The following is a 55,737-nucleotide window of genomic DNA, read 5'->3' as shown; positions in this document are numbered from 1 at the left end:
GGCGTCGATCCCGGCGTCCAGCAGGGCCGCGCCCGTGTCGCGCCCGCCCTGGACAAGGTTGAACACGCCGTCGGGCAGGTCGGCGTCGGCGAAGCATTCGGCCATGATCTGGCCGGTCAAGGGTGTCTCTTCCGACGGCTTGAACACGACCGTGTCGCCCGCCAGCAGGGCCGGAACGATGTGGCCGTTGGGCAGGTGGCCGGGGAAGTTGAACGGCCCCAGCACCGCCGCGACGCCGTGCGGCCGGTGGCGCAGCACGGCGCGGCCGAAGGCGGTGTCGTTGGACCGCTCGCCCGTGCGTTCGTCATAGGCGCGGATGGAGATGTCGACCTTGCCGACCATCGAGCCGCCGGCCTCGGCCGTGGTTTCCCACAGGGGCTTGCCGGTTTCGCGGCTGATGACCTGGGCCAGTTCGGGGGCGCGGCGCTTCAGCACGGCCTGATAGCGTTTTACGGCGTCGATCCGGTCCTGACGCGGGCGGTCGGCCCAGTCGGGGAAGGCGGCGCGGGCGCGATCCACCGCGGCTTGGACCTGGGCCGGGGCGGCGGCGTCGCCTTCCCAGACGGTGTCGCCGGTGGCGGGGTCGATGGAGGTGAAGTGGGTCATTCTGTTTCTCCCCTTCTCCCCTTGCGGGAGAAGGTGGTCGCGTCAGCGACCGGATGAGGGGTGGCGGCGACGGCGGGGAAGGTGAGCGTATCGACAGAGTAAAGGGTGGACGGCGCGGCGACACCCCTCATCCGACCTGCTTCGCAGGCCACCTTCTCCCGCAAGGGGAGAAGGAAGTCAGTCACGACTTCACCCGAACCGTCTGGCCCGCCTTGATCTTCAGGGCGTGGGCGACGTCGCGGGTCAGGTGGACGGTGTCGCCGTCGATGGCGACGCGGGCGCGGACGGCGCGGAAATGGGCGACGCTGTCGGTCGAGACCAGCGACGGGAGCTCGGTCTCGATCTCGTCGGCCAGATGGACCGTCAGGGGACGGGCGTCGCGGACGGTGCGGATGTTGTCGCGGCCACAGGCGACTGTCGGCCCGGCGTCGAAGATGTCGATCAGGCCGTTGGGACGGAAGCCCTCGGATTCCAGCAGGGCCATGGCGGGCACGCCCTGGGGGTGAACCTTGCCGATGACGGCGCGAGCGGGTTCGGGCAGCAGTTCGACATAGATCGGGTGGCGCGGCGACAGGTCGAGGATGAACTGCTTGTCCGTCGAACCGGTCATGCGGTCCGCGTCGTCGAACTCCATCGGGAAGAATTTGTGCGCGACGTGGTCCCAGAAGGGGCAGGCGCCGTCGGGGGTGAAGACGCCCCGCAACTCGGCCAGGACATTGTCGGCGAACAGGTCGGGCTGGGCGCCGATCAGCATGTAGCGCGACTGGCTGAGCAGGCGGCCGGCGCCGCCCTTGCGCCGGTCGGCCTTGAGGAACAGGGAGCCGACCTCGGTCCAGCCGGTGCATTCGTTGACCAGCACCAGCGTCTGGTGATCCAGCTTGGCGCCGACCGAGGGCGAGGACTGGGTGTTGTTGACGACCCGGAAGCTGAAGAACGGTCGTTTCAGCCCGACCGCCGCCTTGACCGAGCCGACGCCGTCGACGTCGCCGGTGTCGGTTTCTTCCAGCATCAGGGTGTACCAGCGCTCCTGCGGGGCCAGCTTGCCGTGGAAGCTGTCGCGGCTGACGTCCAGACGGTCGGACAGGACGTCCGGATCCTCGGGCAGGCTGGTGAAGCCGGGGCCGCTGAGGATGGCCAATTCGAGCAGGTGGTCCAGGTCGCCGGGACCGGCGGGGCGTACGACGAGCATGCGGTTACATGGTCTCCAGGCGGAGCTGTTTCAGTTTCAGCGCATCGATCTCGCACGAGGCGATCTTGCACAGGATCAGGGCGGACAGTTGCGCCCGCTCGACGAAGCTGGCGGGCCAGGCGAATTCCTGGTCCGAATGGATGTCGCCGCCGACGACGCCCAGGGTGTCGACGTTGGGCAGGCCCGCGGCGTGCAGGTTGTTGCCCTCGCACACGCCGCCCGACGGCTTCCAGGCGATGGTCTGGCCCAGCAGGTCGCCCGCGTCGCGCACGGCGTGGAACAGGGCGGTCTGGGACGCGTCCATCGGCTTGGGCGCGCGAGTCATGCCGCCGTGCAGGTCCAGCGTCAGGCCGGGCAGGGGCGGTTCGGCGGCGATGGCGCGCACGGTTTCGTCGATCCAGGTCGCGCTCTGGGCGTCGGGGACGCGGACGTTGAAACGGACCACGGCGTTATCGGCCACGACGTTCAGCGGGCCGCCGCCCGAGATCTTGGCCACATTGACGGTGACGCCGTCGCGCGCGCCGTTCAGGGCGTGCAGCCGGGCGGCGATGACGGCGGCGCCGGCGACGGCGTTGGCGCCCTGGTGGAAGGCGCGGCCCGCGTGGGCGGCCTTGCCCGTGACGATCAGGTGGAAGTTTCCGCTGCCCTTGCGCTCGCCCGCCAGGGTGCCGTCCGACAAGGCCGGTTCATAGGTCAGGCCGACATGGCCGCGCGCGCCCAGCTGGGCCAGCAGCGGGGCCGAGGCGGGGGAGCCGATTTCCTCGTCCGGCGACAGCAGCACGGTCCAGCCGAGGCGGTCACGATCCGGGTGGGTCTCGAACGCCTCGAGCGCGGCCAGCATGACGCTGATCCCACCCTTCATGTCGGCGATGCCGGGACCGTTCAGGGCGCCGTCGGGGCGGGTGACGACAGTCTGGAAGGTCGAGGTTTCGGGAAAGACGGTGTCGTAGTGGCCGGTCAGCACAACCTGGATCGGGGCCTGGGGCCGCGCGGTGATCTTCAGCGCGTCGGCATAGGTTTCGGCGATCACCCGGCCGTCGTCGGCGACGGTGCTGGCCCCTTGCGTCGGCACGCGATCGACGGTGGCGCCCGGTAGCGCGCGGGCCGTGGCCTCCAGTGCGTCCAGCACCCGGGCCAGACCGGCGGCGTTGCGACTGCCGGAGTTCAGGTTCGACCAGTCGATCGCGCGCGCGACGATGGCGTCGCCACGGGCCGCGACATGGTCGAGCACGGCCTGATCCTGGGGTTCGATCCGCATGGCCCGGACCCTAGCGGGGCGCGCGGCAAAGGTGAAGGCGAGGCGAATTCTGGCGTGACGGCTTGGGCGCGGCGCGGCGGACGGGATAGACATGCCGCGTCGATCAGGAGTCGCGCATGACCTTTCCCAACCCCTTTGGCCCGGTCGAATCGGTCGAGGCCGCCCGTGGGCGGGCGCGTCTGGCGGCTGTGGGTCTGTGGTTGTGGGCGGCGACGGGGCTGGGGCAGGCTATGCTGATGACGCGCGTTCTGGCGACGCCGGGGGCGGCGGTCGATCCGGCCGTGGGCTTCACCGTCATCTTCGCCGTGCTGGCGGCGTTGCTGGGGCTGGCTCAGTGGCGGAGGCCCAACAGGATCGTGCCGATCTTCGGTCTGGCGTGGATGCTGTACGAATTGTCGTCGTCCGCCGTCGCCCTGATGGTCGGTGCGCCGATCGGGGCGCTGGACCTGCCTGGCTGGATGGAGGGGATCAGCGTCGCGGTGGTGGCGCTGTGCCTGATCCTGCATGTCGCAGCGCTGAAGGGCGCGGCGGCTCTGGCGACGTGGAATACCACTGGAAGTTCCGCCGCACGCCGATAGGTTGGCGCCGGGAGGGCTTTCGATGAACCAGGACTTCGGGCGGTGGCTGCGCGCCGCCAATCCCCTTAACGCGCCGCGCGGCATGGCCGAGGCGCAGCGGGGGGCGCGGTTGGCGGCCGTGGCGCTGCTGCTTCAGACGGTAGGGGGTCTGCCCTTGTCGCTGCACATCATCGCGAATCCGCAGTCGGTCATTCGGCTGATGATGGAGGAGTTCGAGCGCAGCGGTGTGCCGAGCGACACTTCCTACGTCGAAGCGATAGGGCCGATAATATCGGGCGCCTATCTGGTCGCCCTGGTGGTCATGACCGTGATCTATCTGATCCTGGCCAAGGTGCAGTGGCGGAACATGAAGCGGACCATTCCGCTGGTCATGCTGGCGTTTGCGGGGTGGAGTTATTTTTCGGTCCTGTTGCAGCTCGCGACGCGGGGGCGATTGCCCTATGTCGATGCGCCGGTGCTGTACGGTTGGTCGTGGCTGGTGATGACCCTCTGTACGGTCCTGTATGTGGCGGCGTTCCGCAATGCGACCGCCCTTGAGAAGATGAAGCGAGCACCCTGAGCATGACCGTCACCCTGTTCCACAACCCGAAATGCTCGACCTCGCGCAAGGCGCTGGAGCTGTTGCGGGAGCGGGGCGTGGAGCCGGTGGTGGTCGAGTATCTGAAGGCCGGCTGGGACGCGGCGACGCTGGACCGGCTGGCCCAGAGGACGGGCGTCGGCCTGTCCGGGCTTTTGCGGCGGCGCGAGCAGAGGGCGACCGACCTGATCGCCGGGGGGGCGTCAGATCAGGTCATCCGGGCGGCCATGATCGCCGATCCTGTGCTGGTCGAACGCCCGATCGTCGACACGGACAAGGGCGCGCGGATCGGCCGTCCGGTCGAGACTATCCTGGACGTGATCTAGCGAGCACGATTGCGGTCGCGGTTGGCGCGACCGCCGCCCGGCCGTTCGCTTTCGCGGCGCCAGCGGATCGACAGGCTGGTGTCGCCCTGGCCGCCGAATTTCGAGCTGACCGCCAGGTTGCGGCGAACCTGCCATTCGACATTGACGGCGCCGCCGCTTTCGCCGCCGCCGATGACCTCGAGATAGACATTGTCGGTGATGTAGCGGCCGCCGGCGACGGTCAGGCTGGACGCTTCGCCGCCGAAGGACAGGCGGTCCAGACCGGCCAGTTCGCGCAGGTTGCCGATCACGTCGAAGCCGCCGCCGCCCGCCAGTGACGCGACGCCAGACGCCAGCTGCGCCGCCTCGAACGCCGACAGCTGCGAGGCGGAGCGACCGAACAGGACCTGGGACAGGATTTCGTCCTGGGGCAAGGAGGGGGTCGAGGTCAGTTCGATCTTGGGCTCGGCCGCAGTGCCGGTTACGCGGATGGCGGCCGTCAGGGCCGGATCGTCGCGCGTGGCGGTCAGGTTCAGGCGGATCTGCCGTAGATCGGTCGAGAGCGAGACCGAGCCCTGATCGTCGAATACGAACCGCTTGCCCGCGAACTCGTAGTCGCCGCGGATGACGGTGGCGGTTCCGGTCAGCAAGGGCTGGGCGATCGTGCCGCGCACCCGGGCGTTGACGTTCATCTCGACGTTCAGGCCGCGGCCCTGGACGAAGACGTCGCCGCCCGGCGAGCGCAGGGTGATGTCCATGCCGATCTGCGGGCCGCGCGTGCGCTGGACTTCTTCTTCCGGGTCGCCGCCGGGGCGGTTGATCTCGACCACGTCCATGCGGACGATGCCGGTCGAGCCGGGCGGATTGGCCTCGATATGGGCCTCGTCGATGTCGATGCGGCCGGCCAGCTGGATGTTGCCGTCAGCGGCGCGCGTGACGGTCAGCGGGCCCGAGGCGCGGGCGTCAGCGATGTCGTTGTCGATGATGCGGAATTTCTGCAGGTTCAGTTGGAAGCTGGATCCGCTGCCCTGACGCAGGCCCAAGCGGCCGTCGCCGGTCACCTTGCCGCTCTGGCCGTCAGCGGCGTCGAACCGCTCGACCACGGCCTCGGTGTCGTCGAAACGACTGGCCAGGGTCACATCCTGCAGGCGCAGGCCGGTGGCGCTGTCGCGGAAGGAGCCCTGAACCAGATCCAGTCGGCCATTGAGGCGAGGTTCAGCCAGGGTGCCGGCGATGGTGGCGCGGCCGTCGATCTGACCGGCCAGCGAGCGTTCGCCGCCCAGGAACAGGTCCCAGATCGGCTGGACCTGACCCTTGATCGAGACCTCGCCCGACATCGGACGGGTGCGGGCGATGGCCAGACGCAGCGGCGCGGCCGAAGCCTCGACCGGCAGGGTCAGATCGGCCGACGCCTGCACCGCTTCGGAATCGCGGGCGCTGGCCTGAATACGCAGGACGTCGCCTTCCAGCGTGGCGTTGACGGCGCCGTCGACGGCCAAACCGCGCGGGGCGTCAACGCTGCGCACCTGTTGCAGGGTCAGGTTGGCCGAGCCGCTGAGATCGTCGCCTGCGCCGCGCAGTGACACGCGTCCGGTCGCCCGGCCGCGAAGATCGGGCGCCAGCGAGCCCAGATCGACGCCGGTCAGCTGGGCCTCGATCACGGCGGCACGCGCGTCCTGACGCAGCTCGCCCAGCAGGACGCCGCCGCCGACGCCCAGGTCGACCCGCGCCACGCGCTCGTCGCCGTTCAGGGCGATGATGGCCGGGGTGCGGGTGGTGAAGGCGACCTCGCGAACGCGCCCCCCGCCACGCAGGGCGATGCTTTGTGCGCGGCCGTCGCGGGAATAGACGCCCGTGCCGTTGAACTGGACCGGTGTCGCGCCACCCACGTCAGCCGACAGGGTGAAGGGCAGGCGCTCCAGCGTGCCACGCCCGGAAAGGTCCAGCTTGCGAATGACCCAGGTCGAGCCGGCCAGTCGGACGTTCTGGCCGCTGACGTCCAGGATGGCGGTTTCATCGCCCGCGCCCTCGGTCAGGCGCACGCGGCCCTCGGCCGTGCCGGAGGAGAGGAAGGCGCCGGGGCGGGCGGTGAAGGTCAGGTCGGCGCTGGAGGGGAAGCGGTTGGACAGGGCCACGGCGCCGCGCGCGGTCACGCCGCCCGCGTCCAGGTCCACATCGGTCAGCCGCATGCGCGGCCCGCCCAGGAAGAAATTCCCCGAGGCGCGGGCCAGACCATAGTTGGAGGCGCCGCTGAGGGCGATGCGCCCGTCAGAGGCGTCGGCCCCCTTGCGGAAGCTGAGCACCAGATCGGCCTGGGTCATCGTCAACGCCCCGGCGGACAGGGTGTCGAAGGCGGCGCGCAGGTCGATGCGCGGACGCGACAGGGTGCCGGTCAGGGCGCCGTCGCCCTTCATCGCGCCGTCCGCCTCGATCGGGCCGACGGCGAACGGGCCGCGCGCGTTCCAGTTCAGCGCCAGGCGCAGGCGGCCGTCCGTGCCGATGATACCCCTGGCGTGAGCCCCGCCCGAGGCCGCGGTCAGGCGGGCGTCGTTCACCGCGAACTCGCTGCCCTTGAAGCTGCCGGTCAGTTGCAGGCGGGGGGTGCGGCCCAGCAGGCGGTCAGCCTCGTCCTGGCCGATGAACAGGCCCCGTCCGCGGGCGTCATAGGTGATGACCCAAGGCGCGCCCGAACGCGCCCAGCGCGCCTGGATCGGGCCGGAGAACGACCCCTTGCCGCCCTTGAAGATGCGGCCGGCGTCGGTCACAGCGGCCTGACCCCGGAAGGCGAGACCACCGGTCAGCGCGCGAGAGCCCGTCCCCTTTACCGTCAGCCCCTGACCCTGAAGGTCCAGGTTCCGGAACAGGATCACGCCGTCGCCCGAGCGCGCGGCGGTCAGCTGGAGACGCGGTGTGGCGCCGAACAAGCCGCCGATCACGCCGTCGGTCGAACCGCCCGCAGCCCGCAGGTCGGTCTCGATCTCCATGGCGCCGTCATTGACGACGATGCTGACCGGACCGGACAGGCGGGTCGCGCGATAGCTGGCGATGTCGGCGTTCAGGAAGCTGGCGCTGCCGGCCAGCTTCCAGCGTTTGGCGTCGCCGGTGAAGACGCCGGTATAGGCGGCGGGCCCCGCCAGATTCATGTCGATCAGGCGGTGCAGCGAGGGGGTGGTGATCTCCAGCGCGACGCCGTTCGGCGCAGTGCGATCCGAAGTGCGGATCATGCCGCTGGCCGAGGAGGTCAGGTTGTCGGCGGTCAGCACCCAGCCGACGCCGCGATAATCCTTGCGCACCTTGTCCGGAACAGTGGCGAAGCCGAAGCGGGCGGTGCGGCCGACGCGTTCGACGAACGGCTGCAGCAGGTCCGAACCGCTGAAGTCGAAATAGCCCGAGACGCGCGATCCCGCCGGGTCCAGCCGCCCGCGAACAGTGAGCGGGGTGAAGGTTCCGGTGCGGACGACGGCGTTGACCACCTCGTCATTGATGACGGCGCTGGCGAAGAAGGGCTGGTCCGGGGAATAGCCCAGCGCACCGGCGATAGGGCCGCCCTGGGCCTCGTTGGCGCGCAGGTTCAGGCGCAGGTCGTCCAGCGGCCCACCAAAGGTGGCGGCGACGCGCAGGAAGTCGCCCGGCCGGTTCAGGCTGTAGGCGTTGATGCGCGCGTCCTTGAGGCCCGAACGGGGAACCTTGGCCGATCCGTCCAGCTTCCAGCGGCCGTATTCCTTGCTGAAGCCCTCCAGCAGTTCGACGTTGGCGGCGAAGCGGTCGATGTCGATGCTCAGAGGCGACGGTTTGGGCGGCTCGGTCGAGGGCTCGACGTCCGGGCGACGGATCACGCGAATGACGTCGGCGCTGATGTCGGACGCATGGAACCGGCGGGTGACCAGCGGCCAGTAGGACCAGTCGACACGAACATTGCGCGCCTCCAGCCAGACGCCTTTGGCGTCGGTGACGGTGACGCGTTCCAGGGTGAAGTCGTCGAACAGATCGCCGCGCAGGCCCTCGACATTGATATGGCCATAGCGGCCGATCTTCTTGCCCGCGACGAAGCTGGTGATCAGGTCGCGGCCGGGACCGGAGACCAGATACATGCGCCCGCCGATGGCCAGGACCAGCGTCAGGGCGATCAGGGATGCGACCACGATCCCGCCGACGAAGGCGATCAGTTGCAGGCGCGTGCGCTTGCGCCGCTCAAGCTTGGCGGGTGTGTCAGGCGCCGATTCCGGCGGGGATTCGATGGGCGATTCGTCGGTCAAAACGCCTGCCCGATGCTGACATAGACCTGGAACTCGGCGTCACCCTCGCGCTTGTCCAGCGGGATGGCGATGTCGGCCCGGATCGGGCCGAAGGGCAGTTTGTAACGCACGCCGAGACCCGCGCCGTAGCGGACGCGATCAAGGTTGGGCGTTTCCTCGAACCCGACCGAGCCGGCGTCGAGGAAGGCGACGGCGCCGAAGTTGCGGCCGATTTCGCGGCGCAATTCGATCGACGCCTCGACCAGTGACAGGCCGCCGCGCGGGGTGTTGTCAGGCAGGCGCGGGTTGATGCCCTGATACTCATAGCCCCGAACCGAACCGCCGCCGCCGGAATAGAACAGGCGGTCCGACGGCACGGTCAGTTCGTCCCCGCCGACGATGGAGCCGATGCGGACCCGGCCCGCCAGCACAGTGCGGGCGCCCTCCTGCAGCGGCAGATAGGCGGACAGCTGGCTCTCGGCGCGCAGGAAGAAGACCGTATCCTCGCCCGCCACGGCGGTCGGCTGGGCCGACACCGTCAGGCGCCAGCCCTGGGTCGGATTCAGCGGGTCGTTGGAGCGGTCCATATAGGCGCTGCCGCGTCCGGTCAGGATCACCAGATCGCGATCCAGCGTCACGGGCGCCTGGCTGACGGGATCGAAGCGGTTTTCGGTGTACTGGCCCGCGTCCAGACCCACGCCATAGCTGAAGTAGGAGGTGCGACCCAGTCGTTGTTGCAGATCTGCGGCCAGGGCGAGAGCCGACCGCTCGTAGGCGTCGGTGTCTTCGTTCACCAGGGCGGCGGACAGCTTCAGCGTCCGACCCGGACGGCGCCAGTGCGGCAGGCTGAGATCAGCCCCCAGGCGACTGTCGACGCTGGCCAGCCGCGCCTCGTAGCGCAGGGTGTCGGCGCGGCCGAAGCGGTTGTAGTTGGTCCAGATGAAATCGACGCCCGACCCCTCGGACGTGGAGAAGGTGGCCCCCGCCTCGAGAATGCGGCGCGGCCGGTCGGCCAGGGTGACGATGACCGGGCGGTTGCCGTCCTCCAGCGTCTGGTCGGCGGCGGCCAGAGCCACGCCGACGCCGTCATAGACGCCGGTCTCGAGCAGGCGCCGCTCCAGCTCGGCCACCTGTTCGGGATCGTAGCGATCGCCGCTTTCCCACGGAGCCAGTCCCGCGACCCAGTCAGGATTGGTCGGTCCGCGCGTGCGCAGGCGGATGCCGTCCAGCGTCACCAGTCGGCCCGAGGCGATATTGTAGGTCGGCTGGACCGAGAAGGCGGCGTGATCGACCACCACCCGACGCGGCTCCGCGCGGGCGTCGGCATAGCCACGGCGGTTCAGGCCCGACACCAGCCGCCCCTCGGCCGCGATCACATCGACCGCCCGGCCGGGGTCGCCGGGCTTCAGCCCGATTTCCGAAATGGCTGCGGCGGCGGAGACGGAGTCGGGCTCGGGTTCAACCCAGCGCACATCGGGCGTGGCCAGCAGGAAACGCTGTCCCGGCGTGACGTTGACGATGGCGACGGGCGTGTCCTCGCCCTCGACCTGATCCTCGATCACGGGCTGATAGTAGCCTTCGGACCGCAGCAGGGCCTCGGCCGCCTCGGCCGCGCCGCGCGCGCGGCGGCGAGCCTCGAACCGGTTGGACGGCGGCGCGTCGACCTCGCCTACGGCGCGTTCCAGCTGGCGGCGCAGTTCGGCGTCGAGCTGACCCCGGATCTGGGCGCGTTGTTCGGCCGACGCGGTCGACGCGATCGCGGCGCACAGCGTCAGTCCAGCTAGAAACAGGCGGGGCCTCGACGTCAAACTCAAACCTTCGTCAGCGGGAACAGGCTGCGGGTACGCGGGTCGGCTCAGTAGAAGAGCGTTTCGCTTTCAGGCTGGACGGTCTGCTCGGACGAGCGCTGGTCAGGCGGCAGGGCCGAAGTGTCGGCGGGCGGCGCATCCGTGACCGCAGGCGCGGCGGCCGGTTCAGCGGAATCCGCGGCGGCGGGGGCTTCGGACTCCAGCGGAGCCGGAGCCGTCTCGGTGTCGTCATAGGGTGCGGGATCTTCGCAGCCGGCGAGCACGGCGGCCGCTCCCAGGGCGAGCGCGAGAAGAAGGCGATTCATAGTGGGTCACTCCCCGGGACTGGGTGGCAAACGTGCCGGTCAGGTCCCTGTTCCATAGCGGTGATTGGATTGCGAAGCCACTGAGTGACGGAACAAGTCTTGACCCGCCGCGCGGGATGCAACAGAAGGCGCGCACCGGCATTTCGGCCTCGTCCTTCGGGACGATACGGCGCGTCCCTAGCTCAGTTGGTTAGAGCACCTGACTTTTAATCAGGGGGTCCTGGGTTCGAGCCCCAGGGGACGTACCATCTCCACCGATGTTATTGGTTTTTTCGTCTCATTTCTGGACAGGCTCGTCGCAAAGCGGTGGTTGGCGAATGCTGTGCATTCTAATCCATGGGTCCTGACGCCACGGAACCAGGCGATGATCCGATCAGAATCGATCGAAGAGACTAAAGCGCTTTCTGGGACGTCCGGCCTTGTCGCTATCCAGCGCTGGGTGACTGCGCCGTTCGAGATTTCGCCGGAACCGCGCGCCGCCCTGCTGCTGTCAGCGGTATTGTGGGTGTTCGTCGCCCTGCTGACCTCGATGCTGAGCGTTCTGGCCGGCTATGCCCGCGCAATCGGCGAGTATGGAACTATTGCTTTTGGCTTGGTGACGGGCGTTGCCGTGGCCGGCGCCTTGTTCGTTATTTTCAGGGCGATGGCGAGGCGGCCCGCATGGCTGGCCATGGTTGGCATCATATCGGCAGTGATCGCGGCAGGCATCATACAGATGGTCGCGGACTACAGCGGCCAGTTCGTCATTCACGCCTTCACACCCACCACCATGCCCGACTACTCGCCGCCTTCATTGGCAAAGGTCGCGCTGGTCTACATGAGCATCTACGCGACCAATGCCGCACTCTTCTGGGTGACTTTCGCGAACCGGCGAGTGCGAGAACAGCATCTCCTGCTGGTCGAAGGCGAAACGGCGGCGTTGCGATCGGAGCTGAGGGTGCTGCGTTTGCAGTTAAATCCGCATTTCATGTTCAACGCCCTGTCTGCGCTGTCCTCTCTGATTCTGTCGGGACGGAACGCCGACGCAGACCGGATGACCCAGAATCTATCGGAGTTCCTGCGAGCGACGATCGATATAGATGCAGGGCAGGACGTATCCCTGGCCGAGGAGTTGTCGATTCTGGACGCCTATCTGGCGGTTGAAAGCGTTCGCTTCGGTGACAAGCTGATCCTGGATGTCGATTGCGCACCGGAGGTGGCGGGCGCGATGGTTCCCAATCTGCTACTCCAGCCGCTGGTCGAGAATGCGATGAAATACGCGGTCCAACCGTCGATGGGGCCGGTAAGCGTGCGTATCATCGCTCGTCGCAAAGTGGATCGTCTGATCCTGAGCGTGGTCGATGGCGGCGCTATCCTGCCACGGTCGGGCGCCTTGCCCAGGCCCGGCGCAGGCGTGGGGCTGAACGCCGTCCGTGCGCGCGTGGCCCTTCGTTTCGGCGAAACAGCGGCCTTTGTGGCAGGACCTGCAGGCGCGGGTTTTCGCGCCGAGATTGATATTCCGTTGATCCTGGCTGACGGAATCTGAACAAACGGTCATCCGCAAGTCTGCGATGCAGCATTGCCATTGAGCAAACGGCGGGTAACGATAGAGCCGAGCTGCTGAACGGGGGCGTAAGGACGTATGAGCCTGCGGGTGCTTATCGCAGATGACGAGCCGGTCTCGTTGGAACGCCTGCGTCTGTCGCTGGCGGCCTTCAGCGATATCGAGATCGTGGGCTCCGCCACCAATGGCGAGGAGGCGATGAGCCTCGCCGAATGCACGCCGGCTGATCTGTTGCTGCTGGACATCCAGATGCCGGGCCGCACCGGCCTTGAGATCGCCCGCGAATTGCAGGGCCCGAACGCGCCGGAAGTCATCTTCGTCACAGCCTTCGCCGACTTCGCGACTGAGGCCTTTGAGGTTGATGCGGCAGACTATCTGTTGAAGCCCGTCAAACAGGATCGTCTCGAAGAAGCGATCCAGCGCGCTCGACGTCGCCGGTCACCCACAGGCGGGGCGGGTACAGTCAGCGCGACCCAAACCGTTCGGCCGCCGGTTGAAACCGGTTACGAGCATGAGTTCTGGATTCGCAAGCGGGACGGTTTCCTGCGGGTGCCTGTCGATCAGATCTTGCGGATTGAGGCGGCGCGCGACTACGCCTTGCTGCACACCGACACCAACAGCCACATCCTGCGCATCACCATGGCTGAGCTGGAACGGCGGCTAAATCCCGAAAACCTGCTGCGCGTCCATCGGTCCGCCTTTGTCCGTCCCGATACGGTGGCGCGGATCGAGCGTAACGACAGCGGCGTTACGCGCCTGCATTCGCACGACGGCGCCATGATCGAGGTCGGCCCCAGCTACGCCAAGCGGGTCGCGTCGGCCTTGGGCGTGCCGTTGGAAAGCGCCAAGACCTGAGACGAAGCGTGACAGTTTCCTTGTCGCAAGCAGGGTAGCGCTGGTCGCAAACCGTTGGCGGCGAAGGCGGCTGAAGGACGATGGAGACGGTCAGTCCATCACAAGGTCCTGACCATGAAAGCCTTCGCCAACCCTATCGCCCTGATCCTCGCCACGGCTGTCGTTTCGGCGCCCTTCGCCGCCGCCGCCCAGTCCTATGCCGTGGTTCGTCCCGGTGACAACGAGGCGACCTGCGAAGCCCTGGCCACCGAGATCAACACTCTGACCGCCGAGGTCGAGCGCCAGCAGCAGCAGGCGCAACGCAGCGCCCAGACGCGCCAGACGGCGGGCCGAGTGGGACGGGGCTTGCTGTCGGGCCTGGCCCGTAGCGCCGGCAGCCTGGCCTACGGCGGATCGCTGGAGAACGCCGGCGCGGCGGTCGCGGCCAACGCCGCCAGCAGCGTGGCGAACGAGATCGCGACCGGCGGGGGCGGCGCGCCGGCCCCTCAGGTCGAGCCGGTGAATACGCCCCAGACGCAGCGTCTGGATCACCTTCAGAGGATTTCTGCGGTTCGCCCGTGCTGATCCATAGCCGCGATCTTTGAGGCGCGACGCTGACGTGGTTTAAGGCGACGGATGAGCCGCCGTCGCCTTTTCCCGTCTGTCCTTCTGACCCTTGTGGCCGGCTTGGCCGGTTGCAACGCCGCCCGTTCGGCGGGCGAAAGCGTGCAGACCGTGGCGGCCGGCGCGGGGGCGGCGGCGACCGCACCGCTGGACGATTTCAATCTGCGGCGTCAGCAGATTCCGACCGTGCTGCTGCAGGCCGAAGCCAATCCCTATGACCTGCGCAACCTGAACCAGTGTTCCACCATCGGGGCCGAGGTGGCGCGTCTGAACGAGGCGCTGGGTCCCGACACGGACGAGCCGCCGGCCCAGGACGGCTCTTACCTCAGCGAACGGGCGGCCGATGCGGCGGCCAAGGCGGCGCTGGACGCCATTCGCGACACGACCACCGACTTCATTCCCGGCCGCACCTGGATTCGCCGCCTGTCGGGCGCGGACCAGCACAGCAAACATGTACAGGCGGCGATCCAGGCGGGGCGGATGCGCCGCGCCTTCCTGAAGGGGATCGGCATGCAGCGGAACTGCGCCCCACCGGCCGCCCCGGGCTGGTACCGGCCGCGCGGGATCAACTGGCCCTCGCCGCGCTGAGGCGAGTCAGACCTTCAGGTGGCGGGTGCGGAAGTCGCGCCGGAATTGCTCGAACCGGCCCTCGCTGATCGCCTCACGCATGGCCGCCGTCAGGGCCTGGAAGAAGGCGATGTTGTGCCAGCTCAGCAGGATCTTTCCCAGAATCTCATCGGCGCGGATCAGGTGATGCAGATAGGCCTTTGAATAGTCCTGTGACGCCGGGCAGGGGACGCCGGGATCAAGAGGATCCTGATCCTCGGCGAAGCGGGCGTTCTTGATGTTGATCGGCCCGTCCCAGGTCCAGGCCTGACCATGGCGCCCGGCGCGGGTCGGCAGGACGCAATCGAACATATCGACGCCGCGATACACCGCCTCAACCAGGTCGATGGGCTTGCCCACGCCCATCAGATAGCGCGGGCGGTCCTTGGGCAGAAACTCGGGCGCATAGTCCAGCACCTCGCACATCGCCTCGTGACCCTCGCCGACGGCCAGGCCGCCGATGGCGTAGCCGTCGAAGCCGATCTCTTGCAGCCGGTCCGAGCTTTCGCGGCGCAGGTTTTCATAGGTCGAACCCTGCTGGATGCCGAACAGGGCCTGCGTGTCGCGCGTGCCGAAGGCGTTTTTCGAGCGCACGGCCCAGCGGGCGGACAGTTCCATCCCCTCTCGGGCGCGCTTTTCCTCGGCGGGCCAGGCGACGCATTCGTCCAGTTGCATGACGATGTCCGAGCCCAGGCGGTCGGCCTGGATTTCGATCGACCGTTCCGGCGTCAGGACGTGTTTGGAGCCGTCGATATGGCTGGAGAAGGTCACGGCCTCCTCGGTCAGTTTCGAAATGCCCGACAGGGACATGACCTGGAAGCCGCCCGAGTCGGTCAGGATCGGCTTGTCCCAGCGCATGAAATTGTGCAGGCCGCCCAGGCGCTGCATCCGCTCCGGGCCGGGACGCAGCATCAGGTGATAGGTGTTGCCCAGCAGGATGTCGGCCCCGGTCTGTTTCACCTGATCGACCGTCATCGCCTTGACCGTCGCGGCGGTGCCGACCGGCATGAAGGCGGGGGTGCGGATGTCGCCGCGCGCGGTCTTCAGCACACCTGTGCGGGCGCGGCCTTCGGTGGCGGAAATCTGGAACGGGAAGGGCATCAGTGGATCAGGGTCTCGAGGCGCGCCGCCCGCTCCAGGTCCTTGGGGCGGCCGAACAGGCGGCAGGTGGCGATCTGTTCGCCGATGGTCGGGATGAAGACGACGGCGCCGTCCACATCGACCGGCATGCGGGTGTGGAAGCCGACGCGCGCCCAGTCGCCGCCGTCGCGCACATCCATCTCGGCCATGACGTCGATGGGAACGGGCGTGGTCAGGATCTGGCCGAACACCTGCGAGCGGAACAGGCCCTCGCCGGGATCTTCCGACAGCCGGCCGTGCAGCGCCTCGATCAGGGCGCGGGCGTCGCGGGGGCTGGCCAGGATATCGACATCGGGGACGTGCAGATCTTCGAGCCCCGCCAGCGCCATGGCCGCACCGCCATAGATCCACCACGGGTCCTGCAGATCGCTCGCTGCCGAGGCGACGATGTCCAGGGTGGCGATCAGCTGGTCAGGCAGGTGGTGGGTCATCCCTCGCTCCGGAACAGCAGGCTGCCGTCGCCATAGGAATAGAAGCGATAGCCGTTGTCGATGGCGTGGGCGTAGGCGGCCTTCATCGTCTCCAGCCCGGCGAAGGCGCTGACCAGCATGAACAGGGTCGATTTCGGCAGGTGGAAGTTCGTCATCAGCACGTCGACGGCGCGGAAGCGGTAGCCAGGGGTGATGAAGATGGCGGTGTCGCCGTGGAAGGGGCGCACGACGCCGTCCGGGCCCGTCGCGCTTTCCAGCAGGCGCAGCGAGGTGGTGCCGACGCAGACGATGCGGCCGCCGGCGGCGTGGACGGCGTTCAGGGCGTCAGCGGTCGCCTGCGAGACCTCGCCCCATTCGCTGTGCATCCTGTGGTCGGCGGTGTCGTCCGCCTTGACCGGCAGGAAGGTGCCGGCGCCGACGTGCAGGGTCACGGCATGGGTAGTGACGCCGCGCGCGCGGATCGCCTCCAGCAGGGCCGGGGTGAAATGCAGGCCCGCCGTGGGCGCGGCGACCGAGCCATCATGCTCGGCGAAGACGGTCTGATAGTCGCGCAGGTCGCGGTCGTCCTCGGCCCGTTTGGCGGCGATATAGGGGGGCAGGGGCATGACCCCGACGTCGCGAATCGCGTCGTCCAGCGCCGGCCCGGCCAGGTCGAAGCGCAGGGTGATCAGCCCGTCCTCGCCCTTGGCTTCGACCGTGGCGTCCAGACGGCCCAGGTCGCAGGCGGCGTCGCCGTGGGCGCCGAAGCGGATGCGGTCGCCGGGCTTGATGCGCTTGCCCGGCTTCATGAAGGCGGACCAGACGTCGGGCGCGTCGCGGTGATGCAGGGTGGCCTCAACCTCGACGGTCAGGGTTTCGCCGTCGGGCCCGACACGCTGGCGCATGCCGGACAGGCGCGCGGGGATCACGCGGGTGTCGTTGAACACCAGGGCGTCGCCGGGGTGCAGGAAGTCGGGCAGGTCGCGGATGGCCCGGTCCTGCAGCGCGCCGTCGGCGACCACCAGCAGGCGTGCGGAATCGCGCGGATCGGCGGGGCGCAGGGCGATGCGCTCTTCCGGCAGGTCGAAATCGAAATCGGCGGTCTTCATGAAGCGCGGCAAAGGCCATGGGCGGGCGCGGGGGTCAAGCGCCGCGCCACGAACTGAACCTCTGTGCGGCGGCGGAGTTGAGGCGGGATGACACATCTGGCCCTGCTTCCTTCCGCTCTTATCGGCGCTGTCGCCAGCGCCCGGTCCATGACGCCGATGGCGGCCATCGCCACGGCGCGGCTGGCCGGGCGGCGGACGCCGGGGAAGCTGGTCCTGCTGGATCATCCGCTATTCAAGGCCGGCGCCCTGGCGATGGGGGCGGGCGAACTGTTCGGCGACAAGATGAAGTCCGCGCCGGATCGCACCGTGTTCCTGGGCCTGCTGGCGCGGGTGGCGAGCGCGGGCATCGCCGGCGCGGCCCTGGCGCCGCATGGGCGTGAACGGGCGGGCGCCGCCATGGCGGTCGGGACCGCCGTGCCGCTGGCCTATCTGACCCTGGCGGGCCGCAAGAAGGCCATGCGGCGGATCGGCCAGACCAAAAGCGGGCTGATCGAGGACGCTCTGATCGTCGCGGCCGGGGCCGCGGTCGTCAGCCGGGCGGTGCGCCGGCGAGGCTGACCGCCCTGCCGACCGCGCTGGCCGGATCGACGCCGCCTTCCGGCCAGTCGGATGGCAGCAGCGGTGGCTGAGCCATGAAGCGCGGCGCGACGCCCCGATGTGGCTGGGCCGCATGCACCAGGAAGGGGTGGCACAGATAGACCGTCCCCGCCGGGCCGGTCGCCAGCGCCTGTGGGCGATCCCCGCTGCCGCCGAAGTCGTCGGCCACCAGTTCCGCCAGCGTCATGCCGTCTTCGCCGCGCGTGGCGAGGCTGCGCGCCACGTCCCGGTGAGAGCCGATGCGAATGCGCGTGGGGGCGTCGTCGTCACCGATATCGGAAAACAGGAACAGCATCAGCAAGGCTCGGCCCCTGGACCGCGCATTGGCCCGCCACTGCATGAAATCGGGATCGTCTCCGAAACTGACGTCGATATGCCAGCCGGTGTCGCCGGGATCGTCAGGCGAGGGGAAGCGCACCGGAAACGTGCCCATGGCCTTGGGCGCGCGCCAGCGATCCTGACCGACCAACTGATCATAGGCGGCGTGAAGCGTCGGCGTATTGGCGGCCGCGACGAACGGCGGCTGGGCGTACATGCCCAGGCGGATCACAGGCTGAATCCAACTGGCGGGATCGTCTGCGGTCACAGGCAGGTCGCGCCAGAGCATTTCGCGCGCCTGGGCGGCGAGTTCAGGGCTGAAGGCCGCGTCGATGCGAACGAAGCCGTCGCGGACGAAATGGTCGATCTGGGCGGGCGCAAGCCCCCCGGCAGGGTGGAAAGAGGTCATGTTAAACTCGCAAGATCATGGGCCGGGCCGCGCGGCCCGGTCGAAGGTGAAGGAACCGCCAGGCGGTGCGTCTTCAGACCAGCGTGAAGCCGGCGGCGATCGTGCGAATGAACATCGTCATGGCGCGCAGCATGACGGCCTATACTGGCGGCTTCAAGGCTTGATCGTTGACCCCGCGCGCGCGACAGGCCAAAGCCCATCTCATGTTCCAGAACCTTGAAGCCCTGTCCCGCGAGGCCCGGTCGTGGCCGTTTGAGCAAGCCCGCAACCTGCTGGCTCATCTGCTCAAACATCGGCTGGAGACGGACGCCGAGCGTGATCTGGCGGCGACCCTGATCGGGGCGAACAAGGCGGACGAGGCGTTGGCGACCTTCCCGGCGCTGGCGCGGCCGGTGATTTTCGAGACCGGTTATGGCCCGTCGGGCCTGCCGCACATGGGCACGTTCGGCGAAGTCGCGCGCACGACCATGGTGCGTAACGCCTTCCGCGCCCTGACCGGCGACCATTGGGCCACGCGGCTGATCGCCTTCAGCGACGATATGGACGGGCTGCGCAAGGTTCCCGAGGGCATTCCGAACAAGGAAATGCTGATCGAGGATCTGCACAAGCCGCTGACGCAGGTGCGCGATCCGTTCGGCACGCATGACAGTTTCGCCGCGCACAACAACGCCCGGCTGCGCGCCTTCCTGGACAGTTTCGGCTTTGACTACGAGTTCATGAGCTCGACCGAGACCTATCGGTCCGGCCGGTTCGACGCGACGCTGCTGACCCTGCTGGAGCGGTTCGACAAGGTCCAGGCGATCATGCTGCCGACCCTGGGCGAGGAACGGCGCGCGACCTATTCGCCGTTCCTGCCGATCAGCCCCATTACCGGCCATGTGCTGCAGGTGCCGACGCTGGAGCGGAACGTCGAGAAGGGCACGATCACCTTTGACGATCCCGAAGGCGGGCGCACCGAGGTTCCGGTCACCGGCGGCCATGTGAAGCTGCAGTGGAAGCCCGACTGGGCCATGCGCTGGACCGCACTGGGCGTCGATTACGAGATGGCGGGCAAGGACCTGATCGAGTCGGTGCGCGAGTCGTCCAAGGTGTGCCGCGCCCTGGGCGGCGTGCCGCCGGAAGGCTTCAACTACGAGCTCTTCCTGGATGTTGAGGGCAAGAAGATCTCCAAGTCCAAGGGCAATGGCCTGACGATGGACGAGTGGCTGCGCTATGGCACGCCCGAGAGCCTGTCCTGGTACATGTTCCAGTCGCCGAAATCGGCCAAGAGCCTGCATTTCAACGTCATTCCGCGCGCGACGGACGACTATCTGCAGTTCATCGACGCCTATCTGGCGCAAGAGCCGGCCAAGCAGATCGACAATCCGGTGTGGCACATCCACGGCGGCAATCCGCCGTCGAGGGTATCGCCGGTGTCGTTCGCCCTGCTGCTGAACCTGGTGGGTGTGGCCAACGCCTCGACCAAGGAACAGCTGTGGGCCTATTTCGCCCGCTATCTGCCCGAGGCGACGCCGCAGAACGAGCCGGTGCTGGACCGGCTGATGACCTATGCGCTGAACTACTACGAAGACTTCGTGAAGCCCTCGAAGGCCTATCGCCTGCCGGATGAGCGGGAAAAGGCGGCGCTGCTGGATCTGGCCGGGCGGCTGAAGGCCCTTCCGCAGGACACCACCGACGGTGAGGCGATCCAGAACGAGGTCTACGCCGTGGGCAAGGATCACGGGTTCGAGCCGCTGCGGGCGTGGTTCGGGGCGCTGTATGAAGTGCTGCTGGGCGCCAGTCAGGGGCCGCGCTTCGGCTCATTCGCGGCCATCTATGGTCTGCCGCAAACGGTTCAGTTGATCGAAGACGGCGCGAACGGCGTTCTTGCGTCAACGTAAATGAACTGAAAATAACGGCGAGGCTCCGGGAGCCTTCAGGTGCGGCGACGCATTCTCCTGCCCATCGACCACCGATGACAGGAGCTTAAGTCATGCCGAAGTCCATCAACGCCGCCGTCGCCGGCGCCGCCATGATCGCCGCCCTCGCCGCAGGGGCCGTCCCCATGGCTGCCAGCGCCGCCCCGCTGCAGGTGAACGGCGTCACCAACTGCGACGCCCCCGGCGGCCGCCAGCAAGCCGGCGCCCTGCTGGGCGCGGTGGTCGGCGGCCTGGCCGGCAGCCAGATCTCCAAGAACGAGCGCGCCCTGGGCGCCGTGGTCGGCGCCGGCGCGGGCGCCGCGGCCGGATCGTACATCGGCTGTAACCAGCAACGCGCCCGCTACAACAACGCCGCCGCGCACGGCTATCGCGCTGCGACCAATCTGAGGGTTCGTTCGGGTCCGTCCACGCAATATGCGCAGGTCGGCAGCCTGTCGGCCGGCCAGACCGTCCAGGTCGATTCGGCCCAGGGTGACTGGGTCCGCCTGGCGGGCGGTGGCTGGGTCAACGGCCGTTACCTGGCCGCCTACTGATCCCGCACTGAACGCGTGACCATGGAAGCCGTCCTTCGGGGCGGCTTCTTTCTTGTGGCGCTACGCTCGCGAATGCGGCCGTTCACTGCTTGAGCGGGTCTGCCTATTGGCTGACCCACAGGATACGGCCCATCCACAGCACGTCGCGGCGCGGGATGGCGCGGGGCTCATAGGCGGGATTGATCGACGACAGGGTGACGGCGCGGGCGGTCAGGGCCGCCACCTCCTTGGCCAGGGTCTCGCCGCCGGTGGTGCGAACCACGACGCGGTCACCCTTGCGGATATCGGTCGCCTCGCGATCGACGATCACCTTGTCACCCTCGCGATACAGGGGGACCATGGAATCGCCGGTGATGCGCAGGCTCAGCAGGCTGTCGCGGGGGCGGGGCAGGTCGGTCTGCTCCCACGCCTCGCCGATGGGCAGGCCGGCGTCGTCAAAGAAACCGGCTTCGCCCGCCTGAGCCAAACCCAGGAGGGGGATGGAGGCTGCGGGCTCGGGCGCGTCATCGGCCAGGGCCGCGAACTCGCCCAACGACAGGCCGGTGGCCGTCAGGATGCGGGTCAGGCTTTCGGTCGAGGGCCAGCGCGGGCGCGGCGGATCGCCGGGGCCAAAGCGTTTGGAGGGGTTGAAGCTGGTGGCGTCCAGTCCCGCGCGGCGCGCCAGGGCGGACGGACTGAGCCCCTCGCGACGGGCCAGGCCGTCGATCGCCTTCCAGAGTTGGGAATGGGACAGGGGCAAGGGTGCGACCTATGATTCGGCCGTACTCTAGACTGGATGACGCGATATAGGAATATCCGCCTATTCGATCCCGGCGGCGCGACGTTCCTGCCAGGCCCAGAAGGTGCCTGCGGCCAGAGTGAGCAGGATGCCGTAGCTGGCCAGATTCATGACGGCATAGAAGGACGCCAGCGAGGCCCGCACCTCGATCAGGCCGAGGATGTGGCTGGAGACTGTCAGGAGTTGCAGGCCGCTGGCCCAGATGGGCCAGGCGCGTCGCGACTTCCAAGCCAGACCGATGAAGACCAGCAAGGTAATGACGTCAATCGCGAACAGACCCAGCGGGATCGAATACAGATTGCTGTCGTTCTGGATCAGCAGGGTCGCCAGCCACGCGATCAGATAGGCCCCCGCGCCGAGGCGTTCAGGCTCGTCACCCTTGAGCATGGCGAAAGCGCACACGCTCACCATGAGGACGGCGCCCACCTGCCCCGCGAGGGTGTCGATCATGAAAACGCCCCTATGCCAGTAACGACATAGGGGCGATCTTGTATTGAATTGTAGCCAACCGGGAACCCCTAGTCGGCAACATTACCGCGAATTCAGGCCACGCGGCGCTGTTCGGTCGGGCCGTCGCTCACGCCCGAGGTCCACCAGTCGTCCGGCTTGTTGACCGGACCGGCGGCGTAGACGCCGTAGCCGAGGCGACGGTGGTCTTTCTGCATTTCAGCGTGGCAGGCGATCATCGCTTCACGGGCGACGGCCAGGGCGGCGATCGCTTCCATGGCCTTGGTCTGCGAACCGGCCGCAGCGACCGGCGACAGCGACAGGGCGGTGCGGGCGCCGATCATGGCCTGCACAAGCGTGGTGGCCTGGGTGATGGCCGCGTCGATGGCTTTTTCCGAAGCGTGCAGTTCGTTTGCGACGCCGGCGACAACCTGAGTTCTGTCCATGTATCCCTCCCAAAAAGAAAGTAAACGAGGACTTAACACAAGCTAAGTTGCGTCGGTAGGGTTTTGTTTACCCTGTTGTCAGTCCTGCGATGGAATCTCGACGAACTCAGCCGAGGTCACACCAAAGGGCGGCTCTTGATCAGGTTTGTCGGTGGGCCCGGCGGCCAGGTCAGGCAGCCCCATGCGGCGCGCCAGCACGGCCAGGGTGTTGTGGGTGTGGACCAGATGGCCGCGAGCGTGGATCAGGGCGTTTACGGCATCCGCAACGCCTTCAAAGGCGCGCTGACCAGTAACCGCAGACAGGTGGGCCTCGATCCGCGCCTGAGGCAGCATTGAAGCGAGGGCCGCGGTCTCCGCGATGGCGACGTCGACCGCCATTTCCGCCGCATGGAGGCGGATCGCCAGGCGTTCGCCCACGGTCTGTCGTTCGATGGTCAAAGGGCGCCCCTTCAAAGATGAATTAAGCTTCACCCTGAATAGCAACCATGAGTATTATTTAACCGCAACCATTAGCTGTCTTCCGCCAACAGGAAATGCGCAGTCAGGGACGCGATGGGATTGGCGGGATCGTCCTGCCAGGCCTCGGCCAGGACGTGGGCGACGCGCCGACCGGCCTTGCCGATACGAGCGCGGGCGCGGACTTCGACCGGACGGCCAGACCGCAGATAGGCCACGCTGACGTTGATCGGCCGCGGCTGGCGCAGTCGTGGATAGGCCAGCGCCACCTGGGCGACGGCGGTCAACTCCAGCAGGGCGGCGGTCGATCCGCCGTGAAGCGCGGGCAACATCGGATTGCCGATCAACTTTTCCGCGTATGGCATGATGACGGTCAGGCCATCGTCTTCCTGAAGGGTCTGAAGCCCCAGGAACCGGGCATAGGGAATGCGGTGCAGCAGGTCGGTCATGCGGCGTCGCCCCGCGGCTTCAGATTGGCGCCCATGCGTCGCCCGCCGTCGGATTCGACCATATAGGCTGACTGGGCGGCCGCGACCGGATCGTCGGGCGTATCCTCGAATGCCCAGGCGCGAACGAAGGCGACCGAAGAGGTCAGGCGATAGCAGCGCGCCTCGGCGATCAGGTCGCGTCCGGGCGCCGCCGCGCGCATATAGTCGACCCGTAAATCCAGTGTGGCGACAGGTTTGAAGCCGCCCAGCGCGACCCAAACGGCCAGCCCGCCGACGTGATCCAGCAAGGTGCTGACCAGGCCACCGGCCAGAACGCCCGTGTCGGGATCGCCGACCAGATCGGCGCGATACGGCACGCGGATGCGGACGCGATCCCCCTCCAGCCCCTCATAGGCGAAGCCCAGGGCGTGGGTGTGGGCGGCGCCGGACGCCAGTTGCGGCAGCAGGGTGGTCAGGAACGAATCCGTCATGCGAACGTCCTTATCGAGCGCCGCGTCGCGCAGGCAAGATCGGCGGCCCTCACAGGCATGACAGACTCCGAATGATGCGTCCCGAAGATCTGCTGCGTCCGACGCCCAACGGGTTGTATTGCCCGCCGGGGGATTTCTATGTCGATCCGGTGCGGCCGGTGGATCGGGCGGTGGTGACGCACGGCCATTCGGACCATGCGCGGGCCGGCCACGGCGCGGTGCTGGCCACGCCCCAGACCCTGTCGATCATGGCCGAGCGGTATGGCCAGGATTTCGCGGGGCGGCGCCAGGCAGTGGCCTATGACGAGACGGCCTCGCACAACGGGGTCGAGGTGACGCTGGTCCCGGCCGGCCATGTGCTGGGGTCGGCGCAGGCGGTGATCCACCGCAACGGCCTGACTATGGTGGTGTCGGGCGATTACAAGCGGCGGCGCGATCCCACCTGCGCGCCGTTCGAGCCGGTCCCGTGCCATGTCTTCATCTCCGAGGCGACGTTCGGCCTGCCGGTCTTCACCCATCCGCCGGATACGGAGGAGATCGGGCGGTTGATCCATTCGCTGTCGCAGTTTCCGGGGCGGGCGCATCTGGTCGGGGCCTATGCGCTGGGCAAGGCGCAGCGCGTGATCCGGCTGCTGCGCGAGGCGGGGTGGGACCGGACGATCTATTATCATGGCGCCTTGGAGCGGCTGAACCGCCTGTATGAGCGTGAGGGGATCGAACTGGGGCCGCTGGCGCCCGCCACAGGGTTGGGCAAGGACGCTCTCGGTGGAGAGGTAGTGATCGCGCCGCCGTCGGCGATCCAGGATCGGTGGGCCCGGCGGTTCGCCGATCCGGTCACGGCCTTTGCGTCCGGCTGGATGGGTGTGAGGGCGCGCGCACGGCAAAGAGGCGTGGAACTGCCGCTGGTGCTGTCGGACCACGCGGACTGGAACGAGCTGACAGCGACCTTCCTGGAGTTGAAGCCGGAAGAGGTGTGGATCACCCACGGCCGCGAGGAAGGGTTGCTGCGGTGGGCAGAGTTGAATCGTCAGAAGGCGCGCGCCCTGCGTCTCGTCGGTTATGACGAGGAGGATGAAGAAGCCCCGGCGGGCGGGCCGGACTGAGGCGGGGCAGACGCCTCAGGCGGCCGAGCGTCGGGACGATCGTGACGTCCCCTTGGCGGAGGCCGTCTCGACCTCGGGCGTCAGCGCGGCGTTCATGGCCATGCGCAGGCGCTCGGGCTTGATCGGCTTTTCAACCACGGCGGCCATGCCGATGGACAGGTAACGCTTGGCGTCTTCCGGGTCGGCATTGGCGGTCAGGGCGATGATCGGGATGTTGCGGACCGGGCCGTCCAGGGCGCGGATGGCCTCGGTCGCCTGGACGCCGTCCATGCGCGGCATCTTGATGTCCATCAGGATCAGGTCGAAGGCCCGGTTCTGGACCGCCTCGACCGCTTCCAGCCCGTCTTCGGCGGTTTCAGAGGTGCAGCCGAACATTTCGCACAGGGCCTGGGCGACCACGCGGTTGGTGGCGTTGTCATCGACGATCAGGATGTGCGGATTGGCCTGAAGCTCGAAATCGGACAGGTCCGAGACGTTCGAGGCGGCTTCTTCCTCGACAACGGCGCGCCGGGCGACCACGTCAAAGGCGAAGGTGGCGCCGCGTCCGGCGTTGTTCTCTGCCCAGATGCGACCATCCATGCGGTCGACGATTTGACGGCAGATGGACAGGCCCAGGCCGGCGCCATCAGGGCCGGAGCCGTGGACGAAGGGTTCGAAGATGACATCGACGCGCGAGGGATCGACGCCGGGGCCGTCGTCGCGGACGCGGGCCTCCATGCGGACCTTGTCACCTTCGACCCGGGCTTTCAGTCGGGCCTCGACGACGCCGTTGCGGGCGTATTTCAGGGCGTTGCCGATCAGGTTGTTGAAGACCTGTTTGACACGCACCCCGTCGATGACGGCGGCCAGTTCGGTGTCGCCTTCATAGCCGATCAGCAGGGTGACGTTGTCCTGCGACGCGCGGGGCTCCCACAGGGCCTGGACGTCGTCCATCATGGCGCGCAGCGGCGTGGGCTCGGCGTTCAGCTCAAGCTCTCCGGCCTCGGCGCGCGACAGGTCCAGCGCGTCCTGCAGGATGCGGATCAGGGTTTCGGAGCTATCGACGATGGTCTGGACGTGGGCCTGGGCCGCTTGGTTCAGGGGCTGGCGGCGCAGCAGTTCGGCGACGGCCAGGACGCCGTTCATCGGCGTACGCAATTCGTGGCTCATGATGGCCAGGAACTGGCTTTTGGCGCGGGCGGCGGCCAGGGCCTGGGTGCGGGTGTCGCTGAGGGTGCGCGCCTGCTCCTGCATTTCCTCGTTCTGCTGGCGCTGCAGATCGTTGACGGCCTTGAGCAGGGCGACGGCGGTGCCGACGCCGGCATAGGCGCCTTTTCGCGTGACGATGAAGCCACGCAGCAGGGCCCCGGGGCCGCTCTTCATCAGGCTGTCGCAGAAGGCGTCGATCCGCATGGTGGATTCCACCACCGGCGGCTCGGGATCCATGACGTGGACGATGGGGCGGTTGAAATAGCGGGCGTGGCCAAAGGGGCCGGCGATCTTGAGCAGGAAGTCGTTGCGCTCGATCAGCCCGACCGGACGATCACCCTCCAGCACGGGGATGACGAAGGTGTCGGGTTCGGCCTCGAACCGGGCGAACACGTCCGATCCCAGGGCGTCGGGTGGAACGGCTTCTGCGCGTTCGGTCAATACTTCGATCGTCGGCATGCCGGCCGATACTCCTTGCGACAGACTTGCTGTCCCACGAAATCATTTGCGGAACCGTTAAGTCGGCGAAGAAAGTTGCAGGATTGCAAGCGGTGTCATTTCAAGTGTCGCGGCGTGGTTTTGCGCCCGGACGCCGGGTGGTGTAGAAGCCCGCAACCTTACATCCCCTGTCCCTTTTGCATGCGCGCGGCCCGAGGCCGACCGCAGGTTTGTCATGAGCGCTTCCGACCTGAACACCGTGAAATCCGCCCTCGTCCTGTTCTCGGGCGGGCAGGACAGCGCCACCTGTCTGGCGTGGGCGCTGGAGCGGTTCGACCGGGTCGAGACGGTCGGCTTCGACTATGGCCAGCGCCATGCGGTCGAGATGCAGGCGCGCCAGGCGGTGCGCGAGGGGATGAAGACGGCGCTGCCGCAATGGGCCGACCGGCTGGGCGACGACCATGTGGTGGACCTGACCGGCTATGGCCGGATCGCCGAAAGCGCCCTGACCGCCGATCGCAAGATCGAGATGGACGCGCGCGGCCTGCCGACGACCTTTGTGCCGGGGCGCAACCTGATCTTCCTGGTCGCGGCGGCGGCGCTGGCGGATCGGCGGGGGCTGGAGGTGCTGGTCGGCGGCATGTGCGAGACCGACTATTCCGGCTATCCGGATTGTCGCCACGAGACGATGGTCGCGATGGCGCGGGCGCTGTCGCTGGGGCTGGACAAGCCGGTGGTGATAGAAACGCCGCTGATGTGGCTGACCAAGGCGCAGACCTGGGCGCTAGCCGACCGGATCGGCGGGGCGCCGCTGGTCGAGCTAATCATCGAGGACAGCCACACCTGCTATCAGGGTGACCGGACGCATCGCCACGCTTGGGGCTATGGCTGCGGCGACTGCCCGGCGTGCGAGCTGCGCGCGGCGGGCCATGCGGAATGGGTCGGCGCATGACCTATTCGGCCAAGGAAGTGTTCCTGACGGTTCAGGGCGAAGGCGGACAGGCCGGCCGGCCGGCCGTCTTCCTGCGCTTTGCAGGCTGCAATCTGTGGAACGGGCTGGAACGCGACCGCGCCACGGCCGTCTGCACCTTCTGCGACACCGATTTCGTAGGCGTGGACGGCGCCGGCGGGGGCAAGTTCGCCACGGCGGATGCGCTGGCCGACCATGTCGCCGGGATGTGGCGCGGGCGCGCGGGCGATCCCAGGCTGGTCGTCTGCACCGGGGGCGAGCCGCTGCTGCAACTGGACGCGGCGCTGATCGAGGCCCTGCACGCGCGCGGGTTCGAGATCGCCATCGAGAGCAACGGCACCCTGGCGGCGCCGGACGGCATCGACTGGATCTGCGTCAGCCCCAAGGCCGACGCGCCGGTGGTGCAGATGACGGGGCAGGAGCTGAAGCTGGTCTATCCGCAGGCCAGGGCCATGCCCGAGCGGTTCGAGGGGCTGGCCTTCGAGCGGTTCTGGCTGCAGCCCATGGACGGCCCGGACCAGGCGGCCAACACCGCCGCCGCCATCGAGTACTGCCTGACCCACCCCCAATGGCGCCTGAGCGTCCAGACCCACAAATACATCGGCGTCCGCTAATGCCCGTCTTCGAGATCACCAAACAGGCCACCTTCGACGCGGCCCACCATTTCCCGAACGAGCCGGAAGGCAGCATCTATCGCCGGGTGCACGGCCATTCCTTCACCGTCGAGGCGACGGTGCGGTCGGAGGTGCTGGACGCGGAGCACGGCTGGGTCGCGGACCTGGGCGCGCTGGACTGCGCGCTGAAGGCGGCGGCCGAGGAACTGGACCACGGCATGCTGAACGAGAAGCCGGGGCTGGAACTGCCCAGCCTGGAGAACCTGTGCCTGTGGTTCGTCAATCGGCTGAAGCCCGAATGGCCGGGCCTGTGCCGGGTGCAGGTGGCGCGCCCGACCATCAACGAGCGGTGCGTGCTGAGCCTGTGACGACGATCCGGACCTATCGGGACGGCGACGCCCCCGCCATGGCGGACGTCTATGGCCGCGCGGTGCGGGCCATCGGCGCGCGCGATTATTCGCCCAAACAGGTCGAGGTCTGGGCCGGGCAGGGGCCGACGGCCAAGCGGTTCGCCGCCAGGATGGCGGACGGGCGGCGGTGCTGGGTGGCCACAGACGACGCTGGCCCCGTAATGGCCTTTGTCGATCTGGAGGCCGACGGGCATATCGACTTTCTGTACGCCGATCCCGATGTCGCCGGGCGTGGCGTGGCGGGGGCGTTGCTGGATGAGCTGGAAGTTGCGGCTGCGGCCGACGGGATGACGCGCCTGTACGTCGAGGCCAGCGAGGCGGCGCGGCGCTTCTTCCTGAAGCGCGGCTATGCGGTGATCGAGCGCCGCGACTTCGAGGTCGCGGGCGTGGCGATCCACAACTATGCGATGGAGCGGCGGCTCTAGCAGGCCTTGCCCTGACGTTGCCGTTGTTCGCAGCGGCGTTGCTCGCGTTCGTAATCGCGCTGTTCGCGTTCGCGGCGGGCGCGGGTTTCCTCGTCCGAGGTGGTGACGGCGTCGACGCCGGCGCCGATGACCGCGCCGGTCGCCTTGGCCGTGCCGCCGACGACGGCGGCCCCGGCCCCGACGGCCGCGCCGACCAGACAGCCCTGCAACATCATCGCGCCGCCGATCAGGGCGGCAAGGGCGGCGGGTCGCGTCAGGCGTCTGGTCATGGTGATCTCCCGGCCGTCACTCTGACCGCAAGTCCTGAACAGACCCTGACGCGAGGGCCGCAATGAGGCCTACAGGCTGTCGACCATGACCAGTTCGGCGTCCTGGGCGGCGGTGATCGTCAGGGTCGTTTCATCGACGATGCCGGCGCCGTCGCGGGCGTTCAGCGGGGTTCCGTTCACGTCGACCTGACCCACGGCGGGGACCAGATAGGCGCGGCGGCCGGGCGCCAGGTCATAGGTCAGGCTCTCGCCCGCCTTGAGCGTGGCCGCCAGGATTCTGGCGTCGGCGTTGATGGTCAGGGCCTGATCCGCCGGATCACCCGAAGCGACGACGGTGAATTGGCCCGAGCGGTCGGCCTTGGGGAATTCGCGCTGACCCCACGACGGCTGGGCGCCCGGCCGGTCCGTCTCGATCCAGATCTGGAACAGGGTGGTCAGTTCGTTTTCCATGTTGAACTCGGCGTGACGCACGCCCGTCCCCGCGCTCATCACCTGGACGTCGCCGGCGCCGGTACGGCCCTTGTTGCCCATCGAGTCCTCGTGGGTGATGGCCCCGGTGCGGACGTAGGTGATGATCTCCATGTCCGCGTGCGGGTGGGGCGGAAAGCCTGACTTCGCCGCGATCTCGTCGTCGTTCCAGACGCGCAGCCGGCCCCAGCCCATGCGCTTGGGATCATAGTAGTTGGCGAAGGAAAAGTGGTGTTTGGCGTTCAGCCAGCCGTGGTTGGCGCCGCCGAGGGTGCTGAAGGGGCGAACGTCGATCATGATGGGTCTCCCAATAGGGCGCAGCCTACGCCGCGCGGTTTGGAAGCCATATAGGTAACAATGTCAGTTACGGAAAGGGGCGGGAGTTTGTGGCCGGGCGCAGGGTTTGGCTTGGGCCAGTCCGAGGTTGTGCAGATAGCCCCACCAATATTTGGTGCGTGAAACCGTGACGGTGTCGCCCACCCGGCAATCCAGGTGCGACCGTGCGCGGACCGTGTCGCTGAAACGGCCGAATGAAATATGCATGACGCGATACGAGCCGGTTTCGCTCTCGCGCATTCCAAATCCCGTCACGACGCCCGTTTCCTTGCTGGAGGGACCGGGGAAGAAGAACAAGGCCGCGACAATCAGGAGCATTGCGATGCTGGCTCCGAAGGTGATGACAATCCCCAGGCCTTCGCCGTGGTATTTTATCCACGCTGAGAAAGGGATCTTCACCCCATCTGCGCCCGGTGCCGCAGCATCGCGTCGGCCAGCGTCAGGGCGGCCATGGCCTCGACAACGGGGACGCCGCGCAGGGCGACGCAGGGGTCGTGGCGGCCCTTGGTGCGCAGGTCCACTTCGTGGCCGTCGCGGTCGATGGTCTGGCGAAGCGTCAGGATGGAGGAGGTCGGCTTGAACGCCACGCGCGCCGTCAGCGGCTGGCCGGTCGAGATGCCGCCCAGGACGCCGCCCGCGCGGTTCGACAGGAAGACGGGCGCGCCGTCGGGGCCCAGGCGCATTTCGTCCGCGTTATCCTCGCCCGACAGGGCGGCGGCTTCGAACCCGGCGCCGATTTCCACGCCCTTGACGGCGTTGATGGACATCAGGGCCGAGGCCAGTTCGGCGTCCAGTTTTCCATACAGGGGCGCGCCCCATCCGGCGGGCACGCCCGTGACCTCCAGCGCCACGACCGCGCCGATGGAAGAGCCGGCCTTGCGCACCCCGTCCAGATAGACCTCCCACGCGGGGACGACTTCGGCCGAGGCGGCGAACAGGGCGTTGTCGGCGACGGTGTCGAAGTCGATGGCTTCATCGGCGATGCGATGCGGGCCCAACTGAACCACGCCCGCGCGGATGCGGATGGTGTCGCCCAGCACCTTGCGCGCCACGGCGCCGGCGGCGACGCGCATGGCCGTTTCACGCGCCGAGGAACGGCCGCCCCCGCGATGGTCGCGGACGCCATATTTGGCCTGATAGGCATAGTCGGCGTGGCCGGGGCGGAAGGCGCGGGCGATCTCGCCATAGTCTTTCGACCGCTGGTCGGTGTTGTCGATCATCAGGCTGATCGGCGTGCCGGTGGTCACAGGGCCCATTCCTGAATCCGGGCCGTCGTCAAAGACGCCGGACAGGATGCGGACCTGATCGGCCTCTTGCCGCTGGGTGACGAAGCGGCTGCCGCCGGGCTTGCGCCGGTCGAGGAAGGGCTGGATGTCGGCCTCGGTCAGGGGGATGCGCGGCGGGCAGCCGTCGACGACGCAGCCGATGGCCGGGCCGTGGCTTTCGCCCCAGGTGGTGACGCGGAACAGATGGCCGAAGGTGTTGTGCGACATGACGGCCTCAGGCTTAGGCCGCCTGACGCTGGGGCGTCCAGAGGCGGGTGAAGCGGGCCAACCGGTCCTCGGCCTCGCTGGGCGCCTGGACCGAGGGCGTCAGGGTGACGAACAGATGGCCCTGAACCCGGTCGCCGCGCGGGGGCAGGCCCAGGTCGCGCAGGCGCAGGCGCACCGGCGGCGTCATTCCGCCGACCAGCCAGGCGTCGCGCGGACCAGCGTGGGTTTGAATTTCCAGCCGTCCGCCGTCGATCAGGCGGCGGGGGCTGACGACCCAATCCATGAACAGGTCGTCGCCCAGAACCGACAGGCCGCCGGCCGGACGGATCAACACAGGCAGGAGCAGGTCTTGTCCGCCATCGGCGCCGCGCAGCCGCAGCGTCTCGCCGGACCTCAGCCCCGCCGGGGCTGTGACACGCAGGGCGCGGCCGTCATGGCGCACGATCAGGCGGTCCCCGCGAAGCGCCTGAAGAGGGGTCAGGACAGCGACGGGCGCCGCGGGGGGCGCGAGAGCGGCCAGGACGACTTCTGGGGGCGGAGCGAACTGACGCGGCGTCGCGGCGCGGGCGTGACGATAGGCGGCGGTGACGGCCCGGAAGCGGGCGGCGTCGCCTCCGGGTCGGTCAGGGTGACTGGCAAGGGCGGCGATGCGAAAGGCCCGGGCCAGGGCTTCCCGATCCGCCGGACCGGTCAGGCCCAGCAGGCGCAAGGAGTCATTGAGTCCTGGTTCGCCACCCATGGCGGCACCTAGCCGCCCTTATGGTCAAGACGGGGTTAACCTTGCGACCTCATGCGGAGGCTTCGTGCTGTCCATCGGCAGCCAGACCCTGGCCAGCCATTCGCTGTTTTGCGGACCGGCCTCCAGCCCGGCCCTGTCTTCATAGAGCAGGTTCAACCGACGGCGGACATTGGCCAGCCCCGTGCCCGTGCCGTACTGGCCTGCTGAACGGCGCAAGGGGTTGGTGACAAGGATTTCGATCTGATCCGCCTTGAGCTGAACCCGGATCGTGACATGGGATGGACTGGTCCCGTCATCACCATGCTTGATAGCGTTCTCGACCAGCGGCTGAAGCAGCAACGGTGGAACGAGGACGTGACCTGCGTCGGGCAGATCCTCGATAGTCAGTCGGAGGCGGTCTCCGAACCGGACACGTTCTACGGCGGCATACTCCTGAAGAAGCTCCAGTTCCTCTTCCAGGGAAGTCATGTTGTCGTCCCGGTCCAGCAAGGTCGAGCGGTAGAAGTCCGACAGGCTGTGCAGCATGCGCGTCGCGTCCGCCGTCCGTCCCAGCGTCATCAGGCCTTCCATGGACGCCAGGGCGTTGAACAGGAAATGCGGGTTAATCTGCAGCCGCATCGCCTCGATCTGGGCGTGCTGGACCGCGAGGCGCGCCTGCCAGATGTCGCGGATCGCGGCGAGCAGCGCCAGGATGGCCGCGTAAAAGCCGAACAGCCAGATATAGATCTTGAACGTCAGCTTGGCGGCGGTCTGAAAGGCGAGGTTGGCTGCGCTGAGTTCAATGCCTGGCGGAGACTGGATTTCATGCAGGATATTCTCCCCGATGGTGAAGGACACCGTCAGGTCGAGGGCTGTCTGCAAGGCGGCGAAGGCGATGGCCAGGGCCGTGCTCACCGCGATCCGGGCAATGGGGGAGCGGATCAGAAGCACCCGGTCCAGCATTGCGCCCAGCAACAGCATGAGCAGGAAGCCATGCGTCACCCAAAGAAGAGTCAAATACCGGAAGCCATCCGTAATCCAGATCTCCAGCAGGGCATGGATCGTCCAGATGCAGATCGCCAGGATCAGCGACTCACGGCTGACAAAACGGTTGAGCATCGGGGTCCGGAACGAAATTCTGAAGGGCGCGGCGCTTTCACCGGCGGGGAAGGCTCCACTATAATCAGGATATGAAGAACGTTGTCATCCCTCCCAGTCCCAGCCGCGAAGAGTATGCGCGTGACTATGCCGCCGCCCTGGCGGCCAATGCGGACGAGAGTGCATTCGAGCGCGATGATCCGTTCGGTCTGTTCGTGGACTGGCTGGCCGACGCCCGCGCCCATGAGCCGAACGACGCCAACGCCATGGCGCTGGCTACCGTAGACGCCGCAGGCCTGCCGGATTGCCGGATGGTGCTGCTGAAGGATGTCGATGACCGGGGCTTCACCTTCTATTCCAATCAGGAGAGCGCCAAGGGACGGCAACTGGCGACGCATCCGCAGGCCGCCTTGCTGTTTCACTGGAAGACCCTGCGTCGTCAGGTGCGCGTGCGCGGGCGGGTGGAGGCGGTATCGACCGCCGAGGCGGACGCCTATTTCGCCAGCCGCGCACGCGAGAGCCGCATCGGCGCCTGGGCCTCGGACCAGTCCCGTCCACTGGATGATCGCGCAACGCTTGAGGCCGCTGTCACCCGCGAGACGGCGCGGTTCGAGGGGCAGGACGTGCCGCGTCCCGATCGCTGGACCGGCTGGCGGCTGGTCCCGCAAGAGATCGAGTTCTGGCGCGACCGGCCGTTCCGGCTGCACGATCGCGTGAAATATGCGCGGGCCGGGGACGGCTGGAGCCGGGCGCGCCTTTATCCCTGAGGCGGCGCAAGCTCAGGCGCATGGCGCGCCAGCAGGGTGATGACAGCCTCTCGCGCGATCTCCGAGGCTTTTCGATCCGGCCGCCTTGGTGCGCCGCCCAGCAAGGGGACGACGAAGGTGGGGTGCTCGATCATCCCGAGCAGTTGCTCGACCGCCTGGGTCGCCTTTTCGATATCCAGGGTCTTGTTCTCGCTAAGTCGCAGGACAGCGGCGATCAGCAAGCCGCCGAAATCACGCCTGCCGCGCTCGAAGAAATCATCAGCCAGGTCGGGGAAGCGAACCCGCTCCGCCATCACCAGTCGCAGGATGGACTGGACGAACGGGTCCATCATGAAGGCGGCGTAGGCTTCGGAAAACTGCAGCAGCTGGGTTTGGGCATCACCGTCCAGCGCCTTCACGCGACTCATATGAGCGCGGAATTCGGTGGCGACTTCGTCGATGACGGCGGCGAACAACTCCGACTTGCCTGCGAAGAAGGCGTAGAGGGTCGCTGTCGAGACCCCGGCGGCCCGCGCAATCAGCTCCATCCGGGCGCCGGCATATCCCTCGGCGATGAAATGACTTTGAGCATGGCGCAGGATCAGCGGAAGGCGCGGATCCGATGCTGTGTCTGGCGATGGATGGTCACTGGCCATGTCACACTCACGCGGGATGAGTGCGTATGGTTACGCTCTCGCGCAAAGCGCGCAAGTCATCATCTTTGCAAAGACCAGTTACCTCAGTCGGTTACAAAGGGCGCCAACAAGGGATGCGCCAGAACCGGCGCGACCAGGCGCACAACGGCCTGTGGATCCTCTAACCGGACGGCGGCGGTGGTGTCGGCGACGACGAAATCGGCGTGGGTCTTGGACGGTTCGGTGAACCGCTCATGTCCCGGCCGCACTGTGCCCAGGTACTGACCGATGACCGAATCGGCCGTGCGGCCCCGTTCGGTCTGATCGCGCAGCAGTCGTCGGATGAAACGGATATCGGCGGGGGTGTCGACAAAGACGCGCAGATCAAACAGCGTGACCAGGGCGGGCGTGCACAGGATATGGGCGCCCTCGACCACCACCACCGGGGCGGGGGCGATCGGCTCTCCACCCGGTTCGCGGCCGTGGTGGATGAAGGAATAGACCGGCGCGATGACGCCGCGCCCGGCGCGCAGTTCCGACAGATGCCGGGCCAACAGGTCGTGATCGCGCGCGGCGACGTCGTCGAAGTCGAAGGTGTCGGCGTCGAAATCCGGCAGGCCGGCCGCGTCCAGATAATAGGAATCCTCGCGCAGCAGCACTGCATCCCCGGCGGGCAGGGCGGCGATCAGCGCCTCGGCCAGGGTGCTCTTGCCCGAGCCGGATCCGCCGGTGATGGCGACGAGAACAGTCATGAAGGCCTCTGCGCTTGCGATACTGCGTTCTAGGGGCGACGGCGACGATTGGCCACGCCTGCGGACAATGAGGCGCGGGGCAAAGGGATTGCACATGGAGCGGCTGGGCAGGGCCATTTGGCAATTCCGTTCCACGTCGGCCGCGTTTCCGTTGCGTCACGTTGCTTATCGCCGATCACCTAGATAGCGTGACTGCAAGCGCCGTCTTCAATCAGGCGCAGACGAGGGAACGACATGCACGGTTTGATGCAGGACTGGCCGCTGACGGTCGATCGGATACTGGACCACGCCAACAATTGGCATGCGGGGCGCGAGGTCGTGACCCGGTCGGTCGAGGGGCCCATCGTTCGCACGACCTATGGCGCGATCCACGGTCGGGCCAAACGCGTTTCGAACGCCCTGCTGGCCTGGGGCGTGAAGCCGGGGGACCGCGTCGCCACCCTGGCCTGGAACACCGGCAACCATATCGAGGCCTGGTACGGCATCATGGGCATCGGCGCCGTGTGCCACACCCTGAACCCGCGCCTGTTCCCCGAACAACTGATCTACATCATCAACCACGCCGAAGACCGCATCATCTTCGTCGACCTGACTTTCGTGCCGCTGCTGGACGCCATCCTGCCGCACTGCCCGACGGTCGAGCGTGTGGTTGTCATGACCGACGCCGATCACATGCCGCAGACCAAACTGCCGGTGGTCGAATGCTATGAGAGCGTTCTGGAGCAATCGTCCGAGGACGTGCGCTGGGGTCAGTTCGACGAGAACACAGCCTGCGGTCTTTGCTACACCTCGGGAACGACCGGCAACCCGAAGGGCGTGCTGTACTCGCACCGCTCGAACTTCATCCATACGTTGCTGGGATTGCAGACCACCGTCATCGGCGGTTCGCCCAAGGACGTGATCCTGCCGGTGGTGCCCATGTTCCACGCCAACGCCTGGGGCATCGCCTTCGCCGGGCCTGCTGCGGGCTCGAAGCTGATCATGCCGGGCGCCCGAATGGACGGCCCCTCCATCTACGAATTGCTGGAGACCGAGGGCGTCACCTTCTCGGCCGCCGTGCCGACCGTCTGGCAGGGACTGCTGAACCATCTGCGCGAGAACAATCTGAAGCTCTCGACCGTGAAGCGCGTGCTGATCGGCGGCGCGGCCGTGCCGGAAAGCATGATCCGCGCCTTCCACGACGAATTCGGCGTCGAGGTGCTTCAGGGCTGGGGCATGACCGAGACCTCGCCCATCGGCACCCTCAGCAACACGACGCCCGAGATGGAGGCCATGCCCTTCGAGGAGCAGCTGAAATGGCGGGTCAAGCAGGGCACGCCGCCGCTTGGCGTCGAGCTGAAGCTGAAAGACGACGCCGGAACCCCGCTGCCCAGCGACGGGCACACCTTTGGCCGCCTGATGATCAAGGGGCCCACCATCGCGCGCGCCTATTTCAAGGACGAGGGCGGGCACATTCTGGATGACGAGGGCTTCTTCGACACCGGGGACGTGGCGACCATCGACGAACAGGGCTTCATGCAGATCACCGACCGCGCCAAGGACGTGATCAAGTCCGGCGGCGAATGGATCAGCTCCATCGAGATCGAGAACATCGCCGTCGGCCATCCCAAGGTCGCCCTGGCCGCCGTCATCGGTGCAGCGCATGCGAAATGGGACGAACGGCCCGTTCTGCTGATCAAGCTCAAGGACGGCGAGGGGGAGGACAAGCAGGAACACCTGGACTTCCTGCAGGGCAAGATCGCCAAATGGTGGATGCCCGACGATGTCGTCTTCGTGGGTGACATCCCGCTGGGGGCCACAGGCAAGATCGACAAGAAACTTCTGCGCGAGCGGATGAAGGACTATCGTCTCCCGGACCAGCCGATCGGAAAGAGTTAGCTGACCATGCCGACGGGCGAGACCGCCGAGGCTAAGCCGACCCCCAGCCGCCCCCGGGCGCGCAAGGGCGGTGATGCGTTGATCCGATGGATGCTGGCGATCACCCTGTTGGCGCCGCTGGTCGCGTTCGCGGGCGCCCTGGGTTCACGGTTCGGGGCGCTGGACCTGGCCGTCGGCTATGACCTGCTGGGCCTTCGCCTCGTGCGTATCCTGGCCTTTGCGGGGCTGGCGGCGGCGCTGGTCGCGGTGTTGCTGGCCTTGAAACGGCGTCGCAGCCTTATCTCAGCGTTGGCGGCCCTGATCCTCGCCGGCGGCTCGGTCGGCGTGCTGTCATGGCAGGAAGGCCGGCTGGCGACGAATGCGCCGGGCGATGTGACCAGCAGCCCTGCGGATACGCCCCCCTATTCACGCCTTGCCCAGACGACGCGTCAGACTGCCGGCGCCACGACCGTGTCGGGCACGGCAGCCGCCTGTCCCGGTCTGGTGTCGATCCCCAGCCAGGTCGCGCCTGAAAAGGCGTCGGCGGCGCTGGCGGCGGCTGGCTTCAATGTGGTCGGCACGGCGCCGTATCGGGCCGAGGGCTATCATGAAGGCTTCTGGTACGGCTTCGCCCACGACGCCGTGATCCGTATCCGCCCGGGTCAGACCGATGTCCGGGTCACGGCGCGCGATGATCGTCCGCAGGGGCCTGTGGCCTGCGAATTGGCGCGCCGGATCGCGACTGAACTGGCGGGCTGAACCGTCAGATCAGAACGTAGTCGGCGTCCAGCGTCGGCGAAGGGGTAGCGATGACGACGCCCGTCTCGACCAGTCGGATCAGATGCGCCTGCACCGACAGGCTGGCGGCGGGCCACAGCCGGGAATCGACAGCCGCATAAAGGCGCGGGACCATCTGGGCGATGGTGCGGTCGCCGGCGCTCAGTCGCGCGATAATCTGCGCCTCGCGCTCCATGCGGTGGGCCAGATAGGCCCCCAGAAACGGACCGGGCTGACGGATCGGCGGACCATGCGTCGGCCACAGGGTGTCGAAGCCGCGCGCCATGACCTTTTCCAGACTGGCTATATAGTCGGACATCGACCCGTCCGGCGGCGTCACCACCGTGGTCGACCAGCCCATGACGTGATCGCCCGTGAACAGGGCGTTCTCCTCCAGCAGAGCGAAGGCCAGATGGTTTGATGCGTGCCCGGGCGTCGCTACCGTCTCCAGCGTCCAGCCGTCGCCGGCGATCCGCTCGCCGTCGGCCAGGATGCGGTCGGGGTGAAAGTCGTCGTCGTCATCCTCGTGCGTGCCGCCTGAGGCATGAACCAGCGTGCGCGGTGGCCGGGCCGCCAGCACCACAGCGCCCGCCGCCTCGGCGAAGGGGCGGGCGAGGGGGGCGTGATCCCGGTGGGTGTGGGTCACAAGCACATGACTGACGGTCTGGCCGCGCACGGCCTTCAGCAGCGCCGCCAGATGCGCGTCATCCGGCGGGCCGGGATCCAGCACCGCCACCGTTCCGCCTGGCGCATCGCCGCCGACGATATAGGTCCCCGTCCCGGTGAAGGTGAATGGCCCGGGATTGCGCGCGATCACGCGCCGGATCAGGGGCGAGACCCGGTCGCTACGCCCGTACTCGAACGCGAAGTCGCGCACATAGGGAATGGAGGCGGCGCTCACCGGCCCGTCCCCATGCGGCTCGTCCCCATGCGGCCCGGACCTTGCCGGTGACAGGGGAATTGTCGCCCTGGAGTCCCGATCATGGCCGTTTCCCTTGCCCTGGCTGTTTCAAATCGGCTCCAACCCATCGCGGCCGCGCTCCTGTGTCTCATGGCGACGCAACTGATCGTCGCCTCCTGCACGCCGGAACCGGCCGCGCCCTATGCGGCCCGCGCCGCAGTCGCCCGCTAGAGCGGCAGACGCGACAGATCATAGCCGGCATTCGCCGCCGCCTCGCGCAGCGTATCCGGATCGGCGCCCTGTGACCGCCGGGCCAGAGCCCAGGCCGCCGTAGAGCGCATCCCAGACCGACAGAACATCAGCACCTTCTCGCCCGGCTGCAAGGCCGCGAGCACCTCGGCCGTGCCCTGGACGGCGACGGCGTCGGGCATGCCGGAAACGGGCAGATGCACATAGCGCAACCCTGCGGTCTCGGCGGCGATACGGATCGCTTCCGAAGCGGGTTGCCCGATCTCTTCATCCTCTGGCCGATGATTCACCAACGAGGCGAAGCCGTGTTCCTGCAACAGCGGAACATCAGCGGGCGTGAGCTGGCCTGAGGCGAATGTGGCGAAATCCAGCTGCTTAGGTTCGTGCATAGTGAAAAATAATCCTGTGAAAACAGTGGATGCCCACCCGGTGTGGCGTCTTTGCGACAGCGTAAAGACTAATCCATTGCATCTAAGTAATTCTGCTGCGCCCGTTGAAGCCACTCGCTAAGGTTTCGACCAATCTGTGGGCATCGGGGCTTGCGGATATCGGTAGCCGGCGGCGTTTCCTTCTCGGGGCGTCTTCCGGTCTCAGGAGGACCACCACTTGAAAACCCATACCATTCGTCAGCGTTTGCTGCAGTCGACGATGATCGGCGGCGCTGCGCTTCTGGCGCTTACGGCCGTACCGGCCGTAACCCTGCTCGCGCCGACCACCGCCATGGCGCAAAGCCAGACCGGCACCCTGCGTGTCTCGGTCGCGGGTTCGGACGGCATGCCGCTTGCGGGCGCCAACGTTACCGTCAGCTCGCCCAGCAGCCTGGTCACTCGCACGGGAACGACCGACGCGGAAGGCCGCGCCCGTCTGACCGGTCTGGACCCGGCCACCAACTACACTGTCCAGATCGACGCTGCAGGCTATGACGCCTTCAGCGCCAGCAACGTGGCCGTCGTGTCGGGCCGCGAGCTGGCCCTGGGCTATTCGCTGGGCGCCGCGAGCGTCGATGACATCATCGTGACCGGCACCTCGCTGGCCGCTGTGGACGTCACCTCGGCGACCGTCGCCACCACCCTGACGCTGGACGTAGTGGAATCGCTGCCGACCGGCCGTAGCTATCAGAGCTACCTGCAACTGGTTCCGGGCGTGAAGCCGGGTTCCAACCCGTCGTCCAAGTCGGGCATCAACTCGTCGGTCACCGGTGTTGTGGGATCGTCGTCGGACAACGTCTATTACATCGACGGTGTGAACGTGACCGACCCGGTCACCGGCACCTTCGGCGCCAACCTGAACAACGAAATCATTCAGGAACAGCAAGTCATCACCGGCGGCGCGCCGGCTGAGTACGAAGGCGGCACCGGGCTGATCTCGCGCGTGATCACCAAGTCGGGCGGTAACGAGTGGACCGGTTCGGTCAACTACTACTTCCAGAACGACAGCCTGGTGGCCGAGGACAAGCACGGCGAGTCCGCCGGCTTCTCGACCTACGACACCGCCGTCACCCTGGGGGGGCCGATCCTTCGCGACCGTCTGTGGTTCTTCGGTTCGTATCAGAAAACGCATCGTGAAGACGACGTGCTGAACCGGACCACGGGCGAACTGCAGCGCACCGTCGAGCGGGACTTCGAGTATGGCTTCGCCAAGCTGACCTGGCAGATTACGCCGGACGATCGTCTGACCGCCACCTACCTGACCGATCCGGGCGAAATCACCGGCAGCGCCACGGCTTCGATCCGTAACTATCGCGACACGTCCCAGGAGCAGGGCGGCGACCGTTACAAGATCGACTACACCCGCACCTGGGGTGATCTGATCTTCAACGCCTACTACTTCAAGCACGAGTCCGAGCTGAACACGGTTGCGGCTGACGGTTCGGTCCGCAACAACGTGCAGTTCCTCAACAACGCCTCCTATACCTATGAGGAAGCTAACATCGGCGGCGCCGGTGCCAGCACGCTGCGTAACCGCAACCGTGATGAGTGGGGCATCAGCGCCGAATACTTCCTCGACACCTCGTTCGGCAGCCACACCATCAAGGCCGGCTATACCCGTTCGACCAGCGACAATATTGTCGAAGGCACCGTGTCGGGTGACGTAACTTACAACTCGATCTCCGACCGTTACGCGGGCTTCACCTTCGAGCAGTTGGTGTTCGGCCTGGACCCCGAGGATGAAGACACTCCGATCTTCACGGCCTCGGTGTTTTCGAATGATGACCGGGCGCGGATCATCGATGGCATCAACGCCAGCGCAAACCGCGCAGCCATCTACGCCCTCATCGACGATGGCGACGGCGTACTGACCCCGGACGAGATCAGCGCGATCACCTTCTCGAACACGGCGGGCAACCCGGGCAACCAGATCAACGCCTACCGCTCGCTGCGCACGCAGAACGGCGTCAACGCCGTCGGCAGCGAAGGTCAGTCCTTCTACCTCCAGGACACCTGGACGATGGGCCAGCTGACGGTGAACGCCGGCGTTCGCGCTGAAGAGTGGACTCACATCGACTCCAACGGCAACGACCTGTTCACCTTCGACTGGGAACTGGCTCCGCGCGTCAGCGTCGTTTACGATCTGCTGGGCGATGGCCGCAGCAAGGTCTGGGGCTTCGTCGGCCGCTACTACGACCCCGTGCGTAACGACATGACCGCCTTCGCCGGCAGCCTGTCGGGCGCGGTTGACGAAGAACAGATCAACATCGGCGGCAACTGGGTCACCTTCCGCACCCGCGGCGGCGCCCAGGTCCTCGACTCGATCTTCGCGCCCAGCACCAAGACGCCTTACACCGACGAGTTCCTGATCGGTTATTCGACCACCTTCGGTCGTGACATCGGTCTGTCGGTGACGGCCACCAAGCGCGATACGCGTCAGATCTTCGAAGACTACGATCTGGGTGTGTACTCGGACCCGACCAACACGGGCGCGGACGGTAACGCCGCTCCGGGCGGCCCGCTGTTCCTGGACTACGACTACTTCGGGCTGAGTGCAGAGCAGATCGCCGACGTGCAGGCCGGTAACATCAACTATGTTCTGGGCACCCTGGCGGGCGGCAAGCGTGACTATCTGGGCGTTGAAGTGACGCTCACGAAGTTCCGCACCGACAACTGGTTCGGACAGGTTTCGTACACCTGGAACCAGGCCGAGGGTAACTCCAGCTCCGACGGCAACGCCGGCGTTCAGGGTGACTTCATCTACCTGGATCCGCGCGCTCCGAACGCCTGGGGTAAGCTGCCGGGTAACATCGAGCACCTGTTCAAGGCGTATGCAGCCTACGAGTTCGATTTCGGCCTCGAAGTGGCGGGCGTGTTCAACTGGAACAGCGGCGCGGTCTATACGCCGGTCTCGTACCTCTACGGCTACGTGGCCGGTCCGCGCGACCCGGCCTACGTTTGGGGCGGTACGGAATCGACGTGGCTGTCGCCGGGCTTCACCGGCTCGGAAACCGGCCCGTCGTACTATACCTTCGACGTCCGGGCGACATACACCCTCGACCTGTCGTTCGGCGAAGTCGAACTGTTCGCCGATATCTTCAACGTCCTGGATCAACAGTCCGCGACGTCGGAGTTCACCAACCGGGCTGGCAGCGCCGACTTCGACTACCAGGAAGCCAACGCCTGGGTCGCTCCGCGTCGTGCCTATCTGGGTATCCGTTACTCGTTCTAAGAACGAAACGGACAACCAGGCCTAAAATGGAATGCCGGCGCGTAAGCGCCGGCATTCTTGCTTCTGGCGACGAACCTCTGGTTCGTCGCCTTTTCTTTTCTCCGAATGGCGCCCCATAAAAACCATTCGTCTCCTCAAGCGTTACGGGCAGCCGAACAGGGGACGCTCGACGTCCGTCACCAGAGAAATCATTCCTTCATGCGCAAGACGATGCTTACCGTGGCCCTTCTGGCCCTGGCGATCGCCGCCCCCAGAAGCGTCCTCGCTCAAGATGCCGACATGCCGATCGCCACAGCCTCGTCTGCCGAGACCGCTGACAGTCAGCGCATTCGCGAGGCCGTCGCCTATTCCTATGACCTTCCCAAAGGTGCGCCCTCAGCCGACTACCCCTTTGTGGCGTGGTGCGAGGCTCTCGTTCGGGGCCACATCGCATTGGGCGAAACGCTGACGGACGCCGATCCACTGGACGCCGAGATCATCCGACTCGGGCGGCTCGAAGCTACAGATTTTCGCTCCGCGCTGGATGTCGCACGGACCCGCCAAGCGAGTCGGGTGCTGACGGAAGCTCAGGCGGCTGCGGAGTCGGCTACGGCTCAATGGGGGCCGCTGATGGCTTTGACCGATGAGCCCGCAAGAGCGCAGGCCTTCGGCCTGTTCTTCGGCCTGCCCGGTCGATGCGAGCACGCAGCGCGCCGGATTCGCAATGATGTAACGACGCCTCCTGCGACATTGGAGGATGCCGGGCTGGCGCCGCGAGCCGCCACCGCTGGATAAGCGCTTCTCCATCTCGCCCAAGGGCCGCCTGAGAGGCGGCCCTTTTTCTATGTCATAGCGAGGAGATGGTTGCAGCACCGAAATTGTATAAGAAAGATGATTTCAGAAATGTAATTGCGTTACTTGCCCTTCAACCTACGCGATCCTCGCTCCCGTTATATGAGGTAACCTACGGTAATAACTAGATAAAACGGAAAAGCTTGCGCTTGGTTTCGGTGTGGCCGGATTGAGACATTCGTGAAAAACGCGCAATAAACGTGTGAAGGGCCGGTGACGCTCCCGAAGGTTTCCCCTCATCGTCGTCATCTGCGTGCAACGGCATGCAGACAAATCGCCAGCCTGGAGGGGCTCATGCTGAAGTCCGGGCATGATCGGGAGAACAAAATCTTGAAAAGAAACAGCATTCGTCATCGGCTGCTGGCGTCCACCATGGTGGGCGGCGCCACGCTGTTCGCGATGACCGCCGTTTCGGCCGCGACTCTGCTCGCGCCGACCGCCGCTATCGCCCAGTCGCAAACGGGCAGTCTGCGCGTCACTATCGCGGGCTCGGACGGTCAACCGCTGGCCGGCGCCACGGTGCGTGTCAGCTCGCCGGACAGCCTGATCTCGCGCTCCGCTACGACTGACGATCAGGGACGTGCGCGTCTGGTGGGTCTGGACCCGGCCACGAACTACACTCTGGAAGTGACCGCTTCGGGCTATGACGCCTTCAGCGCTCCTGGCGTCGCCGTCGTGTCTGGCCGCGAACTGGCCGTTGGTTACGCTCTGGGCGCCGCTACGGTGGATGACATCGTGGTGACGGGCCGCGCTTTGGCGGCCGTGGACGTCACGTCGGCTACTGTCGGCACCACCCTCAACCTGGACATCGTGGAGTCGCTGCCGACTGGCCGTAGCTACCAGAGCTATCTGCAGCTGGTTCCGGGCGTGAAGCCGTCTTCGGGCGGTAACCCCTCGTCGCGGTCGGGCATCAACTATTCGGACGTCGGGGGCGCAATCGGCGCGTCTTCGGACAACGTCTACTATCTGGATGGCGTCGATGTGACCGACCCTAGCGACGGGCTGTTCGGTGCGAATCTGAACTCCGAAATCATCCAAGAGCAGCAGGTGATCGTCGGCGGCGTGCCGGCTGAGTACGCTGGTGGTTCCGGCCTGATCTCCCGCGTGGTGACGAAATCCGGCTCTAACGACTGGTCCGGTTCGATCAACTACTACCTGCAGAACGACAGTCTGGTCGCTGAAGACAAACATAACACGTCGAATGGTTTCTCGACCTATGACACGGCGTTCACCTTTGGTGGGCCGATCATTCGTGACCGACTGTGGTTCTTCACCTCCTACCAAAAGACGTTCCGCGAAGACGAGGTCACGAACTCGACCGGCGATCTGATGCGTACGGTCGAGCGGAACGCGGAATATGCGTTCGCAAAGCTGACCTGGCAGGTGACCAACAATGACCGTCTGAGCCTGAGCTATTTCAGCGATCCGCTGGAGTCCTCCGGGTCTACCAACCCGGCAGTCCTGAACAACCGCACGAACACGCAAACACAGGGTGGCGATAACTACAAGGTCGAGTATAGCCGGTCTTGGGGTGATCTCCTGTTCAACGCGTACTACTTCACTCACGAGGGTGAACTTAGCAACGTCGCAAACGACTCCAGGATCCGTGATAACGTTCGCTTCCGGGCCCCGTTCCCGGGTGCTGCTGAACGAAGCCTCGGCGGCGCGGGCATCGACAGCGAAACCTTCCGTAATCGGACGGAGTATGGTCTGAGCGGCGAATATTACCTCGACACGTCCTTCGGCAGTCACACGTTCAAAGCTGGCTATACCTTCACCGAGAACAGCTATGAGGAAGATTCGACGGTCCCGGGCGGCGCCACCTATGAATCGATTGGCACGGCGCATTCCGGCAGCACGCTCGGCAGCCTGATCACGGGGACCGGCTGGACGGGGACGCCGTTTGGCGATGGCGACGAGAACCTCATCCGAGAGCGCATTGAGGCAAGTCCTGATCGCGCATACTATATGGGCGTGCTCGACTCCAATTCCGACGACGAGCTGTCGAACGCTGAGATCCAGGCGCTGCAGTTCACCAGCGATGCGGACAATCCGTACGATCAAATCAACGCGTATCGTGCGGTTCGTGCAGTCAACGAAGCCTACAAGGTGCGTAGTGAAGGTAAGGCGATCTACCTTCAAGACACCTGGACGATGGATCAGTTGACGGTCAACGCCGGTCTTCGCGCCGAAGAATGGACCCACTTCGACTCCACGGGCGACGTGGCCTTTACCTTCGACTGGGAAATCGCACCGCGCGTGAGTGTCGTCTATGACGTCTTCGGAGACGGCCGTAGCAAGGTCTTTGGCTTCGTCGGCCGGTATTATGACCCTATCCGGAACGACATGACCGACTTTGCGGGTGGGATCACTGGTCCTGTTACGAATGAGCAGGTCTTTATCGGCGATCGTTGGCTGACCTTCCGCGTCCGCGGTGGCCTGGTGACGCCGGACGCCGTTTTCGCACCGACGACCAAGACCCCGTTCACGGACGAGTACATGCTGGGCGCATCTACGACCCTTCGTGACGATCTGCAGCTGTCGTTCACGGCCACCAGCCGTCGGACGCGGGATCTGATGGAAGACTATGCTCTGTATGTCTATTCCGATCCTAACGCGGTGGCTGGAGGCGATTACGCCTCTCCGGGATCTCCGCTGTACCTGCCGTATTCCTACTTCGGTTATGACGGTCGTCCGAACTCAAACTATGTGATCGGCACGCTGGCCGGCGGCAAGCGTAACTACGTCGGATACGAACTCACCCTGCAGAAGTTCAAGACGGACAACTGGCAGGGGATGGTGTCCTATACGCACAATATCGCCGAGGGTAACTCGAACTCTGACGGTAATGCGGACGTTCAGGGGGACTTCATCTTCACTGACCCCCGCGCGCCCAATACCTGGGGTGAGCAACCGGGCAACATCAAGCACCAGTTCAAGGCGTTTGCCTCGTACGAGTTTGACTTCGGCGTTGAGGTCAGCGGTGTGTTTAACTGGAACAGCGGCGCCGTCTATACGCCGGCTACGTCAACCGCCAGCCGCTATTTGTCGCCTCGCGTCGCCACGGCGTACGAGTGGGGCGGCGTGTTGGCCCGCTGGTACCAGCCGGGTATGGTCGGCAGCGAAACCGGCCCCGCCTACTACACCTTCGATGTGCGCCTGAAGTACACGAAGGACATGCCTGTCGGCGAGGTCGAGTTCTTCCTGGATGTGTTCAACGCCCTGGACAACCAGGCGGCGACGTCCGAACAAGCGCTGCTGGCCGGTAACGGCACCTATGCGTACCAAGACGCGACGGCTTGGGTCGCTCCGCGGCGCGCCTATCTGGGCGTCCGATACTCGTTCTAGTAACGATCGACAATCAAGCCTAAGGGAATGCCGGCGCGAAAGCGCCGGCATTTTCTATTTCAGCTAGTGGGTTCAAATTCCGCCTAGCCAGACAGTGGCAAGGCTTCGCAAGACCATCGCATTCAGTAATTCAGGATTGGGGCCAGCCAGCGTTCTGCCGTCGCGACGTCCATGCCTTTCCTCGCGGCGTAGTCGTGGACCTGGTCGCGGTCGATCTTGCCGACGCCGAAATAGTGGCTGCCGGGGTGGCCGAAATAGAGGCCGCTGACCGAGGCCGGGGGGGTCATGGCGAAGGATTCCGTCAGGGCCATGCCGGCATTCTCGCCCGCGTTCAGCAGACGGAACAGGGTGGCCTTTTCGGTGTGGTCCGGCTGGGCCGGATAGCCGGGAGCGGGGCGGATGCCCTGGTATTTCTCTTCGATCAGGTCCTGGACCGACGTCGTCTCATCGGCGGCATAGCCCCACAGCTGGGTGCGGACTTCCTTGTGCAGCCGCTCGGCGAAGGCTTCGGCCAGGCGGTCAGCCAGGGCGGTGGCCATGATGGCCGAATAGTCGTCGCCCGCCGCCTTGAACGCGGCCGCCTTTTCCAGTTCGCCGTGACCCGCCGTGACGGCGAAGGCGCCGATATAGTCGTCACCGTCTTCGGCCACGAAGTCCGACAGGCACAGGTTCGGCTTGCCGTTGGACTTCTTGATCTGCTGCCGCAGGCCGTGGAAGCGGGCGACCTCGGCCGAGCGGGTCTCATCGGACCAGACCACGATGTCGTCGCCGCGGGCATTGGCGGGCCAGAAGCCGACGACGCCGCGCGCCGTGTACCATTGCTCGTCGACGATCCGCTTCAGCATGGCCTGGGCGTCCTTGAACAGGTCGCGCGCGGCCTCGCCGACGATCTCGTCTTCCAGAATCAGGGGGTAGCGGCCGATCAACTCCCAACTGGCGAAGAAGGGGGTCCAGTCGATGTGGTCGGCCAGATCCCGCAGATCCCAGGCGTCGAACGAACGCACACCGAGGAAGGAGGGCTTGCCCGGCATGGGGGCGGCGAGATCAAGCTGGAAGCGGTTTTCGCGCGCCTGCTGGAGCGTGGCGCGGGCCTTGACCTCCTGTCCGCGTGCGTACTGCTCGCGGATGCGGATGTATTCGTTGCGGGTGGCGGCTTCGTTCTTCGTCTTTTCAGTGGGCGACAGCAGGCCCGACACCACGCCGACGGCTCTGGAGGCGTCGATGACATAGGTGGTCGAACCCTTGCGATAACCCGGCTCGATCTTGACCGCCGTATGGGTGCGGCTGGTCGTGGCCCCGCCGATCAGCAGGGGGATGTCGAAGCCACGCCGCTCCATCTCGCGCGCGACATAGACCATCTCGTCAAGCGACGGGGTGATCAGGCCGCTGAGGCCGACGATGTCCACCTTGTGCTCGATGGCGGCGTCCAGGATGCGGTCAGCCGGCACCATGACGCCCAGGTCGATGACCTCATAGTTGTTACACTGCAGAACCACGCCGACGATATTCTTGCCGATGTCGTGCACGTCGCCCTTGACCGTGGCCATCAGGACCTTGCCCGCCTGCTCGCGCGGCTTGCCCTCTTTTTCGGCCTCCATGAAGGGGTTCAGCCAGGCGACGGCCTGCTTCATCACGCGGGCGGACTTCACCACCTGCGGCAGGAACATCTTGCCCGAGCCGAACAGGTCGCCGACCACGTTCATCCCGTCCATCAGCGGACCTTCGATGACGTGCAGGGGGCGTTCGGATGCCAGGCGAGCCTCTTCGGTGTCAGTCTCGATGAACTCGGTGATGCCGTGGACCAGGGCGTGGGCGATGCGTGCGGCGACGGGCTGATCGCGCCATTTCAGATCGACAACCCTGGCCGCGCCTTTTTCGCCCTTGTAGCCGGGCGCCATGTCCACCAACCGCTCGGTATTGGACACATTGGTCCGCTGCGGCCGGTTCAGGATCACGTCCTCGACGGCTTCGCGAAGGATCGGATCTATATCGTCATAGACCGGCAGATCGCCCGCGTTGACGATGCCCATATCCATGCCGGCGTTGATGGCGTGGTACAGGAAGACGCTGTGGATCGCCCGGCGCACCGGCTCGTTGCCGCGGAAGCTGAAGCTGACGTTCGACACCCCGCCACTGATGCGGGCGTAGGGCAGGGTGGCCTTGATGACCTTCGTCGCCTCGATGAAGTCGACGGCGTAGTTGTCGTGCTCCTCGATCCCCGTCGCCACGGCGAAGATGTTGGGGTCGAAGATGATGTCTTCGGGAGGGAAGCCGACCTCGTCCACCAGGATGCGATAGGCGCGGGTGCAGATCTCGATCTTGCGGGCGGCGGTGTCGGCCTGGCCCACCTCGTCGAAGGCCATGACCACCACGGCGGCGCCATAGCGCAGGCATCTGACCGCCTGTTCGCGGAACTCGGCCTCGCCCGCCTTCATCGAGATGGAATTGACGATGGGCTTGCCCTGAACGCATTTCAGGCCCGCCTCGATCACCTCCCATTTGGAGCTGTCGATCATAACCGGCACGCGGGCGATGTCGGGTTCGGCGGCGATCAGGTTCAGGAAGGTGCGCATGGCGACGACGCCGTCCAGCAGACCCTCGTCCATGTTGATGTCGATGACTGCGGCGCCCGCCTCGACCTGCTGGCGGGCGACGTCCAGGGCGGCGGCGTAGTCGCCCTCGACCACCAACTTGCGGAATTTGGCCGAGCCGGTGACGTTGGTGCGTTCACCGACGTTGATAAACACAGGACGCATCAGGCGTAGGCCACCCAGCCGCGGAAGGTGAAACCTATGTAGAAGGGCGTGACGGCGTCAAAACCGGCCTCGCGCAACAGGGCCTCGTCTTCTTCCGGGCTCAGCACGGGCAGGGCCTTCTCTACGCCCTCGCGACGTTTGCGCGCCATTTCCGGTGCGCCACCAGAGGCGACGATATAGGCCTCTTCGCGGTCGCGCCACAGGCTGCGGACCTCCGGCGCGTCCTGCGGGAAGCTGCAGTGGGCGACCACGAATGGCGCGCCGGGCGACAGCCGCTTGCGGACCTCGCGAAGTGTCCGCAACCGCTCTTCGGCGGCCAGGAAATGCAGGGTCAGGATGCAGACGGCGCCGTCGAACGGACCTTCGGGCGCGTCGTCGATGTAGCCGAGATGAAGCGTGGTCCGCTCTGCGCGGTCGCCTAGCGTCTCCCTGGCCAGATCGAGCATCGGCTCCGACGGATCGACTCCGTCCAGCGACCAATCCGAACGAGCGTCGGCCAGGAGGCGTAGCTCCATCCCACCGCCGGCGCCCAGCACCAAGATTCTGCCGCCCTCGGGCGCGCGCTCGGCCAGCAGGATCGAGGCCATGACGTGCATCGCGTCGAAGCCCGGTACGGTCCTGCGAGCGTTGTCCGCATAGGCGGCCAGCGCCGAACGGTCGGAGAAGGGTTGGGGGGCTTTCTCGGTCACGCCACCAACTCGAACGGTTCGAGGCCTGACAGGCGCATCGCCACAGGCCGCTCCGGGATGGCGCGGGGCTTCAACGGCGCAACCTCTTCGGCGACGTGCTTGATGTGATCCGGCGTGGTGCCGCAGCAGCCGCCGACGATGTTGACCAGGCCGGACCGTGCCCATTCCTCGATGAAGGGGGCGGTCTCGTGCGGCTGCTCGTCGTATTGGCCCATGGCGTTGGGCAGGCCGGCGTTGGGATAGGCGGCGACCAGGGTGTCGGCGACGCGCGACAGCTCGGCGATAAAGGGCCGCATCAGGTCGGCGCCCAGGGCGCAGTTGAAGCCGACGGCGAAGGGCTTGGCGTGGCGCACACTGTTCCAGAAGGCCTCGGCCGTCTGGCCCGACAGGGTGCGGCCCGAGCGGTCGGTGATGGTGCCCGAGATCCAGATGGGCAGGGGCTCCAGCCCCTCGTCCTCCAGATCCTTGATCGCCTTGATCGCGGCCTTGCAGTTCAACGTGTCGGTGATGGTCTCGATCAGATACAGGTCGACGCCGCCCTCGTTCAGCGCCTTCACCTGATGGCGATAGGCCTCATAGACCTCGTCGAAGGTCACCAGCCGCGCGCCGGGATCGTTCACGTCCGACGACATGGACAGCATCTTGTTCAGCGGACCAATCGAGCCGGCGGCGAAGCGCGGCTTGTGCGGTTCCTTCGCCGTCCAGCGGTCGGCCGAGGCGCGGGCCAGCTTCGCGCCTTCCAGATTGATGTCCCACACCGCCTGGGCGTCCAGTTTGTAGTCGTCCTGCGCGATGACGGTGGCCGAGAAGGTGTTGGTCTCGCTGATGTCGGCGCCCGCGCCAAAATACTGGTCATGCAGGTCGGCGATGATGTCGGGTCGGGTGATGCAGAGGATGTCGTTATTCCCCTTCATCTGATCCTTTTCGTCATAGCCGTTGGCCGTGACGAAGCGGTCGCCGCGAAAGTCGGCCTCGCCCAGCCCGCGTCGCTGGATCATCACGCCCCAGCTGCCATCGAGCACCAGGATGCGCTCCCTGGCCGCCACGTGCAGGGCGGCGATACGGTCCTGGCGGGAGAGGGGAGAAGTCATTTACGCAACAGCCCTGGTTTCACGCACGCCCAGCACCCGGCAGATCGCATAGACCAGCTCGGCACGGTTCAGAGTGTAGAAGTGGAAGTCCGAGAAGCCCTCTTCCTGCAGTCGTGCGCAGGTTTCGGCGGCGATGGAGGCGGCCAGAAGCTTGCGGGTCTCAGGGTCGTCGTCCAGCCCGTCAAAATGGGCCGCCAGCCAGTCGGGGATGGAGGCGCCGCAGGCTGCGCTCATCCGGCTCAGGCCCTTGAAGTTGGACACCGGCATGACACCGGGGATCAGGGGGATGGTCACGCCCGCCGCCCGTACCCGATCGCGGAAACGCAGGAAGGCCTCGATGTCGAAGAAGAACTGGGTCACGGCGCGCATGGCGCCAGCGTCCACCTTGGCCTTCAGCACCTCGATGTCATGGTCGATAGAGGGGCTTTCCGGGTGGCGTTCGGGATAGGCGCCGACGGTGATGTCGAAACCGCCGACGCGGCTGATGGCCCGGGACAGTTCGGTGGCGTTGGCGTAGCCGTCGGCACGGGGGGCGTAGGCGCCGCCGATACCGTCTCCGCCAGGCGGGTCGCCGCGCAGGGCGACGATGTGATCGACGCCGATGGCTTTGTAGCCCTCGATGACCTCATCGACCTCGGCGCGGCTGGCCTCGACGCAGGTCAGGTGGGCGGCGGGGCGCAGGGTGGTCTCGCTGATGATCCGCTGGACGGTGCGGTGGGTGCGTTCGCGCGTGGAGCCGCCCGCGCCATAGGTGACGGAGACAAAGGCCGGGTTCAGCGGCTCCAGCCGCCGGATGGCGGACCACAGATTGGCCTCGGCCTCGTCTGACTTGGGGGGGAAAAACTCGAACGAGACGCGCACGGCGTTGCGGTTCGATCCGGCGCGGGCGACGGGCCCCAATGGCGACAGCAGCAGGGCGCGGGCCTCGGCCAGGGTGGTGCGCGAGGGGGAGGGGGCGGTCATCAGGCGCGCTTTCTCTGGCTGGCGGCAGGACGTTGCGCGGTCCAGATGACGACGGTCAGGCCGTCGGTGTCGGGGGGCAGGGCGACCGGCGCGGACGGGCTAAGCCCCGCCTCGGTCAGCCAACGGTGGATCTCCTCGTCGGCGAAGCCCAGGCGGCGATGCTGATGCTCGTCGCGCATCTGCTCCAGATCGTGCGGGGCGAAGTCGACGATCAGCAGACGGCCGCCGGACGAGACCAGGCGCGCCGCTTCGGCCACGGCCGCCTGGGGATCGGCCAGATAGTGCAGCACCTGATGCACCATCACCAGATCCGCGCTTTCGGCGGGCAGGCGGGTGGCGAAGATATCGCCGTGGCGCAGTTCGACCTTGGCCAGACCGGCCCGCGAGACATTGGCGCGGGCGATGTTCAGCATGTTGTGCGACAGGTCGAGGCCCAACGACATTCGGGCCTTCTTGCCCAGCAGGGTCAGCATCCGGCCCGAGCCGGTGCCCAGATCGACCACGCGGTCGAACGGGCCGGGGCCGACGACCTTTTCGACCGCCGCCTCGACCGCGCTCTCGCTGACGTACATCGAGCGCAGGCGGTCCCATTGCGGCGCGACCTGTTCGAAATAGGCGGCGGCGGCGGTCTCGCGCTCGCGGCGAACCTCGTCCAGGCGGCGGTGATCGGCCTCGCCCTCCGCGTCGTCCATCAGATCCAGAACGGTGTCGATCAGGCGGCGCAGGACGGCGTCGTGCGACAGGCGATAGAAGACGCGGGCGCCGTCGGGGAAGCGCTCGATCAGGCCGGCGTCGGTCATCAGCTTCAGATGACGCGAGACGCGCGGCTGGCTCTGGTCCAGAACGCGCGACAGCTCCATCACCGACAGCTCCTCACCGGCCAGTAGTGACAGGATGCGCAGCCGGGTGCTTTCGCCGGCGGCGCGCAAGGCTTCTATGGTCTGGTCTGCTGTCAGCAACATGGGATCATATAAAGATATCCTTATATGATTATGCAAGCAAAATCAGGGGCCGGTCGCCGTTTCAGCGAAGGAATCTGGCCCCCGAATCGTTCAGTGTGGAGCCAAAGGGAGAGTTTCATGCGCATCGCCGCCGTTTCCGCCTTCACCCTGACCGTCGTCCTGGGCGCCTGCAGCCAGGCTGATCAACCCGCCAGAGAGGCGGACGCCTCGGCGCCGGTGAGCGCAGACGCTGCGCCGCCCGCCGATTCTGCGGCGCCGAATGGTGACCGCCGGGGCCCACGTGGCCCGCAGACGCTGGAACAGTTCCAGGCCCGGATCGAGCGGGGCTTCGCCGGTCTGGACGCCGATGGCGACGGCGTGGTCACGGCTGAGGAGTTGAACGGCGCTTCGGGCGGCCGGGCGGCGCCCATGCTGGCCCGACTGGACGCAGATGGCGACGGCAAGGTGACGCGCGCCGAGATGGCGGCGGGCGCCCAGCGGATATTCGAGCGGATGGACACGAATGGTGACGGCGTGATCTCGCCGGACGAGCGCCCCAGCTTCGGTCGCGGCGGGCCGGGCGGCCCACAGGACTAGGTCTGGACCGGCGTCTTCAGCGGTTCGTCGCCGAAATGCGCCTGCAGATTCTGGATCAGCAGCAACAGCATGCCCTGCACCGCCTCGGTCGTGGCCCCGGCGGTGTGGGGCGTCAGCACCGTATTGGGCACGTCGATCCAGCGTGCGGCATCGGTCGGCTCGGTCTCGAACACGTCCAGCGCTGCGGCGCCCAGACGCCCGTCCCGCAAGGCGGCGATCAGGGCGTCCTCATCGACCAGCTGTCCGCGCGCGACGTTGACCAGCAGGCCTGACGAACCCAGCGCCTCGATCACCGACGCCGAGATCAGGCCGCGATTGCTCTCGTCCGCGCGACAGGCGACCACCAGGATATCGCTGGCCTTTGCCAGGTCCAGCAGGCTGTCGGCGCGGGGCCAGGGCGCGGGCTTGTCGCGCGGCGCCCACCAGCGGACGGTCATGCGCATCGCCTCGGCCCGGCGGGCGACGGCCTCGCCGATATGGCCCAGGCCGACGATGCCGAGGGTCTGGCCGTTCAGAGAGGGGGTGATGGTCTTGCTGTCCGGCGTCCAGCCACCGGCGCGCAACTGGCGATCGCCCGACGCGATCTGACGGCGCGCCGCCAGGATCAGGCCGATGGCGTGATCGGCGACATCCTCGTGATTGACGGCGGGGGCATGGGTGACGGCCAGGCCCCGCGCGCGGCACCAGTCTACATCGATCCCGTCATAGCCGGCGGTGAAACAGGCGATCAGCGACAGGTTCGGCAGGCGTTCGATCAGCGCCTTGTCCAGCTCGAACTCGCCAGCCACGACCAGGGCGCGGATGTCGTGCGCCGCCTCGACCGGCGGTCCTTCCCAGAAACGATAGACGTCATAGGCGCCTTCCAGAAAGGCGCTCAGCGGGGCCAGATGCCGCTGCATGATCAGGATGGCGGGGCGCTGGGTCATGCGCGCAGACTAACCACGACCGCGTGCAAAGAAAAACGGCCCCCCGATCGCTCAGGGGGCCATTTGTCCGTGTGCCTGTCGGATCAGCGTCCGAACTTCTGGTGCTGGATGCGTTTGGGGATGATGCTGTCGGCGCCCAGGCGGCGCATCTTGTCCTGTTCGTAGGCTTCGAAATTGCCCTCGAACCATTCCACGTGGCCGTCGCCTTCGAAGGCGAGGATGTGGGTGGCCAGACGGTCAAGGAACCAGCGGTCGTGGGAGATGACCACGGCGCAGCCCGCGAACTCCTCCAGAGCCTCCTCGAGGTTCTGCAGCGTCTCGATGTCCAGATCGTTGGTCGGTTCGTCGAGCAGGATCAGATTGCCGCCGGACGCCAGGGTCTTGGCCAGGTGGACGCGGTTGCGCTCACCACCGGACAGCTGGCCGACCTTCTTCTGCTGGTCGCCGCCCTTGAAGTTGAAGCTGCCGACATAGGCGCGGGTGTTGATCTCGCGCTTGCCGACCATCATCACGTCGGTGCCGCCCGAGATCGCCTGCCA

Annotated in this window: 57 protein-coding genes and 1 tRNA gene (1 of these 58 only partly in view); 24 read left to right on the top strand and 34 right to left on the bottom strand. The window is 66.6% G+C overall.

Annotated elements, in window-relative coordinates; genetic code table 11:
- From astD to EON91_RS03750, 3 genes are all read right to left on the bottom strand, one after another.
- Positions 1-606 carry the 5' portion of a succinylglutamate-semialdehyde dehydrogenase gene (astD, locus tag EON91_RS03760; RefSeq protein WP_292091706.1) on the bottom strand. Its footprint begins 816 nt before the window's first position, so 606 of the gene's 1,422 nt are visible here — the first part of the coding sequence; the start codon lies at positions 604-606; its stop codon lies off the left edge, out of view.
- 181 nt (positions 607-787) lie between these two features.
- The gene (locus EON91_RS03755) at positions 788-1,795 is read right to left on the bottom strand and encodes an arginine N-succinyltransferase (protein ID WP_292091704.1); all 1,008 of its coding nucleotides are present in this window, start codon (positions 1,793-1,795) and stop codon (positions 788-790) included.
- Positions 1,796-1,799: 4 nt separating this feature from the next.
- Complete coding sequence (locus EON91_RS03750) at positions 1,800-3,053, bottom strand: hydrolase (RefSeq protein WP_292091703.1); 1,254 nt, start codon at positions 3,051-3,053, stop codon at positions 1,800-1,802.
- A gap of 116 nt (positions 3,054-3,169) precedes the next feature.
- On the opposite strand from EON91_RS03750, the gene EON91_RS03745 reads away from it, so the two are divergent.
- The 3 genes from EON91_RS03745 to EON91_RS03735 are packed head-to-tail and all read left to right on the top strand — an operon-like array spanning position 3,170 to position 4,534.
- A complete protein-coding gene (locus EON91_RS03745; RefSeq protein WP_292091701.1) occupies positions 3,170-3,631 on the top strand; it encodes a hypothetical protein in 462 nt (153 codons plus the stop codon).
- Between the two features lie 22 nt (positions 3,632-3,653).
- Complete coding sequence (locus EON91_RS03740) at positions 3,654-4,190, top strand: hypothetical protein (RefSeq protein WP_292091700.1); 537 nt, start codon at positions 3,654-3,656, stop codon at positions 4,188-4,190.
- 2 nt (positions 4,191-4,192) lie between these two features.
- On the top strand, positions 4,193-4,534 hold the full coding sequence (locus tag EON91_RS03735) for an arsenate reductase family protein (RefSeq protein WP_292091699.1): 342 nt from the start codon (positions 4,193-4,195) through the stop codon (positions 4,532-4,534).
- Here the strand turns inward: EON91_RS03735 and EON91_RS03730 are convergent.
- The 3 genes from EON91_RS03730 to EON91_RS03720 are packed head-to-tail and all read right to left on the bottom strand — an operon-like array spanning position 4,531 to position 10,861.
- Positions 4,531-8,769: a translocation/assembly module TamB domain-containing protein gene (locus tag EON91_RS03730; protein ID WP_292091698.1), complete on the bottom strand. Its 4,239-nt coding sequence runs from the start codon at positions 8,767-8,769 to the stop codon at positions 4,531-4,533. The genes EON91_RS03735 and EON91_RS03730 overlap by 4 nt on opposite strands.
- Positions 8,766-10,556 (bottom strand): autotransporter assembly complex family protein, encoded by a 1,791-nt coding sequence (locus EON91_RS03725; RefSeq protein ID WP_292091695.1) that lies wholly within the window; start codon positions 10,554-10,556, stop codon positions 8,766-8,768. The genes EON91_RS03730 and EON91_RS03725 overlap by 4 nt, the downstream gene beginning before the upstream one ends.
- A gap of 47 nt (positions 10,557-10,603) precedes the next feature.
- Positions 10,604-10,861, bottom strand: a complete 258-nt coding sequence (locus EON91_RS03720) for a hypothetical protein (RefSeq protein ID WP_292091694.1) — start codon at positions 10,859-10,861, stop codon at positions 10,604-10,606.
- 171 nt (positions 10,862-11,032) lie between these two features.
- Between EON91_RS03720 and EON91_RS03715 the strand changes: the two genes are divergently transcribed.
- The 5 genes from EON91_RS03715 to EON91_RS03695 all read left to right on the top strand — a co-directional run bounded on the left by EON91_RS03715 (position 11,033) and on the right by EON91_RS03695 (position 14,450).
- Positions 11,033-11,109: transfer RNA gene (locus EON91_RS03715), tRNA-Lys, on the top strand.
- A gap of 116 nt (positions 11,110-11,225) precedes the next feature.
- Positions 11,226-12,386: a histidine kinase gene (locus EON91_RS03710; protein WP_292091693.1), complete on the top strand. Its 1,161-nt coding sequence runs from the start codon at positions 11,226-11,228 to the stop codon at positions 12,384-12,386.
- Between the two features lie 108 nt (positions 12,387-12,494).
- Positions 12,495-13,259, top strand: coding sequence for a LytTR family DNA-binding domain-containing protein (locus EON91_RS03705; protein WP_292091691.1), 765 nt, complete (start codon positions 12,495-12,497; stop codon positions 13,257-13,259).
- Positions 13,260-13,373: 114 nt separating this feature from the next.
- The gene (locus EON91_RS03700) at positions 13,374-13,823 is read left to right on the top strand and encodes a hypothetical protein (protein ID WP_292091689.1); all 450 of its coding nucleotides are present in this window, start codon (positions 13,374-13,376) and stop codon (positions 13,821-13,823) included.
- 51 nt (positions 13,824-13,874) lie between these two features.
- A complete protein-coding gene (locus EON91_RS03695) occupies positions 13,875-14,450 on the top strand; it encodes a hypothetical protein (RefSeq protein ID WP_292091687.1) in 576 nt (191 codons plus the stop codon).
- Between the two features lie 6 nt (positions 14,451-14,456).
- Here the strand turns inward: EON91_RS03695 and tgt are convergent, their stop codons facing one another.
- Genes tgt through queA form a run of 3 tightly spaced genes read right to left on the bottom strand, consistent with a single transcriptional unit; the run spans position 14,457 to position 17,127 of the window.
- Positions 14,457-15,572 carry a tRNA guanosine(34) transglycosylase Tgt gene (gene tgt, locus EON91_RS03690; RefSeq protein WP_292091709.1) on the bottom strand — a complete coding sequence of 372 codons (1,116 nt, stop codon included), beginning with the start codon at positions 15,570-15,572 and terminating at the stop codon, positions 14,457-14,459.
- A complete protein-coding gene (locus tag EON91_RS03685; RefSeq protein WP_292091686.1) occupies positions 15,569-16,039 on the bottom strand; it encodes a hypothetical protein in 471 nt (156 codons plus the stop codon). The genes tgt and EON91_RS03685 overlap by 4 nt, the downstream gene beginning before the upstream one ends.
- Positions 16,036-17,127, bottom strand: a complete 1,092-nt coding sequence (gene queA, locus EON91_RS03680; protein ID WP_292091685.1) for a tRNA preQ1(34) S-adenosylmethionine ribosyltransferase-isomerase QueA — start codon at positions 17,125-17,127, stop codon at positions 16,036-16,038. The genes EON91_RS03685 and queA overlap by 4 nt, the downstream gene beginning before the upstream one ends.
- Positions 17,128-17,214: 87 nt before the next feature.
- Here queA and EON91_RS03675 point away from each other — a divergent pair, with 87 nt between their 5' ends.
- Positions 17,215-17,685 carry a hypothetical protein gene (locus EON91_RS03675; protein ID WP_292091684.1) on the top strand — a complete coding sequence of 157 codons (471 nt, stop codon included), beginning with the start codon at positions 17,215-17,217 and terminating at the stop codon, positions 17,683-17,685.
- On the opposite strand, the gene EON91_RS03670 is transcribed toward EON91_RS03675, so the two are convergent.
- On the bottom strand, positions 17,657-18,451 hold the full coding sequence (locus EON91_RS03670; RefSeq protein WP_292091683.1) for a phytanoyl-CoA dioxygenase family protein: 795 nt from the start codon (positions 18,449-18,451) through the stop codon (positions 17,657-17,659). The genes EON91_RS03675 and EON91_RS03670 overlap by 29 nt on opposite strands.
- 203 nt (positions 18,452-18,654) lie before the next feature.
- Here EON91_RS03670 and EON91_RS03665 point away from each other — a divergent pair, with 203 nt between their 5' ends.
- On the top strand, positions 18,655-20,331 hold the full coding sequence (locus EON91_RS03665) for a lysine--tRNA ligase (protein ID WP_292091682.1): 1,677 nt from the start codon (positions 18,655-18,657) through the stop codon (positions 20,329-20,331).
- 92 nt (positions 20,332-20,423) lie between these two features.
- Positions 20,424-20,903 carry an SH3 domain-containing protein gene (locus EON91_RS03660; protein ID WP_292091680.1) on the top strand — a complete coding sequence of 160 codons (480 nt, stop codon included), beginning with the start codon at positions 20,424-20,426 and terminating at the stop codon, positions 20,901-20,903.
- A gap of 103 nt (positions 20,904-21,006) precedes the next feature.
- On the opposite strand, the gene EON91_RS03655 is transcribed toward EON91_RS03660, so the two are convergent.
- The 6 genes from EON91_RS03655 to EON91_RS03630 form a co-directional block, all read right to left on the bottom strand.
- Positions 21,007-21,642, bottom strand: a complete 636-nt coding sequence (locus EON91_RS03655; protein ID WP_292091678.1) for a helix-turn-helix transcriptional regulator — start codon at positions 21,640-21,642, stop codon at positions 21,007-21,009.
- Positions 21,643-21,702: 60 nt separating this feature from the next.
- Positions 21,703-22,131, bottom strand: a complete 429-nt coding sequence (locus EON91_RS03650; protein WP_292091677.1) for a hypothetical protein — start codon at positions 22,129-22,131, stop codon at positions 21,703-21,705.
- Between the two features lie 92 nt (positions 22,132-22,223).
- The gene (locus tag EON91_RS03645) at positions 22,224-22,574 is read right to left on the bottom strand and encodes a hypothetical protein (RefSeq protein ID WP_292091676.1); all 351 of its coding nucleotides are present in this window, start codon (positions 22,572-22,574) and stop codon (positions 22,224-22,226) included.
- Positions 22,575-22,652: 78 nt separating this feature from the next.
- Positions 22,653-23,012, bottom strand: a complete 360-nt coding sequence (locus EON91_RS03640; protein WP_292091675.1) for a hypothetical protein — start codon at positions 23,010-23,012, stop codon at positions 22,653-22,655.
- A gap of 71 nt (positions 23,013-23,083) precedes the next feature.
- Complete coding sequence (locus EON91_RS03635) at positions 23,084-23,479, bottom strand: PaaI family thioesterase (RefSeq protein ID WP_292091674.1); 396 nt, start codon at positions 23,477-23,479, stop codon at positions 23,084-23,086.
- Positions 23,476-23,949 (bottom strand): PaaI family thioesterase, encoded by a 474-nt coding sequence (locus EON91_RS03630; protein WP_292091672.1) that lies wholly within the window; start codon positions 23,947-23,949, stop codon positions 23,476-23,478. The genes EON91_RS03635 and EON91_RS03630 overlap by 4 nt, the downstream gene beginning before the upstream one ends.
- Positions 23,950-24,020: 71 nt before the next feature.
- Between EON91_RS03630 and EON91_RS03625 the strand changes: the two genes are divergently transcribed.
- On the top strand, positions 24,021-25,052 hold the full coding sequence (locus EON91_RS03625; protein ID WP_292091671.1) for a ligase-associated DNA damage response exonuclease: 1,032 nt from the start codon (positions 24,021-24,023) through the stop codon (positions 25,050-25,052).
- Positions 25,053-25,067: 15 nt separating this feature from the next.
- Here the strand turns inward: EON91_RS03625 and EON91_RS03620 are convergent, their stop codons facing one another.
- Entirely contained in the window at positions 25,068-26,699 is a 1,632-nt protein-coding gene (locus EON91_RS03620; RefSeq protein ID WP_292091669.1) for a response regulator, read from the bottom strand.
- Between the two features lie 214 nt (positions 26,700-26,913).
- Here EON91_RS03620 and queC point away from each other — a divergent pair, with 214 nt between their 5' ends.
- Genes queC through EON91_RS03600 form a run of 4 tightly spaced genes read left to right on the top strand, consistent with a single transcriptional unit; the run spans position 26,914 to position 29,097 of the window.
- Entirely contained in the window at positions 26,914-27,630 is a 717-nt protein-coding gene (gene queC / locus EON91_RS03615; RefSeq protein WP_292091668.1) for a 7-cyano-7-deazaguanine synthase QueC, read from the top strand.
- Positions 27,627-28,262, top strand: a complete 636-nt coding sequence (gene queE / locus EON91_RS03610; protein ID WP_292091667.1) for a 7-carboxy-7-deazaguanine synthase — start codon at positions 27,627-27,629, stop codon at positions 28,260-28,262. The genes queC and queE overlap by 4 nt, the downstream gene beginning before the upstream one ends.
- On the top strand, positions 28,262-28,630 hold the full coding sequence (locus EON91_RS03605; RefSeq protein ID WP_292091666.1) for a 6-carboxytetrahydropterin synthase: 369 nt from the start codon (positions 28,262-28,264) through the stop codon (positions 28,628-28,630). Before queE ends, EON91_RS03605 begins: the two co-directional genes overlap by 1 nt.
- On the top strand, positions 28,627-29,097 hold the full coding sequence (locus EON91_RS03600) for a GNAT family N-acetyltransferase (protein WP_292091665.1): 471 nt from the start codon (positions 28,627-28,629) through the stop codon (positions 29,095-29,097). Before EON91_RS03605 ends, EON91_RS03600 begins: the two co-directional genes overlap by 4 nt.
- Here EON91_RS03600 and EON91_RS03595 read toward each other — a convergent pair.
- The 6 genes from EON91_RS03595 to EON91_RS03570 form a co-directional block, all read right to left on the bottom strand.
- The gene (locus tag EON91_RS03595) at positions 29,094-29,366 is read right to left on the bottom strand and encodes a hypothetical protein (RefSeq protein ID WP_292091664.1); all 273 of its coding nucleotides are present in this window, start codon (positions 29,364-29,366) and stop codon (positions 29,094-29,096) included. The genes EON91_RS03600 and EON91_RS03595 overlap by 4 nt on opposite strands.
- A gap of 69 nt (positions 29,367-29,435) precedes the next feature.
- Positions 29,436-30,131 carry a pirin family protein gene (locus tag EON91_RS03590; RefSeq protein WP_292091663.1) on the bottom strand — a complete coding sequence of 232 codons (696 nt, stop codon included), beginning with the start codon at positions 30,129-30,131 and terminating at the stop codon, positions 29,436-29,438.
- 63 nt (positions 30,132-30,194) lie between these two features.
- Positions 30,195-30,569 (bottom strand): hypothetical protein, encoded by a 375-nt coding sequence (locus EON91_RS03585; RefSeq protein WP_292091661.1) that lies wholly within the window; start codon positions 30,567-30,569, stop codon positions 30,195-30,197.
- The gene (aroC, locus tag EON91_RS03580) at positions 30,566-31,663 is read right to left on the bottom strand and encodes a chorismate synthase (RefSeq protein ID WP_292091659.1); all 1,098 of its coding nucleotides are present in this window, start codon (positions 31,661-31,663) and stop codon (positions 30,566-30,568) included. The genes EON91_RS03585 and aroC overlap by 4 nt, the downstream gene beginning before the upstream one ends.
- A 13-nt stretch (positions 31,664-31,676) precedes the next feature.
- Positions 31,677-32,402: a DnaJ C-terminal domain-containing protein gene (locus EON91_RS03575; RefSeq protein WP_292091658.1), complete on the bottom strand. Its 726-nt coding sequence runs from the start codon at positions 32,400-32,402 to the stop codon at positions 31,677-31,679.
- 24 nt (positions 32,403-32,426) lie between these two features.
- Positions 32,427-33,500 carry a histidine kinase gene (locus EON91_RS03570; protein ID WP_292091657.1) on the bottom strand — a complete coding sequence of 358 codons (1,074 nt, stop codon included), beginning with the start codon at positions 33,498-33,500 and terminating at the stop codon, positions 32,427-32,429.
- 71 nt (positions 33,501-33,571) lie between these two features.
- Here EON91_RS03570 and pdxH point away from each other — a divergent pair, with 71 nt between their 5' ends.
- Positions 33,572-34,246: a pyridoxamine 5'-phosphate oxidase gene (pdxH, locus tag EON91_RS03565; protein WP_292091655.1), complete on the top strand. Its 675-nt coding sequence runs from the start codon at positions 33,572-33,574 to the stop codon at positions 34,244-34,246.
- Here the strand turns inward: pdxH and EON91_RS03560 are convergent.
- Both EON91_RS03560 and udk read right to left on the bottom strand, forming a co-directional pair.
- Positions 34,237-34,881: a TetR/AcrR family transcriptional regulator gene (locus tag EON91_RS03560; protein ID WP_292091653.1), complete on the bottom strand. Its 645-nt coding sequence runs from the start codon at positions 34,879-34,881 to the stop codon at positions 34,237-34,239. The two genes, pdxH and EON91_RS03560, sit on opposite strands and share 10 nt — an antisense overlap.
- Before the next feature lie 83 nt (positions 34,882-34,964).
- Positions 34,965-35,612, bottom strand: coding sequence for a uridine kinase (gene udk, locus EON91_RS03555; protein ID WP_292091651.1), 648 nt, complete (start codon positions 35,610-35,612; stop codon positions 34,965-34,967).
- A gap of 234 nt (positions 35,613-35,846) precedes the next feature.
- Here udk and EON91_RS03550 point away from each other — a divergent pair, with 234 nt between their 5' ends.
- A complete protein-coding gene (locus EON91_RS03550; RefSeq protein WP_292091650.1) occupies positions 35,847-37,490 on the top strand; it encodes a long-chain-fatty-acid--CoA ligase in 1,644 nt (547 codons plus the stop codon).
- 6 nt (positions 37,491-37,496) lie between these two features.
- A complete protein-coding gene (locus EON91_RS03545; protein ID WP_292091649.1) occupies positions 37,497-38,228 on the top strand; it encodes a hypothetical protein in 732 nt (243 codons plus the stop codon).
- 4 nt (positions 38,229-38,232) lie between these two features.
- On the opposite strand, the gene EON91_RS03540 is transcribed toward EON91_RS03545, so the two are convergent.
- Complete coding sequence (locus tag EON91_RS03540) at positions 38,233-39,147, bottom strand: MBL fold metallo-hydrolase (RefSeq protein WP_292091648.1); 915 nt, start codon at positions 39,145-39,147, stop codon at positions 38,233-38,235.
- An 81-nt stretch (positions 39,148-39,228) separates the two neighbouring features.
- On the opposite strand from EON91_RS03540, the gene EON91_RS03535 reads away from it, so the two are divergent.
- Positions 39,229-39,378 carry a hypothetical protein gene (locus EON91_RS03535; RefSeq protein ID WP_292091647.1) on the top strand — a complete coding sequence of 50 codons (150 nt, stop codon included), beginning with the start codon at positions 39,229-39,231 and terminating at the stop codon, positions 39,376-39,378.
- On the opposite strand, the gene EON91_RS03530 is transcribed toward EON91_RS03535, so the two are convergent.
- Positions 39,375-39,785: a TIGR01244 family sulfur transferase gene (locus EON91_RS03530; RefSeq protein WP_292091646.1), complete on the bottom strand. Its 411-nt coding sequence runs from the start codon at positions 39,783-39,785 to the stop codon at positions 39,375-39,377. The two genes, EON91_RS03535 and EON91_RS03530, sit on opposite strands and share 4 nt — an antisense overlap.
- A 217-nt stretch (positions 39,786-40,002) precedes the next feature.
- On the opposite strand from EON91_RS03530, the gene EON91_RS03525 reads away from it, so the two are divergent.
- The 3 genes from EON91_RS03525 to EON91_RS03515 all read left to right on the top strand — a co-directional run bounded on the left by EON91_RS03525 (position 40,003) and on the right by EON91_RS03515 (position 47,235).
- A complete protein-coding gene (locus tag EON91_RS03525; protein ID WP_292091644.1) occupies positions 40,003-43,056 on the top strand; it encodes a TonB-dependent receptor in 3,054 nt (1,017 codons plus the stop codon).
- Positions 43,057-43,113: 57 nt separating this feature from the next.
- Complete coding sequence (locus EON91_RS03520; RefSeq protein WP_292091643.1) at positions 43,114-43,830, top strand: hypothetical protein; 717 nt, start codon at positions 43,114-43,116, stop codon at positions 43,828-43,830.
- Positions 43,831-44,181: 351 nt separating this feature from the next.
- Entirely contained in the window at positions 44,182-47,235 is a 3,054-nt protein-coding gene (locus EON91_RS03515) for a carboxypeptidase regulatory-like domain-containing protein (protein ID WP_292091641.1), read from the top strand.
- A 122-nt stretch (positions 47,236-47,357) separates the two neighbouring features.
- Here EON91_RS03515 and metH read toward each other — a convergent pair whose 3' ends face one another.
- From metH to EON91_RS03490, 5 genes are read right to left on the bottom strand one after another with little or no spacing between them, the layout of a single operon-like run.
- Entirely contained in the window at positions 47,358-49,991 is a 2,634-nt protein-coding gene (metH, locus tag EON91_RS03510) for a methionine synthase (RefSeq protein ID WP_292091639.1), read from the bottom strand.
- Positions 49,991-50,680, bottom strand: a complete 690-nt coding sequence (locus EON91_RS03505) for a class I SAM-dependent methyltransferase (protein ID WP_292091638.1) — start codon at positions 50,678-50,680, stop codon at positions 49,991-49,993. Before EON91_RS03505 ends, metH begins: the two co-directional genes overlap by 1 nt.
- Entirely contained in the window at positions 50,677-51,771 is a 1,095-nt protein-coding gene (locus tag EON91_RS03500) for a homocysteine S-methyltransferase family protein (protein WP_292091635.1), read from the bottom strand. The genes EON91_RS03505 and EON91_RS03500 overlap by 4 nt, the downstream gene beginning before the upstream one ends.
- Positions 51,772-52,734 (bottom strand): methylenetetrahydrofolate reductase [NAD(P)H], encoded by a 963-nt coding sequence (gene metF / locus EON91_RS03495; protein WP_292091634.1) that lies wholly within the window; start codon positions 52,732-52,734, stop codon positions 51,772-51,774. It lies immediately after the preceding gene.
- Positions 52,734-53,696 carry a metalloregulator ArsR/SmtB family transcription factor gene (locus EON91_RS03490; RefSeq protein WP_292091633.1) on the bottom strand — a complete coding sequence of 321 codons (963 nt, stop codon included), beginning with the start codon at positions 53,694-53,696 and terminating at the stop codon, positions 52,734-52,736. Before EON91_RS03490 ends, metF begins: the two co-directional genes overlap by 1 nt.
- A 117-nt stretch (positions 53,697-53,813) precedes the next feature.
- On the opposite strand from EON91_RS03490, the gene EON91_RS03485 reads away from it, so the two are divergent.
- Positions 53,814-54,272 carry an EF-hand domain-containing protein gene (locus tag EON91_RS03485; RefSeq protein ID WP_292091631.1) on the top strand — a complete coding sequence of 153 codons (459 nt, stop codon included), beginning with the start codon at positions 53,814-53,816 and terminating at the stop codon, positions 54,270-54,272.
- Here the strand turns inward: EON91_RS03485 and EON91_RS03480 are convergent.
- On the bottom strand, positions 54,269-55,198 hold the full coding sequence (locus tag EON91_RS03480; RefSeq protein WP_292091630.1) for a 2-hydroxyacid dehydrogenase: 930 nt from the start codon (positions 55,196-55,198) through the stop codon (positions 54,269-54,271). The genes EON91_RS03485 and EON91_RS03480 overlap by 4 nt on opposite strands.
- A gap of 83 nt (positions 55,199-55,281) precedes the next feature.
- Positions 55,282-55,737, bottom strand: a 456-nt coding sequence (locus tag EON91_RS03475; protein ID WP_292091629.1) for an ATP-binding cassette domain-containing protein, incomplete at its 5' end; no start/stop codon positions are given.

Origin of the sequence: Brevundimonas sp. (genome assembly GCF_004210735.1) — a bacterium.
GTDB lineage: Bacteria > Pseudomonadota > Alphaproteobacteria > Caulobacterales > Caulobacteraceae > Brevundimonas.
This window is presented reverse-complemented; position numbering and strand designations above follow the sequence as displayed.

Bases quoted from the DNA above. Each gene is read 5' to 3' on its own strand.
- EON91_RS03755 (WP_292091704.1), bottom strand. From the start codon at position 1,795: ATGCTCGTCGTACGCCCCGCCGGTCCCGGCGACCTGGACCACCTGCTC.
- EON91_RS03750 (WP_292091703.1), bottom strand. From the start codon at position 3,053: ATGCGGATCGAACCCCAGGATCAGGCCGTGCTCGACCATGTCGCGGCC.
- EON91_RS03745 (WP_292091701.1), top strand. From the start codon at position 3,170: ATGACCTTTCCCAACCCCTTTGGCCCGGTCGAATCGGTCGAGGCCGCC.
- EON91_RS03740 (WP_292091700.1), top strand. From the start codon at position 3,654: ATGAACCAGGACTTCGGGCGGTGGCTGCGCGCCGCCAATCCCCTTAAC.
- EON91_RS03735 (WP_292091699.1), top strand. From the start codon at position 4,193: ATGACCGTCACCCTGTTCCACAACCCGAAATGCTCGACCTCGCGCAAG.
- EON91_RS03720 (WP_292091694.1), bottom strand. From the start codon at position 10,861: ATGAATCGCCTTCTTCTCGCGCTCGCCCTGGGAGCGGCCGCCGTGCTC.
- EON91_RS03710 (WP_292091693.1), top strand. From the start codon at position 11,226: ATGATCCGATCAGAATCGATCGAAGAGACTAAAGCGCTTTCTGGGACG.
- EON91_RS03700 (WP_292091689.1), top strand. From the start codon at position 13,374: ATGAAAGCCTTCGCCAACCCTATCGCCCTGATCCTCGCCACGGCTGTC.
- EON91_RS03695 (WP_292091687.1), top strand. From the start codon at position 13,875: ATGAGCCGCCGTCGCCTTTTCCCGTCTGTCCTTCTGACCCTTGTGGCC.
- EON91_RS03685 (WP_292091686.1), bottom strand. From the start codon at position 16,039: ATGACCCACCACCTGCCTGACCAGCTGATCGCCACCCTGGACATCGTC.
- queA (WP_292091685.1), bottom strand. From the start codon at position 17,127: ATGAAGACCGCCGATTTCGATTTCGACCTGCCGGAAGAGCGCATCGCC.
- EON91_RS03675 (WP_292091684.1), top strand. From the start codon at position 17,215: ATGACACATCTGGCCCTGCTTCCTTCCGCTCTTATCGGCGCTGTCGCC.
- EON91_RS03670 (WP_292091683.1), bottom strand. From the start codon at position 18,451: ATGACCTCTTTCCACCCTGCCGGGGGGCTTGCGCCCGCCCAGATCGAC.
- EON91_RS03665 (WP_292091682.1), top strand. From the start codon at position 18,655: ATGTTCCAGAACCTTGAAGCCCTGTCCCGCGAGGCCCGGTCGTGGCCG.
- EON91_RS03660 (WP_292091680.1), top strand. From the start codon at position 20,424: ATGCCGAAGTCCATCAACGCCGCCGTCGCCGGCGCCGCCATGATCGCC.
- EON91_RS03650 (WP_292091677.1), bottom strand. From the start codon at position 22,131: ATGATCGACACCCTCGCGGGGCAGGTGGGCGCCGTCCTCATGGTGAGC.
- EON91_RS03645 (WP_292091676.1), bottom strand. From the start codon at position 22,574: ATGGACAGAACTCAGGTTGTCGCCGGCGTCGCAAACGAACTGCACGCT.
- EON91_RS03635 (WP_292091674.1), bottom strand. From the start codon at position 23,479: ATGACCGACCTGCTGCACCGCATTCCCTATGCCCGGTTCCTGGGGCTT.
- EON91_RS03630 (WP_292091672.1), bottom strand. From the start codon at position 23,949: ATGACGGATTCGTTCCTGACCACCCTGCTGCCGCAACTGGCGTCCGGC.
- EON91_RS03625 (WP_292091671.1), top strand. From the start codon at position 24,021: ATGATGCGTCCCGAAGATCTGCTGCGTCCGACGCCCAACGGGTTGTAT.
- EON91_RS03620 (WP_292091669.1), bottom strand. From the start codon at position 26,699: ATGCCGACGATCGAAGTATTGACCGAACGCGCAGAAGCCGTTCCACCC.
- queC (WP_292091668.1), top strand. From the start codon at position 26,914: ATGAGCGCTTCCGACCTGAACACCGTGAAATCCGCCCTCGTCCTGTTC.
- queE (WP_292091667.1), top strand. From the start codon at position 27,627: ATGACCTATTCGGCCAAGGAAGTGTTCCTGACGGTTCAGGGCGAAGGC.
- EON91_RS03605 (WP_292091666.1), top strand. From the start codon at position 28,262: ATGCCCGTCTTCGAGATCACCAAACAGGCCACCTTCGACGCGGCCCAC.
- EON91_RS03595 (WP_292091664.1), bottom strand. From the start codon at position 29,366: ATGACCAGACGCCTGACGCGACCCGCCGCCCTTGCCGCCCTGATCGGC.
- EON91_RS03590 (WP_292091663.1), bottom strand. From the start codon at position 30,131: ATGATCGACGTTCGCCCCTTCAGCACCCTCGGCGGCGCCAACCACGGC.
- aroC (WP_292091659.1), bottom strand. From the start codon at position 31,663: ATGTCGCACAACACCTTCGGCCATCTGTTCCGCGTCACCACCTGGGGC.
- EON91_RS03575 (WP_292091658.1), bottom strand. From the start codon at position 32,402: ATGGGTGGCGAACCAGGACTCAATGACTCCTTGCGCCTGCTGGGCCTG.
- EON91_RS03570 (WP_292091657.1), bottom strand. From the start codon at position 33,500: ATGCTCAACCGTTTTGTCAGCCGTGAGTCGCTGATCCTGGCGATCTGC.
- pdxH (WP_292091655.1), top strand. From the start codon at position 33,572: ATGAAGAACGTTGTCATCCCTCCCAGTCCCAGCCGCGAAGAGTATGCG.
- EON91_RS03560 (WP_292091653.1), bottom strand. From the start codon at position 34,881: ATGGCCAGTGACCATCCATCGCCAGACACAGCATCGGATCCGCGCCTT.
- udk (WP_292091651.1), bottom strand. From the start codon at position 35,612: ATGACTGTTCTCGTCGCCATCACCGGCGGATCCGGCTCGGGCAAGAGC.
- EON91_RS03550 (WP_292091650.1), top strand. From the start codon at position 35,847: ATGCACGGTTTGATGCAGGACTGGCCGCTGACGGTCGATCGGATACTG.
- EON91_RS03545 (WP_292091649.1), top strand. From the start codon at position 37,497: ATGCCGACGGGCGAGACCGCCGAGGCTAAGCCGACCCCCAGCCGCCCC.
- EON91_RS03535 (WP_292091647.1), top strand. From the start codon at position 39,229: ATGGCCGTTTCCCTTGCCCTGGCTGTTTCAAATCGGCTCCAACCCATC.
- EON91_RS03530 (WP_292091646.1), bottom strand. From the start codon at position 39,785: ATGCACGAACCTAAGCAGCTGGATTTCGCCACATTCGCCTCAGGCCAG.
- EON91_RS03515 (WP_292091641.1), top strand. From the start codon at position 44,182: ATGCTGAAGTCCGGGCATGATCGGGAGAACAAAATCTTGAAAAGAAAC.
- metH (WP_292091639.1), bottom strand. From the start codon at position 49,991: ATGCGTCCTGTGTTTATCAACGTCGGTGAACGCACCAACGTCACCGGC.
- EON91_RS03500 (WP_292091635.1), bottom strand. From the start codon at position 51,771: ATGACTTCTCCCCTCTCCCGCCAGGACCGTATCGCCGCCCTGCACGTG.
- metF (WP_292091634.1), bottom strand. From the start codon at position 52,734: ATGACCGCCCCCTCCCCCTCGCGCACCACCCTGGCCGAGGCCCGCGCC.
- EON91_RS03490 (WP_292091633.1), bottom strand. From the start codon at position 53,696: ATGTTGCTGACAGCAGACCAGACCATAGAAGCCTTGCGCGCCGCCGGC.
- EON91_RS03485 (WP_292091631.1), top strand. From the start codon at position 53,814: ATGCGCATCGCCGCCGTTTCCGCCTTCACCCTGACCGTCGTCCTGGGC.
- EON91_RS03480 (WP_292091630.1), bottom strand. From the start codon at position 55,198: ATGACCCAGCGCCCCGCCATCCTGATCATGCAGCGGCATCTGGCCCCG.